The sequence below is a fragment of the Xanthomonas melonis genome (genome assembly GCF_020783655.1).
GTDB classification, from domain to species: domain Bacteria; phylum Pseudomonadota; class Gammaproteobacteria; order Xanthomonadales; family Xanthomonadaceae; genus Xanthomonas; species Xanthomonas melonis.
The window spans coordinates 114,331-170,433 of the sequence record NZ_JAJGQH010000012.1 but is presented as its reverse complement, the minus strand read 5'-3'; the positions used below and the strand labels follow the sequence as shown (position 1 = coordinate 170,433).

The window sequence follows — 56,103 nt, the reverse complement described above, 5'->3', positions numbered from 1 at the left end:
TCCAGCAGATCGTAGGCGACCACGCGCGCCGGCGCGGCGGCCAGGGTCTTGGGCCCGGGCTTGAGTCGCTGGATGCGCGTCTGCAGTGCAGTGAAGGCCATCGGCACGACGTGCTCCGCTTGCCAGGCCAGCAGCTCGCCATCGATGACGGTCCCCTCTGGCAACTGCGCTGCGGCCTGTTCGATTTCCGGGAAGCGTCCGTCCAGGCGTTCCTCGCCGCGCGACCACAGGGCCACCTCGCCGGCGCGCCGGATCAGCTGCAGACGGATGCCATCCCATTTCCATTCCAGCAGCCAGCCGTCGATGGGGCCCAGCGTGTCCACCTCGGCCTCGAGCGGCGAGGCGAGGAAGAACGGATAGGGTTGCTGCCGATCGCCGGGCAGCTCCTCATTGGTCAGCAGATCGGCCACGTAGGTGGGATGCGGCCGCCAGCTGCCCAGCATGCGTTGGGCGATGCGGGCGATATCCACGCCAGACAGTTCGGCCAGGGCCTGCTGCACCAGCCGCTGCGACACGCCCACCCGCAGCGCGCCGGTGAGCAGCTTGTTGAACACCAGGCGCTCGTCGAAGGCCAGGCTGCGCCAGGCCTGCACGATGCACGCCTTGCGCAGCTCCACGTCCTGGTTGGCGATCGGCAGCAGCCGTTGTTCGATCCATTCGGCCAGCGGCAGATCGGCGGCCTCGCTCACCGGGTCGTCCAGCAGCAAGGCCAGCGTCTCGGCCAGATCGCCGACATGATCGTAACTATCGGCCACCAACCAATCGGCGATGCCGGCGGTGTCGGTGATCCACTCGCGCAGCTCGCTGCTGCTGGCGATGCGCATGCGACTGCCGGCTACCTTGCCACCGGCCAACAGGTAGAGCGCCCAGGCCGCATCCAGCGGCGCGGCTTCGCGGAAATAGGCGACCAGCGCGGCACGCTTGTCGAGCGTGCCGGTACTGCGGTCCAGGGTGCGGTACAGCGCAGCGAACCGTTTCACGGCACTGCCTTTGCCGGCATGCGTTTATCCGCCGCGCGCAATTCCAATGCGCGCCGTGTGAATGCCGTGAGCGGGCGCGGGCGACGCAGCGGGCGCGGTGGGCCAACCACAGCGGCCGGCGCGCTGCGATGCACGCGAAACGCCAATGCGTGCCGGCGGAACGCGAGCGCCCCGCTCAGGCGCAGGCGCGTGCGCGCGCGGCCAACGCGACGTGCGGGCAGCGGGTTCATTCCTCGGCTCCGAAATCGGTGCGGAAGGCTTCGGCTGCGACACCACGCTCGCGCAGGTGCTGGATCAGTGCATCGGTGTTGCCATGGGTGGCGATGACGCGCCGTGCGCCAGTGTCGTCGATGGTACGCAACAGGTCCGGCCAGTCGGCGTGGTCGGACACCACGAAGCCGCGATCGTAGTTGCGCCTGCGGCGGTTGCCGCGAATGCGCATCCAGCCGGAAGCGAATCCCTGCTGCGCGTGCCGGAAGCGACGGATCCAGGTACTGCCGGCGGCCGAAGGCGGTGCCAGCACCAGCTGGCCGGCATAGTCGGCGCCGCGCGCATGCTCGCTGACCGGCTGGGTGTCCAGCATCGGGACGCCGGCCTGTCGATACACCTCTACTCCGGTGGCGATCGCGCCATGCAGCAGCGCGGGCTGCGTGTCCCAGGCGCGCAGCTCGGCCAGCACGCGCTGCGCCTTGCCCAGGGCATAGCAATACAGGATGGCGGCCTCGCCGCGCTCGGCGCATTCGCGGCGCCAGGCAACGATGTCGGCGGCCACCGCCGCAGTCTCCGGCCAGCGATACACCGGCAGGCCGAAGGTCGCCTCGGTGATGAAGGTGTCGCACGGCACCACCTCGAATGGCTTGCAGGTGGGGTCGAGCTGGCGCTTGTAGTCGCCCGATGCCACCCAGACCTCGCCATTCACCTCGATACGGACCTGCGCCGAACCGAGCACGTGTCCGGCCGGATGCAGCGACACGCGCGCATTGCCCAGCGCGAAGGCTTCGCCATCGGCGTGCGTGTGATAGACCTGCGCGCCAAGTCGCCATTGCAGGATCGGCAGGCTTTCGTGCGTGCAGTGGTATTCCTCCATGCCGCCGCGCGCGTGATCGCCGTGACCATGGGTGATCACCGCGCGCGGCACCGGCCGCCAGGGATCGATATGGAAGTCGCCCTGCGGGCAATACAGCCCTTCGGGTCCCAGCACCACCAGATCGCCGCGTGTGTCGTTGCCGTTGCGCATGGCTCAACTCTGGCCAAGCCGGTGTGCAGATCCTGAGAATGGGAACGACGCGCGCCCGCTGTCTGCGAATCCGCAGGGCAGGGCGGAGCATGCAGCAGCGTTACGGGCCGGTGGGATTGCGAGGCGCTGGATCACGTCCCTGTGGCGTCGGCTGTCCGTGTCCGCATCGGTCCGCGCATGCGACGCTGCATGCTGGCACTTCTTCGGTGTCGGACCCTGGCCGCTGAAGCCGCGCGGCCGCGTTCAAGGCATGCGTTGCGATGGCGTGCCACGAACGCACCGACATACGCGCCGGTGAGAATGGTCGCCGGCAGATCGAAGCAGGCTGTGCGATGCAACCGGGCGCGGTCGTTGTGGTGCGCCTGCGCTGCCGAAGCGACCGGCGGCAGTGGCGAGCGGCAGACGCTTGTGTATCTATCGAACACCGAACACCGAACACCGAACACCGAACACCGAACACCGAACACCGAACACCGAACGGCGATAGGCAGGTTGCAGGCAGCGGCTGCGATCCTGTTGCAGGCGTCAGCGGCATGGCGCCTGGGACGTCGGACGCGTGCACGGCGCGCAGAACGCAGCGGCGTGCACCTGGGCCACGCGGCCGCCGCAGGCTCGCGGGCGTTACCGAATCAGCGACGGCAACGTTGCTGCGTGGCAGGCGGCGTCCGTGCGATCAATGCCGTGTGCGCCGCCCCGGTGCACGTACCGCCGTCGCCTCGACCGCCAGGGTGAAGCCGCGTTCCTCCCCGCCCAGCATCGCGCCGACGTCGACGACCTGGCGACGGATCTCCTCGCCCTTGCCGTTGCGCACGATCACCACCACCGTGTATTCCCACGGAGCGTCCGTGGCGGGATGGCGAATGGTGCCGTCCACCTTGAGTGGCACGATCGGTGCCGGCTGCGCGTGTTGCGCAGCCGCCGAGTCGAAACGCAGATGGTGCTTGCAGGCCGGGCAGACGCTGGCACTTTCCAGGATGGTGGCCTTGCAATGCGGGCAGCTGCGCGTGGCGCCGGGCGTGCCCGGGCGGGGTGCACTCATGTGGCGTCGCTGTCGCCGCCACCGTCGCCATCACGACTGCCATTGCCGCTGCCGTTGGTCTTGCCGCCGCCGGCGGACTTGGCCGCGTCCTCGCCCCAACCGAAGTCAGCCTGGCCGCGCATGCGCGCGCCCGAGGCCACGGTGAGACTGCCGGCCTTGACGTCGCCGACCAGCACCCCGGAGGTCTGCAACTCCACCTGCGCCGCCGATTCGATATTGCCTTCCAGCTCGCCGGCGATGATGACCTTGCTGGCGCGCACGCCGCCGTTGAGCTTGGCGCCGCGTTCGATGGTCAGATCGCCCTTGACGTTGACATCGCCCTTGAAGCGACCGGCCAGGCGCACATGACCGGCGCCTTCGATCTTGCCTTCGATGCTGATGTCGGCGGCGATCAGTGACTCCTTGGCCTCGCCCGGGCGCGGTGACGGGGCGGTCGTGGGCACCGGACCGGGAGCGGCGGTTGCCGGCACCGGCGGGGCGGGGCTGGCGTCTGCGGTGAACAGCCGTCCATCTGCGGCCGGAATCTCGGGGGCTGCAGGAGTGCCGTCTTTCTTGTTGGGACCTTGATCGCGCCACATCGACATCGGATTGCCTCGCTTCGGGGGTCGAAGCCGACTATCGCCGCGTCAATCGATCTTTTTTGTGACGGCTTGCGCAATCCGGAGCCGACGGCGTGCCGGCTCAGTCCAGCGCAGGCGCAGCGGCGCCATGGCGCTCCACCCGGTTGCGGCCGCCGCGCTTGGCCGCGTACAGCGCAGCGTCGGCCTTCTGGATCAGGCTGGATCCGAGTTCGCCATCGACGGGGAAGCTGGCCACGCCGATGGAGGCGGTCACCCGCGGCAACGCGCGCTGGCCGTCGCTGACCGCCAGCGCCGCGACATGCCCACGGATCTGCTCGGCCACGCGCATGGCTTCTTCGCCATCGGCTTCGGGCAGGATCACGGTGAATTCCTCGCCCCCGTAGCGGCAGGCCACGTCCTCGGCGCGCAGCCGGGTCAGCAGCAGCTCGCCGACCGCGGCCAGCAACAGATCGCCGCCGGCATGCCCCTGGCTGTCGTTGAACTGCTTGAAGTGGTCGACATCCAGCATCAGCACCGACAACGGCAACCCACGGCGCGCGCAGCGGGCCAACTCGTGGCTCAGCGATTCTTCCAGGTAGCGGCGGTTGTACAGACCGGTGAGCGCGTCGCGGATCGACTGCCGGCGCAGCGACTCGCGCAGGCGCAGATTGCTCAATGCCAGGGACAGCTGCTCGGCGGCGGCTTCGGCGATTTCCAGCCGCGGCATCGGTCCGGGGCCTGGCGTTGACAGGAACAGAAAGCCGAGCTGGGTACCTTGCGCAGACATCGGCAGGCATGCCGTCGCGACTGGCATCGCGGTATCCGGCGCCTCGATATGCGCACACGGTGCATCGCGGCGCAGATCGTCGACGGTGTGCGGCTGGCCGCGGCGCAGTGCCCAGCATTGTTCCGGCAGCAGATGCGGCGCGCTCTGCACCAGGGGCTCACCCCAGTGGCTGATCGCTTCGGCGCGATCCTGCGAGGCGCGCAGCAGATACACGCTTCCTGCGATGCCAGGCAGCAGGCTGGCCAGGGTACGGCTGGTCACGTCCAGCGCCTCTTCGGCACTGACGCAACTCTGCAACAGGCCGGTGTAGCGGCTGAGCAGGTTGAGATCGGCGGTACTGCGCTGCAATGCCGCCACGCTATCGCCGAGCTCGCGGTTGGCCTGAGCGGCCAGCCGCTCGGCCTGGGCGCGGTGCCGCAACTCGCGCATCAACAGCGCGTTGACCGCACCGACGACCAACAGTCCGAACGGAATGCCGGCCAGGGCCAGTACCAACAGCAGCGTTGCGCTCTGTCGGCTGCTCTCGGCGCGCTGGGCCAGCAATTCCTGTTCGCGCTGCACCATCGTCAGCGCCTGTTCGCGGATGGCACTGGTGGTGCGGAAGGCGGTCTGCCGGATGTTCGCGCGGGCCGGCTCCAGGCCGCTCTGCGCATACACGTCCAGCACCCGCTGGATCTGCTGCAGCCGGGTCTGCACCAGTGTCTGCAGCCGATCCAGGTGCTGCTCCTGCGCAGGATTGTCGACGATCAGCCGGCGCAGATTGTCGAGCAGGATCGGCAGGCGCTCGACGCTGGTCTGGTAGTCCAGCAGATAGGCCTCGTTGCCGGTCAGCAGGAAACCGCGCTGCGCGGATTCGGCATCCAGCAGGCGCGCCTGGATCTCGTCGACCCTGCCGATCACTTCATGCGTATGGGAGACCAGCGCGGCATCGGAGAGCGAGCGGCGTGCGCCGACGAAGATGCCGATGCCGATGGCCACGAAGATCAGCGCGGAGAAGATCAGCGCCAGTCGATTGCGGCGACGCGATGCGAAGGAGGAAGGCATGCGCAATGCTAGCGTGCCGGCCTGGACAACACGAGGGCCGGCACGGCCCCAGACGTGCGCGCCGGCACGAATCGGCCGGCGCGCACCTGCCACGGTGGAACCCGGGCGTGGACGTCAGTGCTCCGGATGCTCGGCATCGTGCTGATCGGCGTTGCGTTCGGCCTTGTCGGCCATCTCGCGCGTCTTGTCGGCGGTGGCATCGGCGGCGTTGGCGGTGGCGCGGCTGGCATCGGCAGCCAGCTCGCGTGCGGCCACGCGTGCATCGGCGGTGGCTTCCTTCGCCTGCACGGCGGCGCGGTCGGCGGCCTGTTCGGTCGCGGCAGCGGCGTGCTTGGCGGCAGAGGCGGCGTCGCGGCGCGCCTGCTCGGCGTCCGGGCCCTGGCAGGCGGCCAGGGCGAGGGTGGCGATGGCGCTCAACGACAGCATGCGGATCGTCTTCATGGTGGTCCTGTTCCTGTTCCGGTGTTGGAAAGCCGAGCTTAGGCAGGGGCCGATGCAGCCTGCGTCAAGGCGCAGCTCGCCAGGGCCGGGTAGCGCGGCAGACGGAACGGTGATGGATTGGCGGGCAGCGCCGGGGCGCGTGGTTGGGCCGGACAACGCGCTCGAGAAAACGCGGGCAAAGAAAAAGCCGCTGGAAACCAGCGGCTTTCTCCGAACGCGCTTACAGCGAAGAAGTGATTACTTCTTGGCTTCTTCAGCGGTGTCCTTGGCAGCTTCGGCGGTGTCTTCTGCGGTCTTGGCAGCGTCGGCAGCCTGCTCAGCAGCAGCGTCGGTCGCGGCGCCGGAAGCGGCCTGGGCAGCGTCGGCAGCGGTGTCGGCCGAAGCAGCGGCGGTGGTGGCAGCAGCCTGAGCGGCGTCAGCCGACTGCGAGCCCGAGGCAGCAGCCTGGTCGGCAGCGGTCTGAGCTTCGGCAGCAGCTTCGTTAGCCGAAGCAGCAGCGTCCTGAGCCTGTTCCGGCTTCGAGCAAGCGGTCAGGGCCAGGCCCAGAGCCATTGCGATCAGCAGCTTGTTGATGGTCATTGTTTCAATCCTCGTCGTTAGATTAGGCAACGCGCTATTGCGCGCCCCCGACATGATGACGGCCACAAGACGGGTGTCAAGCGCACGCGCATTCATTTTTGCAAAATCGCCGTTAAATCCTGTCAAATCAATTCGATAGCGATGGCGGTCGCTTCGCCGCCACCGATGCAGAGCGTGGCGATCCCGCGCTTGCCTCCGCGGGTGCGCAACGCGTTCACCAATGTCACCACCAGCCGCGCGCCGGATGCGCCGATCGGATGACCCAGTGCGCAGGCCCCGCCATGCACGTTGACCTTGTCGTGCGCGATGCCCAGTTCCTTGATCGGCGTCATTGCCACCACCGCAAAGGCTTCGTTGATTTCGAACAGATCCACCTCGTCCAGTTGCCAGCCGGTCTTGCCGAGCAAGGACTCGATGGCCGATACCGGCGCGGTGGTGAACCACTCCGGCGCCTGCGAGTGGGTGACGTGGCCGGCGATGCGCGCCAGTGGCGTCACGCCGCGGCGTTGGGCGTCGTCGGCGCTCATCAGCACGGTGATCGCCGCGCCATCGGAAATGCTCGACGAACTGGCCGCGGTGACCGTGCCGTCCTTCTTGAACGCTGGTTTCAATGCCGGGATCTTGGCCACATCGGACTTGCCGGGCTGTTCGTCGCGATCGACGACGACATCGCCCTTGCGCGTGGTCACGGTGAACGGAACGATCTCATCGGCGAACGCGCCGCTGTCCTGTGCGGCCTGCGCGCGTTGCACCGAGGCGATTGCAAAAGCGTCCTGATCGGCGCGGCTGAAGCCGAACTTTTCGGCGGTGGCTTCGCCGAACACGCCCATGGCCTGGCCGTCGTAGGGATTGGTCAGGCCATCCCAGGCCATGTGATCGACCGCCTGGAAATTGCCGTAGCGATTGCCAGTGCGCGAGTTGGGCAGCAGATGCGGCGCATTGCTCATCGACTCCATGCCGCCGGCGACCACGATGCTGGCCGAACCGGCCTTGATCAGGTCGTGCCCCAGCATGATGGCCTTCATGCCCGAGCCGCAGACCTTGTTGATGGTGGTGGCGCCGGTGGAGGTGGGAATGCCGGCCGCGATCGCGGCCTGACGCGCCGGCGCCTGGCCGAGATTGGCTGGCAGCACGCAGCCGACGATCACCTCGGACACATCGGCCGGCGCGACTCCCGACTGCGCCAGCGCGCCTTCGATGGCGGCGGCGGCCAGCGTCGGTGCGGGCACACCGTTGAATTGACCGAGGAACGAGCCGATGGCAGTACGTTTGGCAGCAACGATGACGATGTCGGACATGAGTGGATACCGTTTAAAGTGAAACGATTATCTGCCGCAGCGCCGCTTCGCGCCAGCAAGGCGCAGCGCACGGAAAGCAATCAGCGTTGCAGTATAAAGTTCGCGCTTGGGCCCGACGCCGGGCCCCAGCCATGGAATGGGTTCGGGGGAGAACTTCAATGAACAAGAGAGACGTCGCCAGGTCCGTCCTGGCCTCGGCGTTGGCTGTGGCGTTGAGCGCGTGTGGCGGTGGCGGCGGTGTGCGTCCGACCACGCCGACTGCGCCGCCGCCGAGCTCGCCACCGCCTTCGCCACCGCCAACCTCGCCGCCACCGACGTCACCGACTCCGCCGCCGGTGGTCGCACCGACGCCGGAGCCGGCCATGGATGCGCATCTGGCACTGACCAATGCGCGCGCGGCGCAGGCGCTGGGCTTCAGTGGCAGCGGCTATCGCATCGGCGTCGTCGACAGCGGCATCAATGCCGACCATCCGGCCTTGCAGGGACGCATCGGCGCCAGCTTCATCTATTTGGACCCGCGCGAAAACGACGTGGCGCGGGGCGATGTGGTTGGGCACGGCACCATCGTGGCCCAGCTGGCCGCCGGACGTGCCGTGGGCCAGTGGCCCGGTGGCATCGCACCAGGTGCGGGGCTGGTGTCTGCGCGCATCATTCGCGACAGAGCGCCGGTCGACGACGGCAGCGGCGAAGGCAACGAGATCGATGGCCCCACCGGCCTGAGTGCGGTGCACGACGATCTGATTCGGTCGGGCGTGCGGATCATGAACAATTCCTGGGGCGGCCTGTACTGGAACGATCCCGCCGTCACCAACCAGGTCGCACAGGAATACCGTGCGTTCGTCGGTGCCAACAATGGCCTGGTGGTATTCGCCTCGGGCAACGAAGCGCGGGCGCAGCCATCGGATACCGCCGCGCTGCCTAGCCAGCCCGGCCCTGGCGGGAGCCTGCCAGCGGCAGATCTGGAGCGCGGCTGGCTGGTCGTTGGTGCGCTCGATACTGCCAATCCCACCCGGTTGGCGTCGTATTCCAATGCGTGTGGCGTGGCGATGCGGTATTGCCTGGTCGCACCGGGCACCTCGCTGTTTCTTGCGCCCGACGCCACCGCCAGCGACGTTCGTTATTTCTACGGAAGCGGTACCTCGTTCGCTGCGCCGCTGGTCTCCGGGGCTGCGGCATTGGTCTGGCAGGCGTTTCCGTATTTCAGCAACGACCTGGTGCGGCAGACCTTGCTCGGAACGGCCACCGATCTGGGGACCGCGGGCGTCGACCCTGTGTTCGGCTATGGATTGCTCGACGTGGGCCGGGCGGCACGCGGCCCGGCGCGGCTGGACTGGGGTACGGTGGATGTCGGGTTCGACAGCCTGCGTTCGACCTGGGCCAATGCCATCGGCGGCGATGGCGGCCTGATCAAGCGCGGAACCGGCACCCTGGTCTTGAGCAACACCGCCAATACCTTCACCGGCGACACGCAGGTGCTGGGCGGCACCTTGCAGACAGCCAGTCTGCAAAGTGCGCGGGTGGGTATCGCCAATGGCGCACGCCTGATCGGAAGTGGCCAGATCGGCGGACGCATCGACAATGCGGGCACGCTGCAGGTCGGCGGTGCTGCGTTGACGGTCAACGGCAACTACATCCAGGCGGCCAATGGGCGTCTGGCGCTGACGGTGGGCGATCGCCTGAACATCGCTGGCAGCGCATCGATCGCCGGCGATCTGCAATTGCTCGGTCGCCGCGACTACGTCGTCAACAACACCACCTACCCGGTGCTGCAGGCCGCCGGCGGTCTGCAAGGCACGTTCTCCACCACCAGCGGCGGGCCGGCGGTGACCTTCCTCGATGCCACCCTGAGCTACGATGCCACGACGGCATTCGTGTCGCTGCAACGCATGGATGTGGCGGCAGTGGCTGCGTCGCTCGGTGCGATCGGCACCGCATCGATGGACTCCGCCATCCGCGTGGAGGAGGCGTTTCAGCAGGTGGATGCGCAGCAATTGCAGGGCGGCGGCGGCATCGGCAGCGGCTTCATGCGTGCTGCGGCGGCATTGCAGCATGCGCCATCGGCCCAGGCGGCCGCCGACGCGTTGCGTACCCTGTCCGGGCGCGCGCATGCAGAATCGGCCGCGCTGAGCTTCGACACCATCGATCTGGGGCGGCGCGCGCTGGCCACGCATATCGACGCACTGTCGCAGCAACCGCGCCTGATCGGAGCCTGGCAACAAGCGCTGGGCGGGCCGGGCACGGGGGATGCGAGCACGCGGGGTTTCGCCAGCTCCGGTTGGATGATGGGCAACGATCTGCGCCTGGCATCGGGTGCCGTCGCCGGTTTCGCGTTCGGCGAAATGCGTTCCAACAGCGTGGGCGATCTCGACGGCGCGCGCGGACGCGATCGGCAGGTGCAGGCGCAGCTGTATTGGGGAACCATGCAGGAGGCGGTGTATGCGCTCGGCCAACTGGGTGTGGGCAACGTCGACCGGCGGATCGAGCGCAGCCTGCTGCTGGGTGCCGATCGCAGCAGCGCCTTCAGCGATTACAGCGCCGGCTATCTCAGCGGCAACCTGGAGGCCGGCTATCGCTGGGGCGACAGGACCGCATTGCTGACGCCGTACCTGGGGCTGGATTACGTCCGCCTGCGCAGCGAAGGTTTCCGCGAACGCGGCGGCGAAGGCTTCGGCCTGCGTGCCGATGCCAATACGTCTGCGCGTACCCAACTGTTGGCCGGCCTGCGATGGGCCTATCGCTGGCGTGGCCTGCAGCTGAGCGGGCATGCCGAGTGGCAGCAGGCGTTGAGCAGCCAGGGCCTGACCCTGGACGCCAGTTTCACCGGCGTGGACGCCTGGGCGCCGCTGCGCGGAATGCAGCCGGCGCGGTCGGGCGGGGTGCTCGGCCTGGCGGCGGCCACGCCGGTGGGCCAGCACAGCCAACTGCACTTCGGTTACGACCAACGCGCAGGTGCGCGCGGCGACGAACGCGCTGTCAGTCTGAAGTACAGCGCCGATTTCTGATTGGCGTACAGCGCGCCCGGGCACACCGCCTGGGCGGCGCGGTCACCGCTGGGCCAGCGCCTGCGCACACCAGCGGAGCAAAGCGCGCTGGTGTGCGACGACAGGGCGGCTGCGGTGCGTCTCCAGGCGCGCTGGTTGCGGCAGACGGCAGGCGTGCAGCGGCGGCCTCACTCTCCGCGCAGCTTGTGCAGGAAGCGCGGCGCGGTGCGGCCCAACGGAAGTTTGAGTTTGCTGATCGCCTCGATGCGGGCTTCGGCGATCTGGTCGGCGGCTTGTTGCGGCGGGACGTTCTGCTGCGCGGACAGGTCGAAGACCCTTTCCAGATTGTGATAGATGCTGCGGATCAGCCGCATGGCGCGTTCGCGGTTATAGCCGTCGATTTCCAGCGACACGTTCATGACACCGCCGGCATTGACCACGTAGTCGGGCGCACACAGGATGCCGCGCCGATGCAGTTCCTCGCCGATGGCTGCGCTGGCGAGCTGATTGTTGGCGGTGCCGCAGATGATCCGTGCCTTGAGCTGCGGCAGCGTCTGTTCGTTGATGGCACCTTCCAGCGCGCAGGGAGCGAAGACATCGGCCTGCACCTGATGGATCTCGTCCACGCGCACCGCTTCGGCGCCGTATTCGGCCACGGCGCGATCCACCAACGCCGGATTCAGATCCGCCACGTAGAGTTTTGCGCCGCGTTCCTTGAGCAGTTTCACCAGTTCCATGCCGATATGGCCCAGGCCCTGGATCGCGATGCTGGACTTGCCCACCTCTTCGTGACCGAGCTTGCGATTGAGCGAGGCCATCAGCGCCTGCAGCGCGCCGTAGGCAGTGAATGGCGCAGGATCGCCGGAGCCGCGATGCACCTGGTGCACACCAGTGACGTATTCGCTCTCCAGGTAGATCTGTTCCATGTCGCTGACGTCGGTGCCGACATCCTCGGAGGTGATATAGCGCCCGCCCAAGGTGTCGACGAAGCGGCCGAAGGCGCGAAACAGCGCCTCGCTCTTGTCGGTCTTGGGGTCGCCGATGATCACCGCCTTGCCGCCGCCGACATTCAGGCCGGCCAGTGCGTTCTTGTAGGTCATGGTGCGGCTGAGCCGCAGCGCATCGTCCAGCGCCGCCTCGCTGTTTGGATAGGGTCGCATGCGCACGCCACCCAATGCCGGCCCCAGACGGGTACTGTGCAAGGCGATGATGGCCTTGAGGCCGGCATCGCGGTTGTGACAGAAGATCACCTGCTCGTGGCCGGTGGTATCGAGGGTTTCGAAAAGCATCGAAGGCTCCGCGGGGCTGCATGATGTGCCTCCCCTGTGGCCGGGCCGTGACCGGCGCAGTGGGAAACAAAAAACGCGACGTCTGCAGATCCTGTCCGTGCACGTCGCGCCGCAACATTTTAAACCACGTCTGCAGGGGCTGGTGCATGAATCTGTTCACCCATGTGCGCCGTCGCGGAGCCAGCGCTCCTGCCTGCCTTTCCCGGCCTGCATGCGGCGGCACCCACCGGCTTGCGCGGAAGGCAGGTACAGGCGCGGTGCGCTTGGCTGACGTGGGCGTCGCTGATGTGTTGTGCCGCCTGACCCATGGTCGCGTCCTGGGCAGGCGCCGCGCCGTCGGCATCCCCGCCGGGGTGGCCGATGCGAGGGGATGTGCCGCGTGAGGAAGTTGCCGGGATGCGCTGGGGGCGGGAGGGTCCGTGCGCAAATGCCGCCACCGATCGGCCCGATGCTCAGCTGTGCGTCTCCAGCGCCAGCTGGGTCAGGTACAGACGCAGATCGAACTCGAGCTGGTGATAGTCCGGCGCCATGTGGTTGCACAACTGGTAGAAGGCCTTGTTGTGGTCTGCCTCCTTCAGGTGCGCCAACTCGTGTGCCACGATCATCTGCAGGAACGGCTCGGGCGCATCGCGGAAGACCGAGGCGATGCGGATCTCGCGGCTGGCCTTGAGCCGGCCGCCATGGGCGCGCGAAATGGCGGTATGCGTGCCGAGCGCATGCTTCACCACCTGCAGGTGGTTGTCGTAGATCGCCTTGTGCAACGTCGGCGAGGAGCGCATGTAGCGCTCCTTCATCGCCTTGACGTAATCGTACAGATGACGATCGGTGCGTACCGCGTGGCGATCCGGGTAGCGACGCGCAAGCGCCGCAGCCAGCTTGTCCTGGGCGATCAGTTCGCGCACCTGGTCGAGGACGGCAGGCGGGTAGCCGACGAGATAGCGAAGCGTGTCCATGGCCAACGCATATGGGAGAACCGCCATGATCGCCGATGCAGGCGCCGCTGGCCAATGTGGTCGATACAGCGGCGCTGCACGCCTGCTGCGCACATGCGGCTCGTATGTTGCGGAGCGCAAGGGAGTGCGGGGCATGTGCGACTGCAGGGGACAGCTGCCGCGCTGCGTGGCGGCTGCAGCGGCATCTGCGCTGGACTGCCGAAGCCACGGGGTTTTTTTTCCAAGCACTGCATCCGCGCCCAAGGCCTGCAGACATGTGGCAACGTGTGTCAGCCGTATTCACGAATGCGGCACGTCCGGCTCGCTAGCGTGAGGCACTGTGTTGCGGCGCTGTCGCAGTCACGCCATCAAGCAACGGCACGCTGCCGGACGAGGAGACGACAACATGATCAAGTGGGCCATCATTTTCGCCATCATCGGGCTGATCGCCGGTGCGCTGGGATTCGGCGGCATGGCGGGCGCCGCGATGGGGATCGCCAAATTCCTGTTCTGGGCCGGCATCATCATTGCCATCGTGCTGTTCGTGCTGGGTATGACGATCGCCAAGAAAGTGACCTGATCAGCACGCTGCGACGAGCCGCCTGCTGCACGCAGCTGCGGCAGCAGTGAGAAGAGCGGCCGCTGGCCGCTCTTCTTGTTTCCAGATCGCCTTGTTTCCAGATCGCCTCGTAGGTCGGCAGCTGCGGCGGGTTTCGCCGCGACGCAGCCAGCCAGTAGCGCTCAGACGCCTGTATCGTCGCCCGTGGTGTGCAGGGCGATGTTGAGCTGGTCGATGGTCACGATCCAGTCGGCGTCGTCGATGCGCTCTTCACGCAGCAACTGGGCCTGCGCAGGCGTCCAGAACGGGGCTTCCTCCAGTCGCATGTCGCCAGGCAGCGGGGAATGCGTTGCGATGAAGCCACGGATGCTGGCTTCGTCCGATGGCAGGCCCAACTGGGCGAACAGGTCGGAAAACGGGTGAACGGGTTGTTCCATAACGGGGTCCTCGGGTCGGAGCGACTGAATGCTAAAGCACGCAGTTTGAGTGCGCCGTGCACGCGTGGCTTGGATTTTCCTGCGACGATGACCATCTTGACGATCTGGCCAACACAGGTGAGCGATCATGGCGACCGGATGGGCGGGAGACGGAGCAGTACAGGACCAGATCGATGCCACCGTGGAGGACGCGATCCAGCGCGCGCGAAGCCAGTTGCATCGCGGGCCCAGCCTGACCCACTGCGAGGAATGCGATGCGCCGATTCCGGAAGGTCGGCGCAAGGCAGTGCCAGGCGTGCATCTATGTGTGGAGTGCCAGCAGGCGCATGACCTGGAGCAGGGCGCGCAGAGCGGTTACAACCGGCGCGGCAGCAAGGACAGCCAGCTGCGCTGAGCGCTGCTGGCTGCGCCGAGGTGCATTCGGCTTACTGGGCGTTGAAACCGCTGGTTTCGCGCCAGCGTCGGGTGGTGCGCTGGAAGAACAGGCTGTTGGGAACCTGCAGGACGCTGCCCGCATGGTCGCCGCTCTCTTCCAATGTGGTGTAGATCACGTTGATATCGATCACGCGGCCCTTCAGGCCCGGCTTGTCGCCACCTTCCAGCAATTCGATGTGGTCGTACAGCCGGAACGGACGCGTGGTGACGATCAGGAACGTGCAGAAGATGTTTGACAACACGCTCCACGCGGCGAAGAACGCCACCGCGCCGACGGCGGCGAAGCCGGTGAACGCCGTCCACAAGGTGCTGGCCGATACGCCCAGGATGCGCAATACCAGCAGCAAGGCGGTGACCGAGATGATCAGGCTGCCGACGCGGCGAATGCCGATCATCATTTCCGCGGGGATGTTGTAGCGGGCGCACAGGCGCCGTAGCAGTTGCCGGAGCAACAACCGGACCAGCCCCGCCAGGGCAAGAATCAGGACGATCTTGATCGTGGGCACCGCAATGGCCAACCACTGCGGATTCCAGTGTGGCAACAGGCTACGGATCATTGCGGGCAAAGCGTCGGACGCGGACATCACAGCAGGCAGGAAAAGAGCGAGGACTGCATTGTAACGGCGCTCTCTGGCAGCAATGGGTGCATGGGATGAATGGCCGGCTCCATCGAACGGCCGGACGCTGCATCGCCAGCACGGTGAACTGCCTTGCCTTGCCAATCAGGAGCGGCTGAGAGAACCCGGCGAGCGATCGTCGGGTCGATATGGATTGCTCGCGGGAGCCGGAGAGTCTGAGGGGTACATGGATACAGCGCGAAACCGACCGCCTTGTGCGATGGCGAGTCGGTAGAACGCTTCGGCGCGCACGGCATGCGTCCTACTTCGTAGCAGCTGGCAGACCGGGCAAGGCGAGCACGGCTGCAGCGGCCGGCAGCGACGTGCACGGCAGGCGCGCGCCTGTCGTGCACGCGGCCGATCTCAGGCGTTCTTGTCGCCGTCGTTGCGGGCGGGGCCGAAATTGGTGGTGAGCACCTCGATCCGGCCGCCGGTCTTGCGGAATGCGGCAATGTCGGCGGCGATGCGCTCGCGACTGAGCGGCTGCGACTTGCCTTCGCTGCGAGCGATGCTGGGCTGGGATTTCTGCTTGGTCGCGGGACGTGCCATGTGGCCTCCTGTAGCGGGGAATGCGATGACACCGCGTGCGGCAAGGGTGGCGCGCGCGGAAGCGGTGTCGAGAGATGCGACTGCGTCTGGTACGCCGATCGCGAGTGGCACGGCGGGCGTGCCTTGCCAGCAGGACGGCGATGCGTCGGGCGGCAATCGTCATTATAGGCGCGCGCCCTTGATTGGGTGTTAACGCGGCGCTGCGGGCCCTGTATCGCACGCAGCCCAAGCCAGGCCCTGGACCACGCCGAAAGACGGATCGCCCTGTACCAGGCGTGCCTGCGGAAATGCAGCGGCCACGGTGTCGCGCAGATAGCCTGCGCGCGACATGCCGCCGGTCAGAAACACGGTGGCCGGTGGGGTGGCCATTTCGGCGCGAACCTGCGCCAGCAGATCCTCCAGCTCGCGCAGATAGCCGGAAGCGGACGCGACCAGCGCATTCGCCTGTACATCGACTTGCAAGTCGCGTTCGATGAAGGTCAGGGCGGTCAGGTGGCGCTCGCGTTCGCTCAAGGCGATCTTGCAGGCTTCCACGTCACGATACAGGCGCGCGGTGTTGCCTGTGTCCTGCAGCGCCTGCAGGCGGGTGTCGAACGGTGCCGGTACGTCCTGGTACTTGTGCAGGCGGAATTCGCGCTGCCGGGTCATGTCCTGCACCATCGCTGCTTCCACGTAATGATGGGCCGGCACCCGCGTGATGCCGCGGCCAAACAACGGCATGTAGGCAGCCAGGCTGAGCGCCAGGTCGATATCGGTGCCTCCGCGCGCAATGCCCCAGGCACGGTGTACCTGCGGGGGCGCGTCCCCGCCGACGCTGGCGTGGGCGATGTCGGTGGTACCGCCGCCGATATCCACCACCACGGTGTCGTGGCGGGTGTCGTGGCTGACGTGGTAATGCATGGCGGCGGCCGCCGGCTCTTCGAGAAATTCCACGGAGTCGAAGCCGGCGGCGATGGCGGCGGTCTGCAGGATGTCCAGCGCCTGTGCGTTGCCGGCGTCGCCGATCGAACTGCGGAACTGCACTGGACGCCCCAGCACCGCACTGCGGATGTTGACATCGAACTGGCGCGAGGCGGTGAGCCGGATATGCTCCAGTACGTGGGTGGCGATTCCGGTGATGGTCTGGCGCGCGCGCGGATGCAGGTTGTAGCCCAGCATCGACTTGGGACTTTGCACCAGACTGCCTTCGCCCTCCAGAAAGTATGCATCCAGCGCTTCGTCGCCATATACCGCGTTCTGCAGCAATGCGGCCGAGCTGCGCGGTTCGCGCACCTGCTCTTCCATCCACTGGCGACGCACGATGCGCAGCGCATCGCGGCGCAGGCTGTCGAGGTTGGCGGTGCGCCCGGCTGCGGTGGCGTCGCGGCGCGCCGAGTCGATCAGTCGCTGGACTTCGTACTCCAGCGCCGGAGTGAGGCTGAAGTTCTCCGGATCGCGCATGGTGTCCGGAAAATACACCGTGGTGCGGAATTGCAGCGCCTGGCCGAAGCGCACCGGCTGCACCTGTCCATCGACGATCGCCGCAGCGGCGGAGTTGCTGGTACCGAAGTCGATGCCGAGTTTCATGCAGACAGCCTGTGAGCGGGCCGCGCACTTTACTACGGCTGCCGCGTCCGCTGCCTGGGCGGACGCGGCAGCGCTGGATCACGCCGCGATGTCGTCCACGTGGCCCTGATTCAATTCCTCGGTGGTGGCCTGGCGCACCTGCACCACCTCGACCGCGAAATGCAGCGTCTGCCCGGCCAGTGGGTGATTGCCGTCCACGGTGACCTGAGCAGGACCGACCTCGGTCACGGTGACCAGGACCGGGCCCTGCTGGGTGCGGGCTTCGAACTGGACGCCCGGCGCGACCTCGACATCGGTCGGAAACGCTTCGCGCGGCACCTGCTGGATCAGGTGCTCGTGCCGCGGGCCATAGCCGTGTTCGGGCGCGATGTCGGCGGTGAGGGTATCGCCTGCCTGTTTGCCGTCCAGCGCGTGTTCCAGGCCAGGCACGATATTGCCGGCACCATGCAGATAGCTCAGCGGCGTGTCCGGCGTGGAACGGTCGAGAACCTGGCCGCTATCGTCGGACAAGGTGTAGTGAATGGTCGCAACGCGACCCTGGCTGATTTCCATTGGAAACCTCCATGACGGGTGATCGAGGGGAGTGCATCGGCTGATTCACGATGCGAAGAGATGCCGCACACACACCGTAGGCAATCGCGCGGGATCATGCAACCGCAGCCGCACCGGCAGTTGGGCGTGGGATCAGCTTGGTGGTGCAGGGCCGCGTACACGGCCTGCAGGTGATCGGTCGGCGCCGCACTTTCGCCCTGGCGTTGCGCCGCATGCGTGATCGCAGGGCCGCAAGGCTACAATTCACCCCCGTTTCGATGAAGGAATCGCATGTCCAGCGTCCCCGCCTGCCCGCAATGCGGACAGGACAACACCTATGCCGACGGCGCGTTGTCGATCTGTGCGCTGTGCGGTTTCGAATGGAGCGCGGACGCCGCCGCCGCGCTTGCGGTGGTGGTGCGCGACAGCAACGGCAACGCGCTGCAGGCCGGCGACACGGTCACGGTGATCAAGGACCTCAAGGTCAAGGGATCATCGATTCCGCTCAAGCAAGGCACGCTGATCCGCAATATCCGCCTGGTCGAAGACGACGCCGAGCATATCGAAGGCAATTCGGAAAAGATCAAGGGTTTGGTACTCAAGACCTGCTTCCTGCGCAAGGCCTGACGGCTGCAGCAGGCCTGGGAGGCGTGCGTCGCTCGCCGGGGGCGCCTGCGTTTGGAGCGGCGTGCCCGCGTTGTCCGTCTGCATCCGCCGAGCGCGGATCGAGCATGGTCGGCGGCGGCGGCGTTGCGGGGGAATTTGGCCAGATGCGTGAAGATGCCGCTTCGGCGGTGAGGCTCACGGCAACCCTGTGCGGGGCCGGAGTCAGTCGCGTGGATAGACCGCCGCCACCACGCAGCTCTGGCGCATGCGCGAGAGCCTGCCGCCGCGTGTGGTCGTCAGGTCGCCGTCTTGTCCTGCGCCAGCGCTCGCGCCGGCAATGCCGATTTCGTCGAGGATGTCGAGCTTGTCGCCAGGATTGCCGCAGATGGCATTCAAGCCCATGCCGGAAACGAAGCGGATCGGCGGTGCGCCACTGAGTTCGCTGCAGCTGTCCATGAGCTCGACGCGATAGTGCCGGTGCGAACCGGGATGGCGCGGCGAGACCTCCACCACCAGGCCATGGGCGTCTTCCGACCAGGCGCGCAGCATGCCGGGATGGAAGCAGTAGTTCGCCGAGCCGGTGAAGCTGCGCCGTCGCGCCTCGCGCACGTTGACGCCTTGCAGCGTCGGTATGGCGTCGTGGCTGTGCCGACGGGCGAGCTCGGCGTAGCTGCGCGCGTCGAGCGGGGTGACCCGGGCGATCGCGCAATGTTGCTGCCCCACGCGCACATACGCTTGCGCTGCGTCGCAGACCCAGCCGTGCGGTGCCAACAGCTGGGCCCTGTCAGGTGTTGCATGCAGCAGACACTCCTGCGCCAGCTGCAAGCGAAACCGGCGGCCTGCGTGTTCGGCGACGGCCAGCGTGCGCGGGTCGGCCTGGTGCAATTCGGCCACCTGGCGCGCGTCCAGGCAGTGCGCGTCCGGAGCGGCAGGACGGGAAGTGTCCGGCGCCGCATGGGCCCCCGTGCACGCGAGCCATGCCGCGCCGAACAGAACCGCAGGAAACAGACGCATCGGGCACATCCATGGCGATGGGTTGGAAACCATCATGTGCCGACCTCGTCGCGCTGGCAATCGCCGGCCACGCCGCCCGATCCGCCTGGCGCGCGCCAGGCGGCAGGCAGATGCCAATGCAGGGTGCCGGTGCGGCAGCCGAGGCGCTGTCTGGTGACCGCCTGCATACGCTGACCGGGAATGCGCCGTGCGCCGTCAGCGCGGGATAAACCCTTGGCGCCACCGTCCTACAGCAGGGTCTGGTCCACCTTGCCCAGTGGCGCGCTTCCCGCGCGGCGGCGCCAGCTCCGAACCGGCATGGAGTAGCACCTGTGGGTGGGCAGGGGCGGGCGAGGGCGACGCCACATCGGAGGACTGCTGGCGGACTGGAGCGGTGACAGCGGTCTACGGATAGGACACTGCATCGCCAGGTGGGCGATTGGCGCACAAAGCGTGACAGGATCGGCGATCGCGCGGGAGCTGCCGGCGGCAGCGGTCTTTCATGCATTGTTGCATTGCACAATAATGTCCGGCTGTCATTCTGGAGTCGGCCATGTCCGATACCGACCGTTCCACGCCGCGCGTTTCGCGGCGCGATTACACGCTGATCCTGCTCGCGCTGGCGATGGGCGGCTTTGCGATCGGCATCAGCGAGTTTTCCACCATGGGCCTGATGGGCCAGATCGCGCAGGGCCTGCAGATCAGCGAACCGCAGGTGGGCCATGTCATCAGCGCCTATGCGCTGGGCGTGGTGGTGGGCGCGCCGTTGCTGGCGATCCTGGGCGCGCGCTGGCCGCGGCGCACCTTGCTGTTGTTGCTGATGGTGTTCTACGCACTGGGAAACCTCGCCAGTGCGCTGGCGCCGAGTTACCACGCGATGCTGGTGTGCCGTTTCATCGCCGGCCTGCCGCATGGCGCGTATTTCGGCGTGGCTTCCCTGGTGGCTGCCTCGATCAGCCCGCCCGATCGGCGAGCCACTGCGGTGGGACGGGTGCTGCTGGGCTTGAGCGTGGCGCTGCTGGTGGGCAACCCGCTGGCGACCTGGTTGGGGCAGATCGTCAGCTGGCGCTGGGCGTTTGCGTCGGTCTGTGTCATCGCGCTGGGGACGGTGGCAGCGGTGGCGGTGTTGTTGCCGCCCGCGCCGGACGAGCCGCGTCAACAGCCGTTACGCGAGCTGCGCGCGTTCAACCGCCCGCAGGTATGGCTGGCGCTGGCGATCGGTGCGGTGGGTTTCTCCGGCATGTTCTGCGTTTTCAGCTATCTCGCGCCGACGCTCACCTCGGTGACCGGTCTGGCGTCGGCACATATCCCGCTGGCGATGGCCGCGTTCGGCGTCGGTGGTGTGCTCGGCAGCATCCTGGGCGGTTGGCTATTCGATCGCCTGCAGTTTCGTGCCGTGCCGGTGTTGTTGGTGTGGTCGATACTGGTGATGCTGAGCTTTCCGCTGGCGGCGCGGTCGGGTGGGTGGGTGTTCCTGTCGATCGTGGCGGTGGGCACGATGGGCGCGCTTGCGCCGGCCTTGCAGACGCGGCTGATGGATGTGGCCGCCGATGCGCAGACCTTGGCCGCCGCATCCAACCACGCGGCGTTCAATACCGCCAATGCGCTGGGCCCGTGGCTGGGCGGCATGGCGATCACTGCCGGGTGGGGCTGGACGTCCACCGGCTATGTCGGCGCGGCCACCGCGCTCGGTGGCCTGCTGGTCTACGCGCTGGCGCTATGGCAGCAGCATCGCCAGGGTCCGGCGCCGATCACGCGTTGAGTGACCCTGCGCGATAGCGCTGCCAATGCGCAGGCGACGCGCTGAGCGCAATCTTGCCGATGTGGCGATTGCGGTGCGATCGTCGCAATGATCCGGTGAGCACGGCTAGTGGGACGATGATCGATGGGCGGCGCATTCGTACGCTGCACCGAACCCGATGCGGTGTCTGTTCTGCTGCAAGCGATGCGCCCCGGGCCGATCACTGCCCGGAGTCGGGGCAGTGGATTGTCTCCTCCAGGCGCTGCGTCCACGACAGGCTCACCCCTCGACGTGGACACTGCTGGCCTCTTCGCAAGCGGGCCGAACAGCGCAATGAGCGACTTCACGCCACCCCCCTGGAAACGCCCGGCTCCCAAGCGCAAAAGCTCGCCGCTGAGCGAGGCGCAAAAGGCCGCCGCGCGACAGCGCGCCGAAGCGGCGGGCCGTCCCTATCCGAACCTGATCGACAACATGTGGGCCAGCCGGCAGCCAAAAGGCTCTTGATCGGCGCTTGGCATCGATGAATCCCGATTCATCGGCTGCATGGCCGCGTGAGGGCAACGCGCCCGATGCTCACATGCCGATTATGAGCGCAGCGCCAGCATGAGCCCGTACACGACGCCAAGCTACTGCAGCCGCACCGGCGGTTGTCTTTCTCCCAGAACGTCTGCGCTGCGACAGCGCAGGCCCTCAACAAGGAGCAACACATGAGCATCCAGAGCAAGACCGAGCACAGCCTCAACGACTTGATCGCCATCTCCCGCGATGGCAAGGATTTCTACGAGGAAGCGGCATCCAAGGTGGGCGATGCGGAGCTGGCAACGCTGTTTCGCCGCATCGCCGGCGTCAAAAGCGACATCGTGAGCAATCTCAGCAGCGTGGTCGCCTCGGTGGGCGGAACCCCGGAGAAGCACGGCACCATGGTCGGGAGCATGCAGCAGTTCTACGGCAAGGTTCGTGCGACGCTGGGCGACACCAAATACGGTTATGTGGCCGAGCTCGAAGAGTCGGAGGATCGCCTGCTGAAGGCGTTCGACGAAACCATTGCGGACAAGGACACGCCAGCCGCCGCGCGCGACGCCGCGCTGCGCCTGCTGCCCGAAGTGCGCGCATGCCACGACGTCATGCGCAACCGCAAGCATGCGATGAAGAATGCGGCCTGATGTTGCCGCAACACTGAAGCGCATCGGTCGCGGTGCAGCTCCAGGATAAATCGATACAGGCGGGAAACGGGCGGCGGCAGTCGCCCGTTTCTTTTTGCACGAACGAAATTTTTGCACGAACAAGCGCCGGTTGCCGGTATCGAACCGGCTGCATCGGAAACGACGCCTGTGCGTAACCTCGGCGCAGCGCGATGTCTATCCACGTCACGTGGTGCCGGTCGACATGTTCGTCGCGCAGCGCGTCTGCTAGTATCCGCCGCCCCTGTTCTCCCCCGTCCGTGTCGGCGGATGTGGAATGCCCTCATGAAGCAGCCATTCGTGTACCTGTCGTCGGCCGATGCGCAGCTGTCGCTGGGCCTGGGCGAGGAGAAACCCACCGAGCGCCTGTTTTTCGCGGTGATGGCAGACGTGGAGACCGCCGAGCGGGCAACGTCCATCGCGCAGGGCCTACTGCAGGCAGGTCAGGTCGATGGCAAGCCGTTGAACCGCGAGCGCTTGCATGTGACCTTGCATCATCTGGGCGACTACGCCGGCGGATTGCCGCCATCGCTGGTGAGCCGTGCCAGCCAGGCGGCCGGGCGCGTGGCGATGGAGGCGTTCGCCGTGGAGTTCGATCGTGTCGGTACGTTCGGTGGGCGGCGTTCGCAGTTGCCCTGCGTGCTGCGCGGCGAAGAACGGGTGCGCGGGCTCTACGAGCTGCAGGGCGCGCTGGGGCGGCAGCTCGCACACGCCGGCATCGCCGGCGATGGCCAATACACGCCGCACATGACGTTGCTCTACTGCAGCCAGGCGCTGCCACAGCGGCGCTGCGATGCCCTCGCCTGGACCGTGCGCGAGTTTGCGCTGGTGCGCAGCTTCCTGGGGCAATCGCGTTACCAGATCGAAGGGCGCTGGCAGCTGCGGTGATTGGCCGAAGCCATGTGCAGCGGCGCGGGGACGCGCTAGCCTGTGCGCATGGATGCGAGCACGCCACTACCACTGCATGTCGACGCGCTGGCCGCGCTGGAGCAGGCCTACGCGACGCCCGCGCGTGCCTACCATCACTTCGGCCATGTGCGGGCGGTGCTGCAGCATTACGCCGAGGTCGCTGCAGGACCGGGCTGGCGTCAACCGGTCGAAATCTGGCTGGCGGTGCTGTTCCACGACGCCATCTACCGGGCCGGGCGTAGCGACAACGAAGCGCAATCGGCGCTGTGGGCACTGGAGTGCATTCCGCGCTGGTGGCCGCAGGCCGGCGTCGATCTGCAACGCGTGCAGGCATTGATCCTGCTCACCGCGCGTCACGGGCAACTGCAGCCGCAGGAGGTGGACGAGGATGCAGCGCTGTTCCTGGACTGCGACATGGCGATCCTGGCGGCGCCGGCGGATGTCTTCGACGCCTACGATGGCGCCATTGCCGAGGAGTATCGCGGGCATGTGCCGGGCGTGCTGTTCCGGCATCACCGACGGCGGTTCCTGGCCGGGCTGCTGGAGCGTCCGCGGATCTTCCTGAGCAGCTACTTTCATGCGCGCTGCGACGCTGCCGCACGCGCCAACCTGCGTCGGCGGCTCGGTCGCTGACGGCAGTCGGGGGCAGCGCTGGCCGTCGGCCGCAGATGCGCTCAGGCCTGGTGGGCCCGCACGCTACACTGTCGACATGCCCGACAACGCCGCTTCCGCCGCCGATCCGCGCCCGCAACCACCGCAGGCACCCGCGCCCAACGAATGTTGTGACAGCGGCTGCCCGCTGTGCGTGCACGACCTGTACGCCGAAGAACTGCTGCGCTACCGGCAGGCGTTGGCGGCCTGGGAAGCGCGTCGGCAGACGCGGGCGGAATGAGCCGGGCGCGGCGCTTCGCGGCGACCGGCAGAACGATTATCTTTGGACCACCTTTCCCGATGATGCGACATGCGACGATCTGAAATGTGGAGCGCGCTCTGCGGAGCGGCGATGTTGGCGTTGGCGGGAGCGGCGGCGGCCCAGTCCTCCGAGCCGGTGACGCACGGCCGTTTCGAACAGGTGCCGGTGCTGATGCCCAAGGGCGAACCGCAGCGCGTGGTGATCTGGCTGGCCGGCACCGGCAACGCAGGCAAGCGGCAAGCGCAGGCCGAGGCCTTGCGCGCCGATGGCGCGATGGTGGCGATGGTGGATACCGCGCACCTGTACGCGGTCCTGCGCAAGGCCGGCGGCACCTGCACGTTCTCCGTCGGCGACGTGGAGAACTTCTCGCGCTACGTGCAGGCCTTCTACCACATTCCCACCTACCGCCTGCCGTTGCTGGTGGGCGACGGGGAGGGTGCCGCGCTGGCGTACGCCATCGGTGCCCAGGCCAAGCCGCATGTGTTGGCAGGCGTGCTCACCGATGGCTTGTGCCCGGCAGCGGTGAACGATCAGGCGATCTGTCAGCCCGGTGTGCGGCAAGGCAGCAACGCGCTGGTGCCGGCGCCGCTGCAGATTCCCTGGGTGCTGGCCGGCAGCCAGGACAAGCGCTGCCCGGCAGCTGCAGAGGCCGCGTTTCTCGCGCAGGTACCGCAGGCGCGCACCTTCAGCCGCACCGCCGGTGGCGACCTGCTGCCGGGCTTGCGCGCCGCGGCCCGCTCGCTGGGCGAGCAGAAGGGCGTGGTCTTGCCGCCGCCGCCCGGTGGCCTGGCCGACCTGCCGGTGGTCGAAGCGCCGGCCAGGCCCGATGGCGACGCCGACGACGACACGTTCGTGATCTTCGTCTCCGGCGACGGCGGGTGGGCCGGTCTGGACGAGGAAGTGGCTGACGCGCTGGCCGCGCAAGGCATTCCGGTCGTTGGCCTGGACTCGCTGCGTTACTTCTGGACCGAGCGCACCCCGCAAGGCTTTGCCAACGACCTGGACCGCATCGCGCGCGTCTACGCGCAACGCTGGCAACGCAGGCGCGTGGTGCTGATCGGCTTTTCGCAGGGCGCCGATGTGTTGCCGGCGGCGATCAACAAGCTGCCCGCATCCACCAAGCAGAACATCCGCATGACCGCGCTGTTGTCGGTCGGCAAGCTGGCGGACTACGAGTTCCACGTCAGCAACTGGCTGGGTTCGGATGACGAAGGCTTGCCGATCGCGCCGGAAGTGCAGCGTCTGCCGGCTGGCACCACGGTCTGCATCTACGGCCAGGACGACGACGACGCACTGTGCCCGAGCCTGCCGGCGCATGCCGCCAAGCGCGTGGCGCTGCCGGGCGATCACCACTTCAAGGGCGACTACGCCACGCTGGCCCGGGTGATCATGCAGCAGTTGCACGCGGTCTCGCCGCCCTGAGGGCGGCACCACGTCCGGTACGCGGCGCGCAAACGCGCCGCGCCCGCCGCTCTTAGTCCTGGCGCCCGGGATCCACCGAGATCAGGCGGGTCACGTCCAGCAGCGCAGCCGGCAGGTGCATGCCGCCGGGCGCAACCAGATAACGCGGGCGCCAGATCGGGGCGAATTTCGACTTGAAGCGGCGCAGCCCGCTGAAGCCATAAAAGCGCTCGCCATGCCGCGCCACCAGACTGGCGAAGCGGTTCCAGCGGCCGGCGAGGCGATGCTCGGCCAGCCCCGACAGCGGCGCCATGCCGAGCGAAAAGCGCTTGTAGCCATTGGCCTGTCCCCACAGGAACAGCTCGATGAACAGGAAGTCCATGGTGCCCTTGGGCGCCTGTGCGCTATGCCGCATCAGGTCCACCGACAGCTCGCCGCCGGCCGGCGCCCACCACACGTTGGCGAACGCCACGATCCGGCCTTCGGCCTCGGCGACCGCCACCGGGAAGCGGCGCAGATAGTCCGCATCGAAGCTGCCGAGCGAGAAGCCTTTCTCCTCGCCGGACTTTTCCTCCAACCATTGCTCCGATACCTCGGCCAGATGCGGCAGCACCGCGTCCACCTGATCCGGCTGCAGCATGCGGAAGCTCAGCCCGCTGCGCTTGCCGCGGTTCCAGGCCTGGCGCAGGTCGGCGCGGTCGCGGCCCTCCAAGGTGAATCCTTCCAGCGGCACGATCGCCTCTTCGCCGAGCTTGACCAGGGTCAGGCCCATGTCGAGGTAGGTCTGCCAGTATTTCTCGCCAACCTGGTAGAAAACCGGACGCAGGCCCATGTGATCGGCCTCTTCGCGGAACCGCCAGATCAGCGCGCGCGCCACCTCCGGCGGGCCGACCGGGTCGCCCATCGAGATCAGCGAGCCGCCATAGCGTTGCATCATCACGAAACCGTTGCCCTGCGCGTCGAGCAGGAAGGCCTTGTCGCCGGTCAGCGCCAGGCAGGCCTGGGTGTCGGTGCTGGTTTCCAGGATCGGTGCCAGCGTCTGCAGGAATTGCGCATCGGCGGCCGGCATCGGACGCCGCCCGCCGCGCAGCAAGCGCGCCATGCCGAAGATGATCACGCCCACGCACAGGATCAACGCCGCGCGCAGCGCCCGCGGCGCGTTGGCGGAGGTGGCGAATTCCCACCACAGGTCGTTGCTGTATTCGACGTGGCTGTAGACGAAGAACAGCAGCCAGAACGTGGCCACCAGCACCAGGCCGAGATTGCTCAGCCAGCGCCACGACCAGGCTTCGTCCAGCAGTGCACCCTGGCGGTAGAACTCGCGGCGCGCGGCCCACAGCGCCACCGCCGCCAGCGCCGCCGACAGCGACACCGAGATATGGCTGCCGCGCAGCAACGACAGCGGCGGCAGCAGCACGCACACGCCCAGCGCCAGTACCCAGGCCGCATGGCTGCGACGCTGCAGCCCCTGGCCGATCAGCAGCAGCATCATGCCGCCCAGGCTGACCAGCAGGTGGGAGGTCTCGATCAGCGGCAGCGGTGCCACGTCCTGACGTGCGCGTGGCGTGGGCAGGGTGCCATCGATCACCAGCGCCGCGCCGACCGCGAACACCGCCAACGCCAGGATCTGCGGCAGCCAAGGGCGCAGCGCCTTCCACACCGTGAGCGCAGTGCTGGCGCTGGCACGCACCGGCGCGCCGAGCCCGGAGGCCGCGGCCATGGCCACGGAGATCAGCAGCGGCACGATGTAATAGGTGACCCGGTAGGCCAGCGCCGCCGCCAGCACCGCCGCGGGGGTGACATGCGGCAACAGTTTGAGCAGGCTCCACTCGAACACGCCCAGGCCCGCAGGCACGGTGGAGACCAGCCCGGCGACCACCGCCACCAGCCAGATGCCGATGAAGCCGAAGTAGCCGGTACCCGGATCCGGCGGCAGCAGGACGTAGAACGCCGCCGCGGCCAGGCCCAGCTCCACCACGCTGAGTGCGCTCACGCCCAAGACGGTGCGGCGGTCGGGCAGCCAGAAACGGTGGCGGCCGATGCCGAATTCGCGGCCCTGTCCGCCCACCAACGCCAGCATGACCAGGTAACCGGCCAGCAGCGCGATGCCGGCCACACGAATGCCCCCGGCGGCGATCGGCAATGCGCGCGCGGCCGCTTCCGGTTCCAGCAGCAATGCCAGGCCGAGCAGGAGCCAGGCGCCGAAGACGAAGCCCAGCGTGCTCATCAGCACCACCTGGCCGATCTCGGCCAGGGTGAGCCCGACGCTGCCGTAGCCACGCAGGCGGACTGCGCCGCCGGTGAGCGCGGCAAAGCCCAGGGTCTGGCCGACCGCATGCGCCATGAAGGCGGTGATGCCCACGCGCGCCGGATGCAGCCGCTTGCCGGTGCGCTTGAGTCCCACCCAGTCGAAGCCCACCAGGCACACGTAGCTGCTCAGTCCCAGCAGCAGCGTGAGCGCGATCTGCCCCGCGCCCAGGGCCCGGAACGCCTGGCGGATCTGCCGGTATCCATGGTCGGTGAACTGTCCGGACAGCGCGTGCAGCGCCATTGCCAGGATCGCCAGGCTGATCAGCACGGGTAGCGCGCGTCGCCAGCCACTGGCGAGCGCTTCGGAAGGCATCGAGGTATCCGTCATGAGGGTAACGGGTGCTGTTGAAAGGGAAGAGGGGCCGATGCACGATACGTGCCGCGCCGGCCCGGGATCAGCGAGGGCGAGCGGATGGACGATGCATGCAGGGTGATTGGGTGAGTGCGGAAACCAGGTGAACGCATGCATCGGTTGTGCCGACACCCCGTCGGCACATCACGGCCGCGCGCATCATAGGGCAAAGGCGTGTACAGGTGCCGCATCGTCGACGCGTGCGGCACTCACCGTTGGAAGGCAGACAGGTCGATGACACGCAATCCCCATTCGCAGGTGCCGGTCGTACCGTGCATCCAGCTCGCTGCGCCACGCTGGAGCCGGCGGGCCGGTGCGATCGCCGCCGCTGCCGGCATGGTCTTCGTCGGGTTGGTGTCGATGCTGCAGTGGTACCGCAGTGATCTGGGCTGGATCCACGCGCAACTGAGCGCGTATCTGCACGGCCCTTATGGCCTGCTGCTGCGCACCGCCTACTGCCTGCTCGCGGTGGCCATGGCGTGGCTGGCGCTGGGCCTGTACGCGGCGCTGGTGCCGGCGGCCCGCAGCCGTGCCGTGCTCGGCCTGTTCTGGAGTTCGGCGCTGGGCCTGTGCGCAGTGGCGATCGGCGACAGCTGGATGCCGGAGCTGGCGCCGAACGCCGCGGCCATGGTGCATGTGCTGGCGGCCGATGCCACCTTCCTGTGCGTGATCGCGGCGATCTTGCTGCAGTCGTGGTACTTCCGATCCGATCGCGCATGGCGACAACACTTCGCAGCAACGTTCGGCTTGGGGTGGGCGGCGTTCGCAGCGCTGCTGTTCCATGTCAGCGTGCCGGCGGCACCGCCGGGCATCAGCCAGAAGACGGCCATCGTGCTGATCGTGATCTGGATGGTGCGGGTAGGGATGCGCCTGGCGCGCGTGGAGGCTGCAGGCCCGACGCATTCGCGCAACAATGGTCCGGTCAATCAACCGTAGGAAATGCCGAAATGCTGCAGCGATTCGATGCCGGCCCGCGTATGTCGGAAATGACCGTCCATGGCGGTGTGTGCTACCTGGCCGGGCAGATTGCCGAAGACACCAGCCAGGACATCACCGGTCAGACCCGGCAGGTCCTGGGCGAGATCGACAAACTCCTGGCCCTGGCAGCCAGCGACAAGACCAAGATCCTGCGCGCGGAGATCTACCTGGCCGACATCGCCGATTTCGACGGCATGAATGCCGCCTGGGACGAATGGGTGCCGCATGGTTTCACCCCGGCGCGCGCCACGGTCGAAGCCAAGCTGGCGCGGCCGGAATGGAAGGTGGAGATCGTGATCACCGCAGCCGCAGGCTGATCGTCTGCAGCGGAGCAATCCGCAACGCTGCGATGTCCTTCGTCCGTGCCGGCCGGTGGCAGAGGATCGGCCGGCAGGCGGTGGCGAATCTGCCGCATTCCTGCTGCGGGTCGTTGCGTCACGGGCCCAGGTGCGCGCGCCCGCATCGCGCGATCAGCGCTTGACGAAGCGGTAGTGCGCTACCCCCCATTCGCGGCCCTGGTCGTAGCCGAACAGCTCTGCGCAGGCCAGCCAGAACATGCGCCAGCGCTGCCACCAGCGCTGCGCATCGTCGCCATAGGTCTGCTGCAACAGCGGCATGATCTGGGCGCGGTGGCGGTCCTGGTTGTCGAGCCAGGCATTGGCGGTCTTTTCGTAGTGCTGGCCCGACAGCAGCCAGCGCTGCTCGATGACCACGTCCTGCTGGAAGTGCAGCAAGGTGTCGGCCGCCGGCATCAGCCCACCGGTAAAGAAGTGCCGACCCATCCAGTTGTCTTCGCCGGCCACTTCGAAGGGGTAGGCCAGATCGCGGTGGCAGAAGATGTGCACGAACACCTTGCCGCCCGGCGCCAGCCAGTTGCCCACCCGCGCGAGCAGCTCGCGGTAGTTGCGCATGTGCTCGAACATCTCCACCGAGACCACGCGGTCGAAGCTGGCCGCCGGCAGCGTCAGCGCGTTGACGTCGGCGGTGATCACCTGCACGTTGTCCAGCCCACGCAAGCGGCATTGCTCCAGGATGTGCGCGCGCTGTGGGCGTGAGTTGGACACCGCGGTGATGCTGGCAGTGGGGTAGCGCTCGGCCATCCACAAGGTCAGCGAACCCCAGCCGCAGCCCAGCTCCAGGATGCGCTGGCCATCGGCCAGTTCGGCACGCTGCCCGTATAGCGCCAGCATGCGTTCTTCGGCGGCATCCAGGTCCGGTGTGCTCGCGTCCCAGTAGCAGCTGCTGTACTTCAACCGCTTGCCCAGGCAGAGGGTGAAGAACTGTGGCGGCAATTCGTAGTGCTGGCGGTTGGCGGCATCGGTTTCGATCGCGATCGCGCTGGCACGCAGGCTGTCGATGAAGGCGCGCTGGCGCGCGCCGTTGGCATCGGCGTCGTGACCACGCTCATCGCGCAGGCGCTGGGCGCACAGGCGGCGGATGCCGTAGCGAAGCACGGCATCGGGCAGCGCGCCGGATTCGGCCAGGCGGGTGGCGAAGGCTTCTTCCGGCAGCGTGGAGGGCGGGGCGGTGACGGTGGACATGCGATTCTCCAGGCAGCTCAGGACGAAGGGGGAAGCGGGAAGAACGCGCTGGTGCTGCGTTGGTACTGCGCGTAGTCCTCCCCGCGCGAGCGCAATGCCTGCTGCTCGGTATAGGGAATGCCGGTGAAGCGATACAGGAACACGAACATCACGACCGGCCCGAGCGCGCACAGCGCCACCGGCCACGGCCCGGCGCCGACGGCCAGCGCCAGGTAGGCGAACCAGTGCACGAACTCGAAGAAATAATTGGGATGACGCGAATATCGCCACAGACCCTTGCGACAGGTCTTGCCGCGATTGGCCGGGTCGGCCTTGTGCGCAGACAGTTGCCGGTCTGCCAGCGCCTCGCCACCGACGGCGACCAGCCACACCACGATCGCCAGGCTGGTCCACGGGCTCCATTCCGGATTGGGATTGCTGGCAGCTGCCAGGAACGGCACCGCGAACAGCACCACCACCACCGCCTGGGCCAGGAAAAAGCCGAGAAACTTGCTCTGGCTGCCATTCCAATGCTCGCGCAGTGCGCGATAGCGGCCGTCTTCGTGCGGGTCGCCGAACACGCGCACGCCCAGATGCCAGGCCAGGCGCGCACCCCACACGCCGCCCAGCACCGCCACCAGCACCCGCGGCAACACCGCGCCATCGGACACCCACGCGCAATACGGCGCAGCCACTGCCAGGCAAGCCGCCCACAGCACATCGACCGGGCCGGCGTTGCCGCTACGGCGTTGCCACAGCCAGCCGATCACCATCACCACGCTTGCGAACACGCCCACATGCAGCAGCGGCCAGGCAGTCATTGCAGTTCTCCGGTGATGTGTTCGGGCAATGGTGGTCCCAGACGGCGTGCATACAGCGACAACACGCCGCAGGCCACTCCCCAGCCGGTACCCACAGCGAGCATGGCGTGCAGAGAGGGCGATTGAAACTCCACTGCGCGCCAACCGCGTTGCGCCAGCCAGTAGGAAAGCGGCCCGAAGATGGCGCCGAGCAGCACCGCCAGCCATGGCCGCTGCATCACTGCGGCCAGCGAATGATTGAGGGTGAGCGCAAAGCCCAGCCACAACGCCAGGATCCAGGGCGGCGCCAGCAGGCTGCCCGGCCACGGCGCTGCATAACGCACCCAGTTGCCTGCGGCGAGCGTGGTGTCCAGCAGCAATCCCAGCGACAACCCCGCGACCATCAGCTGCACATCGCCCGGCGCGCGCCGCGACGGCCACAGCTGGTACAGCGCGAACGCCGCCAGCACCGACAGCGTGGGCCAGATGCGTGCATGCACAGCGCTGCTGACGGCGACCAGCCACAGCACCTGCAGGCCGAGATAGTTGCCCAGCTGCTTCATGCGTTGGCAAGGCCGGGCACGAACTGCGGCGGGCGTGCGCCCGGCTTGCTCAGCCACAGATGCACGTCGCCGATCGAGCGCTCCAGAAAGCCCGCCTCGCAATAGGCCAGGTAGAACTCCCACATGCGGATGAAGCGCTCGTCGTAGCCCAGTGCGCGTACCTGCGGCAGCTGCGCCATGAAGCGCTGCCGCCATGCGCGCAGGGTCAAGGCATAGCTCGGGCCGATGTCTTCCAGGTGGAACAGGCGCAGATCGCTGGCATTGGCGATCGCGCCGGTCATCGCGGCCACCGAGGGGATGAAGCTGCCGGGAAAGATATGCCGCTTGATGAAGTCCACCGAGTGCAGCGCCCGCGTATAGCGGTGGTCTTCGATGGTGATGGCCTGGATCAGCGCTTCGCCATCGTCGGTGAGCAGGCTGCCGACCTTGGCGAAGTAGGTATCCAGATACTGGTGGCCGATCGCTTCGATCATCTCGATCGACACCACGCGGTCGAAGCGACCCTGCAGATCGCGGTAGTCGCACAGCAACAATGTGACCCGATCGCTCAGCCCGGCAGCGGCGATGCGCTGCGAGGCCAGCTCGAACTGCTCGCGCGAGATGGTGGTGGTGGTGACGCGGCAGCCGTGTTCGCGGGCGGCATGCAGGGCGAAGCCACCCCAGCCGGTGCCGATTTCCAGCACGTGGTGCTGCGGGCCCAGGCGCAGTTTCTGGCAGATGCGTTCGAGCTTGCGCGTGGCCGCGCGCTCCAGCGCCGCTTCGCCCTGCGCTTCTTCGCCCTCGACGAAGATCGCCGAGGAATACATCAGGTTCTCGTCCAGGAACAGTTTGAACAGCGGGTTGCCCAGATCGTAATGCGCGGCGATGTTGCGCCGGCTGCCGCTGCGGGTGTTGCGGGCCAGCGCATGCAGGCCGCGCATGGCCCAGCCGCCGAGGCGCGCGGTGCCGGTTTCCATCGCGTCCAGGCGGTCGCGGTTGCGCAGCAGCACGCGCATCAGCCCGACCAGATCGTCGCACTGCCATTGCCCGTCCATGTACGACTCGCCGGCCCCCACGCTGCCGTTGAGCGCGGCCTGGCGATAGAAGCCCGGGTCGGTCACGCGCAGCTGCACCTGCAGCGCCTGCGCGCCGGCGGCCGTGCCCAGCGTGGTGATGCCGTCGGCGTCGTGCAGCAGCAGTTGCCCATCGCGCAGCTCGCCGAGCGTGGCCAGCAGGCGCTTGCGCAACAGTCGATCCATCCAGGACGCCGTGCGTGAGGGAGCGGTGTCGGGCAGGGACGTTGCATTCATCGGCGATCTCGCACAGGCGGGTGGGGATGGTCGTGGACCGGGTTGCCGCGCAGCCACAGGCGCAACGCCTGCCAGTGGATGGCGATCACGACCTGCACGGTCATCAGGGGGTAGGCGAGCAAGGTCCGCGCCAGCGTGCGTGCGCACAGCGGCTGGCGTTGCAGCACCAGGGTGGCATCGAAGCGGCGTGCGCCGCCGGTCTCGACAGCGGCATCGTGCGGCGCATCCAGCACGTCCATATGTACGCGCAGTTGCGCGGCCGGCACGCTGAAGCGCCAGTCGTACTGCTGCTGCATGCCCATGAACGGCGACACGTGGAAGCGCTTGTCGAAGCGCCATGCATGCACGTCGCGGTGGCTGCGCGCCTGCGCCACCGGCAGCACGTAGGCATGGCGTTGCTGCCACGGCGTGTTGGTGATTTCCGCCACGATCCAGCGCAATCCGTCATGGCGGTCGAAGCAGTAATAGAAGCTCACCGGGTTGAACACATGGCCGAAGTAGCGCAGATGCGTCAACAGGCGGATCGCGCCATCGGGGCGCTCGCCGGTGTGCGCCTGCACGCAATCGCGCACGGCCTGATCCAGTGGAATGGTCGGGTCGCCCAGGTAATCGCTGCGGCGGAACTGCGCCAGGTTGGCGCGCCCCACCGACCACAGCCAGCGGCCTGCGAACACCCGATCCAGCTCGGACAGGTCCAGGTACAGCAGGAAAAGCCGGTAACGGAACTGCAGCGGCTTGGGCGTGAATCGCCGGTGCCGCACCCAGCCGGTGTAGAGCGCACTGCGCAATCCGTAGGCCGCGCTGCCGGCGCCGCTGTCCTCGCCGGGGGGCAGCGGCACGGCATCGGTGCTGGCTTCGCGCAGCAACTGCATCACCAGTCCACTCCCAACGCATGTGCCACGTCCACGCCGCTGCGCAGCCCGTCTTCGTGGAAGCCGAAGCCCCAGGCCGCACCAGCGAACCAGGTGTGCTGCCTGCCCTGGATCTCGGCCTTGCGGTCCTGCGCACTGAGCGCAGCGGCATTCTGCACCGGGTGCCGGTAGCGCATGCGCCGCAGCACCTTGGCCGGGTCGATGTCGTGATCGCGATTGAGGCTGACGATGAACGGCTGCGGCGAAGCGATCGACTGCAATGCGTTCATCCAGTAACTCACCGTGCACGGCGCCTGCGGGTCGGCCGGCACATGCGCGTTCCAGGCTGCCCATGCGCGCCGATCGCGCGGCAGGACGCGCGCGTCGGTATGCAATACGGTGTCGTTGTCCTGGTAGGTGATGCCACCCAGGATCTGTCGTTCGGCCTCGGTCGCATCGCCGAGCAATGCCAGCGCATCGTCGGCGTGGCAGGCCAGCACCACCTCGTCGAACTGCTCCTGCCCGCACAGCGAGTTGACCACCACGCCATCGGGGGTTCGGTGGATGTCATGCACCGGCGTGGACAGGCGCTCGAACACCTGCCAGCGCCGCTGCAGCGCACGCACGTAGCTGTTGGAGCCGCCGCGTACCACCTGCCACTGCGGCCGTCCGCTGAGTTGCAGCATGTGATGGTTGGCCATGAAGCCGATCAGCTGGCCCATCGGAAACTGGAGAATGGTCTGCGAGGGCGAGGACCACAGTGCCGAGGCCATCGGCACCAGATGCTGGTCGCGGAATGCGTCCGAATAGCCATGCCGCTGCAGGTACGCGCCCAGGGTGCTGAAACGCTCGTCGCTGTGCAGCACCGCCGGTGCCTGCCGATAGAAGCGGCGCAAATCGGCCAGCATGCCCCAGAAGCGTGGACTGAGCAGGTTGCGGCGTTGGCAGAACAACCCGTTCAAGCTGCCCGCGTTGTATTCGAGCCCGCTGCGCGCGTCGTGCACGGAAAAGCTCATCGTGGTCGGCTGCGCGGCCACGTCGAGTTCGGCGAACATGCGCGTGAGCAGCGGATAGTGCTGCGGATTGAACACGATGAAGCCGCTGTCCACTGCGTAGTGCTGGCCGTCGAGCTGGATCTGGTGCGTGTGCGTGTGGCCGCCGAGGTAATCGGCGGCCTCGAACACGGTGACCTCGTAGCGGCGCGATAGCAGCCACGCGGCACCGAGGCCGGCAATGCCGGCACCGACCACTGCAATTCTGCGTTTGCTCATCGTGCCACCCGCCGGCCACGTTTGATCAGCGACGCCGGCATCGGCTTGAGGTCCCACACCAGCCCCACCCACGACATCGCGGTAAGCCCGTACCAGGTCAGGTCGTACTCCCACCAACGCAGGCCCTGGCGCGCCGAGCCGGGAAAGAAGTGGTGATTGTTGTGCCAGCCTTCGCCAAAGGTGAGCAGCGCCAGCAGCCAGTTGTTGCGGCTGTCGTCGCGGGTATCGAAGCGCCGGCTGCCGAAACGGTGCGCCAGCGAATTGATGGTGAAGGTGGCATGGAACAGCGCGACGGTGGAGATCGCAAATCCCCACACCAGCAATTGCGCGCCACTGGTCTTCAGGGCGGGTGCCGCATCGGCCAGCCAGTCGCCCAGCAGATACAGGCCAACGGCCAGCAGCATCGGCATCACGATGTCGAACCGGTCCAGGAAGCGCAGTTCGGCGAAGCGGCGCAGATCGGGGATGACCTCCCAGTCGGTGCGGAAGTTGCGCGGGGTGAGGAACCAGCCGGTATGGCTCCACCAGAAGCCGTGCCGGGCCGGCGAATGCGGATCGCGGCCGGTATCGGTGTGCCGGTGATGATTACGATGGTGCGCGGCCCACCACAGCGGCCCACGCTGCACGCAGGTGGCGCCGATGGCGGCGAACACGAACTGCAGCACGCGCGAGGTCTTGAACGCACGGTGCGAGAAGTACCGGTGGTAGAAACCGGTGAGTGCGAACATGCGTAACGCATACAGCGATAGCGCCATCCCCACTGCAAACCACGACGCGCCGACCCAGAACACCGCCAGGCAGGCCAGGTGCAGCGCGACATAGGGCAGGGCGCGCAGCCAGTCGATACGGTCGGCGCTTGCCTCGTCCAAGGGAATGTCGGCCTGCGTATCCACCCAGCGACGCAGGCTGCCGATCCGCGAATGGATCCGGCTGCGGCGATCCGCTGGTGAGGACTGGGGCGGTGGCGCGGCAACGCGAGGGTCGAGTCCAGTACTCGGCACGCAGCAATCTCCAGGGGGCATTGGGTCGGTTTACGGAAACCGCCGGCCGATGGATGCACCAGCCTGCTTGATCGTCACATGCGTGTAGACAGCGCGCCCGTTTATGCGGACCGCGCGTGCAGCTGCCTACACGGATGTGCGCGCAGTATCGCTGGCAAGCATGAGGTTGCTTGTGAAAATGCGGCCTGCCTGGAAATGGCAGGCCGTGCTGCAAGCGTTGGTGCCTGTCGGCCACGTGGCGCCGGTGGCAGTTGCGGTTGCAGCCAGCATGGCCCGCTGCCGCCGACGCGCGGCCCGCCGCCAGTGCGCGGGCCGCGCCGGATCAGGGCGCCATTGCCAGTGTGCTGATGCCGCCCTTGGCCACCACAGTGCCGGTGGCCACGCCGCCTGGCGCACCACCGGGTGGCTCCAGCGTCACCGCCAGGATCGCCTCGTTGCTCAGCATCGGCATCAACCGATCGGGGATCTGCGCACGATGCGCACGTTGATCGTCGAAGGTGCCCATCGAATGCGCCTTGCCGTCGGGCGTGATCAGCCACAGCTCGGGCACCTTGTCGGCGGTGGCGGTGCGGTCCAGCGGCGTCACCGTGATGGTGTGCTGGTCGGCATCCATCAGCGCCACGTAGCCGGGACGCCCGTCTTCGGTGGCCAGCGTCGATGTCATCGCAATGCCGGTAGCCGGTGGCGTGGTCGTCGCAGGCGGGGTGGCCGGCGTCTGCACGACCGGCGTCTGGCGCGGTTGATCGGGAGTGGGCGCGGTGCGCAGGTTCAGCAGCGCCAGCACGCAGACCGCCGCAGTGGCCAGGCCCGCAGCGGTGGTCCAGCGCCACAGGCGCACGTTGTTCCACAGCGGCGTGGCCGACGTGCCGGTGACCGCAGGCGTTGCCACCGGCACTGCACGCAGCGGCGTATCGAAGCCCAAGGTCTGGCGCACGCGCACCCAGATCTGATCCGGTGGTGTCACTGCGGCGATGTCTTCCAGCAGCGGAGCCAGATGCTCCTGCCACTGCAATACCGCCTGGGCAAATGCGGCATCGGTGGCGATCCGCTGCTCGATCGCCAGGCGCTCGTCGGCGCTCAGCAGCCCCAGCACGTACTCGCCCGCCAACACGTCGCGCGGTGGTTCCTGGTCGATGGGAAAGGGCGTACTCATCGTTCCAGACATGCCTTGAGTTTGGCCAGGCCACGGCGGATCCAGCTCTTGACCGTGCCGATGGGTGTGTCGGTGCGCGCGGCCAGTTCTTCGTAGGTGATGCCTTCGAAGAACGCAGTGCGGATCAACTCGCTACGCGGTGGTTCCAGTTCGGCCAGGCAGTGGTCGATGCGCCGGCGGGTGCTGGCGCGCTCGGTGCGCTCCAGCGGCGAGACATCGCCATCGCGCAACTCGCCAGCATCGTCCAACGCTACGTTGCGGCGCTGCGGTGCGTTGGCGCGCAGATGGTCGATGGCCTTGTTGCGCGCGATCATCGCCAGCCAGGTCAGTCCGCGCGCACGGCTGGGGTCGAACTGGCCGGCCTTGTGCCAGATCAGCGTGAACACGTCCTGCAGCACTTCCTCGGCCTCGGCACGCTGCGGAATCAGACGCAGACACACCCCGAACAGCTTGGGCGAGGTCTGCCGATACAGCGCTTCGAAGGCATGCCGGTCGCCGCCCGCAGTTGCGGTCAGCAGGCGTCCGGTTTCATCGTCGTCGTGGCCGGGAATGGCACTCATGCGGTCGGGCGGTGGGAGAGGTGAGCGCGATGCTACCGGACTGGGCCGACGCTGTCCTTCACTTGCGCCACCACAGCAGCGCGGCGGCGAGCAACAACACGATCTCCACCCCTGCCAGCGCCACCGTGGGTGTGGAAACCGGCCACAACTTCGCCAGCGACACGCTGCGGAACAGCACGATGGGCACATAGAACGCCAGTGCGACCAGCAGGCCGGTACGCGGTTGATCGACCCAGGCGAAGTAGCCGAACAGGAACGCCATGCCCAACTGCAGGCCGCCATAGATGACCAGGTATTCGGATTGGCCGGCTGGCGAGAGCTGTGTATAGCCCACCGCGTTCGCGGTCTTGACCGGGGAGAGCGTGCACCATACCGCCAGGGCGAGATAGAGCACTGCGTTGATCCAGAGGTAGGTCTTTGCCATGCGGGTAGTCCTGTGCGCGGGATGGATGCCCGGGCCGTTGTACGCAACGGCGCGTGGCCGGGCGTGAAGATGGCGCATGCCGACATCACGCAGCAGCGCAACTGCGGGTCAACGGTTGCTCACGCGCCTGCTGCAGCTCGGCGTCGGTGCCGGCACGCGGCGCCGTATCCGGAAACACGATGCGCACGCGCGGGTAGCGCCCCTGCGCATCGCGCAGATTGCCCACGCCACGGAATTCCAGCAGGCGCTTGCCGGCGATGGAGTAACGCACTTCCAGCGACGGCACGGCCGCGCCATACCAGGTGTCCAGCGCGATGCGGAAGCGCCGCTGGCCTGCAACATCGTCGATGCGTTTCACGCGAAAGGCCAGTTGCCGCTGCAGGCTGGGCAGCACGAAGTCCACCCGTCGTGGCGCGGTGGCCAAGGCATCCCAGTGCGCGCGCAGGTAGGCATCGAAGCCGGCATCGATGACACGTTCGTCTTCGCCCGCCGGCAGTGGGGTGCGGCGTTCGGGCTTGCCGGGCGGTTGCTGGAACATCTCGCGCACCTCACCGCGCCGCCGCACGCCTTCGCGGTAGCCGTCGCGTGCATCGCTCAAACTGAAGTCGGGCGCGCTGCCGCCACCATCGACCTGCTTGCGCGCGAATGCCTGCCCGTTGGGACAGCGGTACAGCACCAGCCGTCCACCGTCGTCGAGCAGCCAGTGCGATTCGCGATAGCGCAGGGCGCCGCTGTCGGCGTCGAAGGCATCGGCGTCGATGCGTGTCACCGCCGCCGCGCCTGACGGCAGGCTGCCGAGCACCACCAGCAACAACGGCGGAATCGGTCGGCAGCGGACGGCAATCGCGTTCAGGGCGGCGGCAAGCAGGCGCATCGGCGGGTCCTCGACGGGAGTGCCTATGCATACGGACGCTACCGTCGCATGGATGCGCCACCAGGCGTCGGGACGTTCCCGACGGCGCGGAGGTGTCACCGGATGCCGGAGATCACTGTCGCTGGAATGATCGGCGATGCGTCCGGCCCAGCGCCGACGTCAGCCGAGCCGATGCAGCTCGATGCAATCGACCGGGCAGGCCGGCAGGCATAGCTCGCAGCCGGTACACAGTGGCGCGATCACCGTGTGCATGTGCTTGGCGCCGCCGACGATGGCATCCACCGGACAGGCTTGGATGCATTTGGTGCAGCCGATGCAGTCGGCCTCCACGATCCAGGCCACCTGCGGTGGGAGATGCGTGCCGCGACTGCGGTCGTAGGGGCGTGCGGGCACGCCGAGCACCTGCGCCAGTGCGCGGGCGCCGGCATCGCCGCCGGGCGGGCAGTGGTCGACGTCGGCCAAGCCGTCCGCCATCGCCTGCGCGTAGGGGCGGCAGCCGTCATAACCGCACTGGCCGCACTGGGTCTGCGGCAGCAGGCGATCGAGGCGTTCGACCAGATCGGGCGTGGGCAAGTGCATTGCGGTCTCAATGCACCAGATGGCCGCGATACCAGCGCCGCTGCGCCAGCGCCAGCATCGGCCTGTCTTCGCGGCTGTCGCCATAGGCGTGCACGCAGGCGTACTGCGCCAGGTCGCAATGCGCGCGGACATGCGCGGCTTTGTGCGGCCCGCAATCGCCATCGGCATAGCGGCCGGTCAGCATGCCGCCGGTGTGGTCGAGCCGGTTGCAGATCAGCGACAGCCCATGCTGCAGGCACCAGGGCTGCAGATACAGGTCCAGCGAGGCCGACACCAGTAGGACTTCGTGTCCCTGCGCCTGGTGCCAGTCGATGCGTTGCATCATCTCTGCACGCAGCACGCCCGGCAGGGTGGTGCGCGCGTAATCAATGCCATGCGCTGCCATCTCGTCCAGCGAGCGACCGGTGAACACGATGCGCGTCACCCGCGCGCGCAGCGCCGCAGCCGAGACCATGCCCAACCGATAGCCCAGCACCCACGGACCCACCTGCCACCTTGCCGCCGCCAGCTGCGCCGGCGTCGCCACCTTGCGCAGGAAGCGTGCATAGGTGTCGCAGGTGGTGATGGTGTGGTCGAAGTCGAACAGGGCCAGGTGCATGAGGGGCGGGGATTGGGGATTGGGGATTGGTTGGAGGCGCAGTGTCTTCCCTTCTCCCTGCGGGAGAAGATGCCCCGCAGGGGCGGATGAGGGTACGGGCGGAGCCACGTGCAGTTCGTAAAGACATCAGGGCTTCGCTCCGTACCCTCACCCCAACCCCTTTCCCAATGGGAGAGGGGCTCTGAAATCTTTCCTTCTCCCCTGCGGGAGAAGGTGCCCCGCAGGGGCGGATGAGGGGGCGCGCCAGGCACTCGAGTCAGGTCTCCCTCAACAATGCGTTCTGGCTTTTACGAATCCCGAATCCCGACTCCCCAATCCCGCTTCAACGCACAGGCATGCCCGGCTGCGCACCGGCATCGGCATCCAGCAGTGCCAGCGCACCGCCGTCGAAGCCGGCCGACAGGATCATGCCTTCGCTGATGCCGAAGCGCATCTTGCGCGGGGCCAGGTTGGCGATGAACACCACGCTGCGGCCCACCAATGTCTCCGGTTCGCCGTAGCTGCCACGGATGCCCGAGAAGATCTGCCGCTTGCCCAGCTCGCCGGCATCGAGCTCGAAGCGCAGCAGCTTGTCCGAGCCTTCCACGAATTCGCACACCAGCACCTTGCCGATGCGCAGGTCGAGCTTGGCGAAATCGTCGATGGCGATGTAGTCGGGACCCGGGACCGGGGACCCGGTTCCCGGGACAGCGGGAGCGGGAGCGGGTTTGGCGGCGTCGGGTGCGGGGGCGAGGGTGTCCTTGGAAGCGTCGGTCATGGCGTCGATCAGTTTGGGGTCGATACGGGTGAACAGGGCGGTGTAGGGCTGGATGGTGTGCGCGGTCAGTGGACGGCTCACGTCTTCCCAACTGGTCACCGGTGCCGACAGGAAGGCTTCGGCCTCGGCGCAGGTGCGCGGCAGGATCGGCTTGAGCGCGGCCACCAGGATGCGGAACAGGTTCAGGCCCTGCGTGCATACCGACTGCAGCAGCGCATCGGCGCCGTCCTGCTTGGCGATCACCCACGGCTTGGTGTCGTCGATGTACTTGTTGGCTTCGTCGGCCAGGGCCATGGTCTGGCGGATCGCGCTGGCCGCGTCGTTGCGTTCGTAGGCCTCGCGGATCGGCGCCAGTGCGGCGACGAAGCGGTCGTACTGCGCCGGGTCGGGCAGTGCCTCGGCGAGCCTGCCGTCGAAGCGCTTGCCGATGAAGCCGGCGCAGCGGCTGGCCAGGTTGACGAACTTGCCGACCAGGTCCGCATTCACCCGCGCGACGAAATCGCCCAGGTTCAGATCCAGATCGTCCACGCCGCCGGAGGACTTGGCCGCGAAGTAGTAACGCAGTGCTTCCGGCTCCAGGCCCACGTCCAGGAAGGTCCGCGCCATCACGAAGGTGCCGCGCGACTTGGACATCTTGGCGCCGTCCACGGTCAGATAACCGTTGACGTGCAGGCGTGTCGGCGCGCGGTGACCGGTGCCGTGCAGCACCGCCGGCCAGAACAGGCCGTGGAAATTGACGATGTCCTTGCCGATGAAGTGATGCAGCTCGGTCTGGGTGCCGGCGACCAGATGCGCTTGGAAGTCTTCGCCCATCTGCGCGCACAGGGTCTTGAAGCTGCACAGGTAGCCGATCGGCGCATCCAGCCACACGTAGAAGTACTTGCCCGGCTGGCCGGGGATCTGGAAACCGAAATACGGCGCATCGCGCGAGATGTCCCAGGCGCGCAGGCCGCCCTCGGCGTCCAGCCATTCCTTGAGCTTGGCCTTGACGCCCGGCAGTGCCACATCGCCGGCCAGCCAGTCGCGCAGGAAACCATCGAAATGGCCCACTTCGAAGAAGAAATGCTCCGAGTCGCGCAGCTCCGGCGTGGCACCGGAAATCACCGACCGGGGGTCCTTCAGTTCGGTGGGCGCATAGGTCGCACCGCAGACTTCGCAGTTGTCGCCGTACTGGTCGGCGCTGCCGCAGTTGGGGCAGATGCCCTTGATGTAGCGATCGGGCAGGAACATGCCCTTGGCCGGGTCGTAGAACTGCGCCACCGAGCGCCGGCTGATGTGTCCAGCGGCCTCGAGCCTGGCGTAGAAGGCCTCGGTGAGCTCGCGATTGACCGGCGAATTGGTCGAATCGTAATGATCGAAGGTCACCCCGAAGGCGGCGAAATCGCGCTCGTGACTGGCCTGGATGCTGGCGATGAAGGCTTCCGGAGTGACCCCGGCCTTTTCGGCGGCCAGCATGATCGGTGTGCCGTGGGTGTCGTCGGCGCAGACGAACCAGGTCTTGTCGCCGCGCAGGCGGCGCGCGCGCACCCAGATGTCGGCCTGGATATAGCCGACCAGGTGGCCCAGATGCAGTGGGCCGTTGGCGTAGGGCAGGGCGGTGGTGACGAGTGCGGTGCGGGTCATGGCGGGCGTGATGCGGGGGACGGCCGATTATCGCATGCCCGTGCACGCTGCCATGCGCGCAGCGTCTGAATCGTCGTTGCCATCGAGCACGGCGACCGGAGCCAGACGGATCCGGTCGCCGGCCGAGGGCTAGAAACGGTAGTTCAAGGTCAGCATGTAGCGGCGGCCCAGCCCGTCGAACAGGGACGGAAATGCGACCAGCTTGTCGGTCACGTTCAGCGCAGCCAGATTGATGCTGGCGTGCGCATCGAACGCATAGCCGATGTTGGCGTCGTAGCTGGTGTAGCTGGGGATGCTCAGGAAGTCGCGGGTCTCGACGGTATTCAACAGGTCGTACACCGCGCCGCTGACGTAGTTGGCACTCAGGCCGAGGTCCCAGTGATTGCTCCTGTATCGCGCATTCCACTGGAACTGCCGTTTGGATGCACCGAGCTCGCCCACCGATTCATCCGGCGGCACGCCCGGGGCGGCCGCGCTTTCCAGCGTCTTGGGGAAGTAGCCGTAGAAGCCCAGGTCCAGCACGCCGCTGCCCCATTGCATGGCCGCCAGATCGAATCGATACGTTACCTCGGCGGTCCAGCCGCGGAAGTTGGTGTACGGGCCATTGGTATAGCTGGTGCGGATCCCGTTGGCGACACCGGTCTGCGGATTGCGCGAGATCAGGCTGCAGAAGCTGTTGGCATTGGGTACATCGTTGGCGTTGAACGTGTCGCTGTCGAAGCAGCCGGAGGCGATGTCGTCTGCGCTCAGGGTCGTCACGGAGTTGGTGATCTGGATGTCGTACCAGTCTGCGGCAACGCGCAGGCCCTTGATCCACTCCGGTTGCAGCACGATGCCCGCCGTCCACGATTCGGCCTGCTCGTTCTGCAGGCGCGCGTTGCCGCTGACCGAGCCGAGCTGGCTGCTGGGCGCCTCTTCGAAGGAGGCCGGGTCGACGTTGCCGTAAGCGGCGAAGAATGCCTGGCAATTGCGCGCACGCACGGCCGGGCGCGGTCCACTGCCGATCTGTGCGGCGCTGCAGGGCTCGGGAATGAAGTAGAACGCCGGCTGCTGGCTGGTGTAGAGCTCGGCGATGGAGGGCGCGCGGAACGAGCGGGTCTTGTTGCCGCGCAGTTGCATGCCGGCGATGGGCTCGTACTGCAGGCCGTAGGTATACGCGCTGAACCAGCCGTTGACGGTGTTTTCCACCCGACGCAGCTTGCCGGTCAGATCCAGGCGGTGCAGCCCTGGAATATCTGCATCGGTCTTGACCAGCGGCGCGAGGATTTCGCCAAAGTATTCGTTGGTGGTGAACTGGCCGGATGCAGGGGCGATGGGAACCGAGCGCCCGCGGCCCAGGCGTTCGAACTCGCTCGGCGTGAAGCTGCCTTCCTCCCTGCGCCGCTCGTAGCCGGCGTTGAAGCGCAGTTCGCCGCCGGGCAGATCCATCAGCGCACCGGTGATGTTGGCGTTGAAGACCGTCTGTTTCATCTGCGCCTGGGCATGGGTGGGCGTGGTGACGTAGCTGCGTGCAGCCGGGGAGGCCACCCCCTCGCCGAACAGATTCAACGGGACACAGGCCGGATCGGCCGTGGTGCCGGCAGCGGTGCTGTCGCAAACGATCTGCCCGGCGCTGTTGCGGGTGACGTTGAGCGCGTTGATGAAGTTCTGCTGGATCAAGCCAAAGTTGTAATAGTCGAAACTGCCTTCGCCGTGGTTGACGCTCGCTTCCCAGGTGAAATTGCGCCCGGCTGCATCGAAGGCGCCTTGCAGGCCGAACACCGCGCGCCACAGGTTGGTATCGGTGCCGGAGTTGTTCATGGCCAGATCGCGCGAGGACCGCGAGAGCAGAAAGTCTTCCGTGCCCAGGCTGCGCAATACCTGCCGATTCTGCTCGGACAGGAACGGGTTGTTGATATTGAAGTTCAAGGCGCCACTCTGGTCGCCGCTGCCATCTACCGAGCCGATGCCGAAGCCGGCGGCGTTGTAGACGTTCTGGTCCACCAGTTCGCGCGCAGTAGCGCTGTAGAACGAGGCTTCGAAGAAGCCGGTCAGCTGATCGGTGAAGTCGTAATTGCCGAGCGCGAACACCGACTTGCGGTCCAGGTCGGAAATGATCTGGCTGGTTTCGGTCAGGTCCACGCCATCGCCCCCGGAGGCGTCGCTGGTCCCGAAGTTGGTCCCGGGGTTGTAGCTCACCAGATTGCCGTTGCGATCGAATTGGACGAACTGATCCTCGTTGCCGCCGAAGCCACGCAACTGCCCGCTGGCATCGCGTGTGGTGTCGCCATCGGCGGGAAACAGCAGGCCGCCCCAGGTCATGTCGGCGATGCGACGGTTACGGATCAGCACGCGGCCAGGAATGCCGTCGTTGGGCCCGGTGTTGAAGCCGACTTGCGGATTGACCCGTCCATCGTTGGCCGGGGTCCGGCCTGGTTGGAAGGCGGCGATCGCGCGCGCCGACGGATTGGGACGGACCGAATAGCTCTGGCGCAGGAATCGACGTGCCGTGCCGAGTACGCCCTGGCTGTTGTCGGCGTCCAGGGCGATGGTCACGTTGCCGCGACCATCGCCGAAATTGCTGCCGAGCAATGCGGAGTAATTGAACCGTTCGTTGTCGCCGCGGTCGGTCAGGCCATAGCCCATGCGCACCTCGGCTCCCTCGAAATTCTTTATCAGGATGATGTTGCTGACCCCGGAGATCGCGTCCGATCCGTAGGTCGGGGCGCCGCCGACGCCGATGGTTTCGACCTGGTCGATCAGGATCGTGGGGATGACATTGAGATCGACCTGGGTGCCGCCGCCTGCCGGGCCGAACACCGTCGGCGGGTTGGAGGTGACGAAGCGACGGCCATCGACCAGGGTCAGCTGACGATTGGAGCCCAGTCCGAAGCGGCCCAGGAAGTTGACGCCCGCGCCGAAGCCCGCCTGGTCGCCGCGGGAAGAGGCGCCGGCATCGAAACCCGGTTGCTGGAAAAGCGCATCGGCAACATTGGTGAAACCGAAGCCTTGGATGTATTCGCGGCCGACCACGTTGGCAGGTTCGAGCGTATCGAAGCCGGCGCGCGCGATCCGCGAGCCCGTCACCTTGACCGAATCCAGTTGTTTTGCATTCGTTGCGGATGCGCCTGGGGCAGATGCGGCGCTGTCCTGGGACGCGTTGGTCTGCGACTGCGCTGCGGCATTGGAGGCGGTCAGCACCGCCATCAGGGCAAGACTCAGGGAACTGGCACGGGGCCGGGTGCGAAACGACATGGGTGGTGTCTCCGGGATGGCGCGGCGCTGGATGACAAGGCGATGACTGGTAGATGAACCGAACACTGCAGTTCACCATCCGTTAACTTCTCTCACCGTTGGGTTCGCTTTGCAACGGACTTCGATCGCCTGATTCGCGCAGGGCGACAACAGTTCACATGGGCGCAGCATTCTGAGAATGCCGAATGCCGAATGCCGAATGCCGAATGCCGAATGCCGGGCACGCTGCGATAAGCCCGCAGCCGTTCGGCCATGGCATCGCGGTGGCGCAGCGTGTCTTGCCGATCGAATCGGCCAGCAAACCGCATGATGGCGTTGCCACCCTGATCGGGGCGGTGGCCTGGCTGGCAGACCCTGGCCGGAGTGACAGTGACCCGATGGCGTATCACCGATGGGGCGCGGGTTCGCAGGTCGAGCCGTCGACGGCTGCCAACACGGGGAGTGCGGTACGGTCGACCCGCTCGACAATGCTGGCGCGACCATGGACCGCGGAACGCCGCAGCGATCGGTCACGCTGGAGAATGCATGGGCCAAGAGCGCTCCCATGCCGGGAGCGCTCGGCGGACGGCGGCGCCTTGCGCACCACCGCCGTGTTGCGTGGCGTCGGCGTTACTCGCGCACCCAGGTCTGCGTGCGGCCGAGTGCTTCGATGCCGACATAGCCGCGCATCTGCAGTTTCTTACCGCCTTCGGTCAAGGTGATCTTGGCTTTGTAGGTCTTGCCCTTGGCAGGATCCAGTACCGAGCCGCCGCCCCACACGGCGGTGCCGTCGGGCTTGAGGCCCCACAGGATGGTCATGCCCTTGATCGGCTTGTTCTTGCGCTCGCCATCGCATTTGTCGCACAGCGGGTTCGGGCCCTTGGCCGATTGCAGGATTTCCACCACCTTGCCGCTGAGGGTGCCGTTGGCAGCCTGTTCGATCTGCACCACCGACTTGGGCTTGCCGGTCTCGTCATCGATGGTCTTCCAGCGGCCTACCGGCGAATCGGAGGCTTGGGCCAGCAGCGAGGCGGCGGCCAGCGGCAGGGCCACGATCAGGGTCTTGAAGGTCTTGCGCATGTTTCCCCTCCCAGGGATTGCTAGGGCCGCCGTCGGCGGCCTGCCCGCGAATGTATACCGCGGGGTATGGTGGCGGAAAGATGTCGCGCGGGAGGCGTTCATGCGGCACGCGTGCGCAAGCCGGCACGCCGCCGTGCCACGGCGGCGCCGGGCGGCATGAGCAGCCGCAGCGCGCGGCAAGCGGCGAGCCGGCACTGCCGGGCAGAGCCTGGCTTGCCACGCCGTCGGGCGACACCACGCTGAGCGGCAAGTCGAGGCGCGGCGCCGGGCAGGCCATCGGCGCCCGTCATCACCCCGCTGCCGCAAGCCTGCGCTGCGTGAGGGCCGTCTCGACACCCGGCCCCCTGCTCCCGCCGGTCGGCGATGGGTATCGATGCCGTCCGCGTTGCCCGGCACACCGCTGCCGCGAACGCGGTGTCCCGATTGCCGCCGGCTTCAGCCCGTAGGCTCGACGCCGTTCATTTCGCTACCAGGCTCACCCGTTTGCGATTGTCGTCGGGCACCCGGTCGATCAGCTTGTTGTCTGGGTCGAAGCCGACTTCGAACGGCAGGCGGTCGACGGTGAAGGTAAAGCTGTGGGCGCTGCTGGTGACATGCTGGCGTTGCAGCGCCAGCATCGGAGGATCGGCATGTTCGCCATCGGGCAGGCCGTAGACCGCCACCTCGATCCAGTCGTCCATCGCCACCGGCTTTTCCTTGCCACGCCCATCGGCCTGCAACTTGGCGGCCTGCGCCTGCACGGTCACATCGAAGCGTCCATCCGGGCGCTTGCGGGCCTGCGCGCTCAGCACCCGGTTGTCGTAGAAGATGATCCGTTCGAACAGATCGGTGATCATTGCCTGCTGATCCGGGCGTGCCTCGGCACGAATGGCCTCAAGCAGCTCGGCGGAGGTGGTGTAGGGTGGCTGCTGGAACGCCTTGGCCTGCAGAAAGCGCTGCAAGGCGCGATTGAGCGCTGCTTCGCCGATCTCCTCGCGCAGGCGATAGAACACCAGCGAGCCCTTGCGATAGTGGATGTACTGCTGATTCTCGACCCGGTACAACGGCAGTTCGTCGATGGTTTCGCCACCGCGTCCTTCCAGATAGCGGTCCAGTTCGTACTTGAGGAAGCGGCGCATATGCGCGCGCCCGTACTCGCGCTCCATCACCATCAGCGCCGAGTACTGCGCCAGCGACTCGGACAGCATCGTGGCGCCTTGCACATTTGCACCGATGACCTGATGCGCCCACCACTGGTGCGCCACTTCATGCGCGGTGACGTAGAACACGTAGTCGATCGCGTCCTTGTCGCGCAGGTCGGCGATGAAACCGATCGATTCGGAGTAGGGGATGGTGTTGGCGAACGATTGTGCGAACCGCGAATAGCCGGGGAACTCGATGATGCGTACCTGGTGGTGCTGGTATGGGGTGAAATTGGCCTCGTAATAGGCCAGTGACTTCTGCACGCCCTCGATCATGCGTTGTACGTTGTACGGGTGCTTGGGGTCGTAATAGATTTCGATCGGAATCTTCTTGTAGTAGGCCTTGCGCACCTGCCAGCGTGCCGACAGGTAGGCATAGAAGTTGAGCATCGGGCGATCCATCACGTAGCGGAAGCAGCGCCTGCCCTGTTGGCGGTACTCCTTCTGCAGATAGCCAGGGGCCAGTGCGATCTGGTCTGGCGCGGTGCAGACGGTGCTGGCGAAGTCAAGCCAGTCGGCGTCGTTGCTGATGTAGGTGTTGGCGCGTGCGGCCTGGTCTTCCAGTTTGGGCATGCGCGTGGGCTCGCCCAGCCCGCGCTTGCGGCGGTCGTTGCGGTCGGTGAGCTCGGTTTGGGTGTTGTAGCCGAACCAGGGCAACATCTGGCTATTGAAGAAGCTGCCGTTGGCAACCAGTTCGGTCTGCGCCTGCGAGGCCGTCAGGCCGTGCGGATGCAGATCGACGCGGAAGCGAAACACGCGTTGCTCGCCCGGCTGCAGCGGACGTTGCAAACGGTAGATGCGGTAGCCGGCCGGGATGTCATGGGTGAGCAGGGTCTGCCCGCCCAGATCCACGTGCACCAGGCTGCGGTCGCCATCGCGACCCTGCATGCCGATATGGATCTGCCCGATGGGCACGGCATGGGTATTGCGCACGGTCCAGGTGGCGTCGATGACCGCCGACTGCGTTTCCGGATGCAGGTCGACACGGTTGTCCACGGCGATGATGCGCGGCTGCGGCAGGTCCTTGTATTTGCGGTAGTCGCGCTCGTAGCGTGCCTGCAGATCCAGCTGCTGTTCCGGCGACAGGAAGGTGTTGTAGATGTTGGTGTTCCAGTACAGCCAGCCACCGATCGCGGCGAAGGCCAGCATGCTGGCTGCCAACGCCGCCCCGGTCGGGCCGCGCAGTCGCTGCAGCGCCAGGCGCGTGCGTTGACGCAGGCGGTGGCCGACCCCGCGCGGCCAGAACGCCGAGGACAGCAGTAACAGGGCCAGCAGGAATACGCCCCAGTAGCCCTGGAGCCACAATTGCCCGGGCAGGAAGTGGCCGAAGCCGTTCATGTCCGAATACGGGGCGTTGGGCCAGCCACCGAAGGTGTAGAGGTTCTGGGTGTAATCCAGCATCGACAGCACCGACTGTGCGATCAGCACCAGCACCAGCAAGGCGTAGCCGACGAACTTGTTGTTGCTCAGCACCTGCAGCACCAATGCCATGCCGCCCATCAGCACGTACAGCACCGACCCCAGCGCCAGCGTCTTGAGGTAGAGCAGCGGCTCGATGCTGGTGTAGCCACGGCCGAGCTGCAACATGATGGCGGTCAGCCCACCAGCGAGCTGGAAGCTGACGATCACGACCAGCAATGCAACGAACTTGCCGAGCAGCGGCACCCAGTTGGGGATCGGCATGGCATCGGTGATGCCGTCGATACGATTGCTGCGCTCCTTCCATACCAGCTCGCCGGCATAGAACAGCACCACGATGATCAGCAGGAAGCTGTAGCTGTTCTGCAAGGCTTCCAGCATGACCGAGGTCACCGGCAGTATCGCAGTGCCGAACATGCGCTGGTTGAACAATGCAGTGGGAATGAAATTTGCCAGGCCCAGGGCCAGCAATACCAGGAATGGCGCACTGCGTATCACGCCCAGCGTATCGAAGCGGACCTGCTGCAGCAGTTGCTTCCATGCCGTGCCTGCGTCGAAGCGCGGCGTCACTGTCAGGCGATGCACCGCAGCAGCGCGGGTGTTCGCTGGCGCGGCAACTGGCGTCTGCGGTGCTGCGCCACGGCGCCGGCGCGTACCGCTGCGCTCGGTGCGGAACAGAGCGAACACGGCGGCGAACAACAGCGCGCTCATGCCCAGCCACAGGGCCCGGTTGGCAAGCAGATAGCCCTCCAACGGCGGCAGTCCTTGATTGCGTTGTTCCACCGACCAGTAACGCAGCGTCTGCGACAGGGCGCGGATACCCAGCGGATCGGCCAGGGTGGCGACCCACACATTGTCCAGATCGGCCAGCAGCGCGCGGCTCACGCCGTAGAGCACGAAGAACACGATCACGCCGATGTAGACCCACAGGATGCTGCGTGTGGTCACCGCCAGTACCGCCAGCAAGGCGGTGGTGAACAGCAGGTTGGGCAGCACCAGGACCAGCAACGACCAGAGATAGGGCAGCACGGCCACCGGCCCGAGACGGGCCTGATCGATCCAGGGCATGAATTGCGCAACGAACATGCCCGCCGCGATCACCACATACATGATCATGCCGGCGATCAGCGCCGCCCCCAGGCGGCCGATCAAATAATCGCGGCGCCGCACCGGGGTGGAAAACACCAGTTCGGCGGTACCGAGGTCTAAATCGCGCAGCAGCGCATTGCTGACGAACAAGGTCGTCACCAGCAGACCGAGCAAGGTGAACATGCCCAGCAGGGTGGCGATCACGGTGGGCGCGTTGCGCAGCACATTGCCGATGCCGCCACCGATCTGCACGGCATCGCTGGCCAGCGCGGCGAAGGCAAGCAGCGCATACAGCACGGCAAGCAACCACAGGAAGGGCGAGCGCAGTTGTTCGCGCAGCTCGAAGCGCAGAAACGCCAGGATCATCGCAGTGCTCCCGTCAGGCAGCCAGCGCTTGCTTGCGCAGGCGCTGGAAATAGACATCCTCAAGATCGGGAGCGACCTGTTCGAAGCCCGGTTCCGGGCAATCGGCGCTGAACACATGGATGACCGGATGGCCGGCGATCAAGCGCGTCGACAGCACGGTGAAGCGTGCCTCGTAGTCGGGCAGGCTGGGCTTGCTGACCTGCTTGCGCCAGACCTGCTGATCGAGCATGGCGATCGCATCGGCGGGCCGGCCGCTCAGCAGCACCTGGCCCTTGTTCATGATGGCCATCGATGGGCACAGGTCGGTGACGTCCTCGACGATGTGGGTGGACAGGATCACCACAACGTTCTCGCCGATTTCGGCCAGCAGGTTCAAGAATCGATTGCGTTCTTCCGGGTCCAGCCCGGCCGTGGGTTCGTCGACGATGACCAGTTGCGGGTCGCCCAGCAGTGCCTGCGCGATGCCGAAGCGCTGGCGCATGCCGCCGGAATACGTGCCGAGCTTGCGCTTGCGCGCGTCCCACAGATTGACCTGTTGCAGCAACCGTTCGACCACCTCCTTGCGCTGGCCGCGGCTGGTCAGCCCCTTGAGCACGGCGAAGTGGTCGAGCATGTCCAGCGCGCTGACCTTCGGGTAGACCCCGAAATCCTGCGGCAGATACCCCAGCCGGCGGCGCAGGCCATCCTTGTCCTTCAACACGTCCAGACTGCTGCCATCGGCGCTACGCAACGTGACGCTACCCGCGTCGGCTTCCTGCAGCGTCGCCAGTGTGCGCATCAACGAAGATTTGCCGGCACCGTTTGGCCCCAGCAACCCGAACATGCCGCGCGGAATGTCGAGCGTGACACCTTGCAGCGCATGCACGCCATTGGCGTAGGTCTTGGACAACGCACGAATCTGCAGCATCGACGGTTCCTGTGTCCCTGGGGTATCGGAATCTTCTGCGTGCATGCCAGGTCGCTGCATCCGCCGGAAGTCATGCCGCCAAGACGTGCAGGCGTAGCCGATGTGACTGCCTTTGATCGCCGAAAGCGGGATTCAAGAGGTCTCGTACAGCTCCAGCGGCAGATCGTCCGGATCGGCGAAGAAGGTGAAACGTCGCCCGGTGTACTCATCGATGCGAATGTCTTCGGTCACTACGCCATGCGCGTTGAGATGCGCCACGACACGGTCGAGGTCCGCCACGCGAAAGGCTAGGTGGCGCAGTCCCTGCGCTTCCGGGCGACTGGGACGGGTGGGGGCATTGGGGAATGAGAACAGTTCGATCTGGCCGCCATCGGGCAACGCCAGATCCAGCTTCCAGGAATCGCGTGCCTGGCGGTAATGCTCATCGAGCACGCGCAAGCCCAGAATCTGGCAGTAGAACTGTTTGGAGCGCGCATAGTCGCCGGCGATGATCGCCACGTGGTGAATTCCGGCGAGCATCATGCCGCGCTCCACGTCAGGGCTGTCGGCAAGCGGGTCGATGTCCACGTGTTCGAGCACGTGTTGCGCGCAGGGCGCGTGCGCGCCTTGCATGGCGCGGCAGGATCGACGGCGCCCGCGCACGTTGCACGGTGTGGAGCGGGCAAGCGCCCAGGCAAGCACCAGGTGGCGAGACTGCGCGGGGACGTGTGCAGAGCGGTACGGCGATGGCGTGGCATGGGAAGGGCCAGTAGAAACCGATCGGCAGCATAACCGCCTGCCAGTGAGCGGCAGGCTCTGCGTCACAGCTCCACCGCGCATGGCTGTGCTCGCCCGCGCGCGCATGGCACGATGCGGGGAACGCCGACCAGATTCATTCATGCCCGAGCCGTCCTCCACCACCGCCATGCAGTTCCAGCGCAGCATGCAGGTGCGCCATCTGGTGATGCTGTCGCTGGGTGGGGTGATCGGCACCGGTCTGTTCTTCAATTCCGGTTACATCATCGCCAGCACCGGCGCGCTGGGCACGGTGATCGCGTACAGCATCGGTGCACTGGTGGTGTACCTGGTGATGCAATGCCTTGGCGAACTGGCCGTGGCGATGCCGCAGACCGGCGCCTTCCATGTGTATGCCACGCGCTATCTGGGGCCGGCCACCGGTTACGTGGTGGCGTGGCTGTACTGGCTGAGCTGGACCGTGGCGCTGGGCTCCAGCCTCACGGCCGCGGCGTTCTGCATGCAGTACTGGTTTCCGCACAGCCCGGCATGGTCATGGTGCCTGCTGTTCTGCGCGCTGATCTTCGGCTTGAACACGGTGTCGGCGCGCTGGTTCGCCGAAGGCGAATTCTGGTTTGCGCTGATCAAGGTGATCACCCTGCTGGTCTTCATCGTGCTGGGCGGTGCAGCGGTGGTGGGCGTGCTGCCGCTGGCCGATGGCACGCCACCGCCAGGCCTGCGCCATCTGCGTAGTGATGGCTGGTTCGCGCAGGGCACCCTGCCGATCCTGATGACGATGGTGGCGGTCAACTTCGCGTTCTCCGGGACCGAGTTGATCGGCGTGGCTGCCGGCGAAACCGCGCAGCCTGCGCGTGCGATTCCGTTGGCGATCCGGACGACCCTGGTGCGGCTGGTGGTGCTGTTCGTCGGCACGGTGCTGGTGCTGGCGGCGTTGCTGCCGGCCGGGCAGGCGGCGGTGGACACCAGTCCCTTCGTACGCGGCTTCGAGCTGTTGGGTATTCCGTATGCGGCCGACGTGTTGAACGCGGTGATCCTGACCGCGATCCTGTCGGCCGCCAATTCCGGGCTGTATGCCGCCTCGCGCATGCTGTGGTCGCTGGCCAACGAAGGTACCTTGCCGGCAGGCCTGGCGCGGCTGACCCGCCGCGGCATTCCACTGCATGCGGTGGCGTTCAGCATGCTGGGTGGTCTGCTTGCGCTGCTGACCGCCGTCTATGCGGCCGACACCGTGTTCGTTGCGATCTCGGCGGTCTCGGGGTTTGCGGTGGTGGTGGTATGGCTGAGCATTTGCGCTGCGCATTACCGTTTTCGCCGCCAACTGCTTGACGACGGTATCGCCGTGGAAACGCTGGCCTATCGGGCGCCGTGGTATCCGTGGACGCCGATTCTGGGATTGACGCTGTGCCTGCTGGCCTGCATCGGGCTGGCGTTCGATCCGCAGCAGCGCATTGCACTGTACTGCGGGATTCCCTTCGTGGCGCTGTGTTACGGCGCCTACGCACTGACCCAGCGGCTGGCAGCCCGGAGACTGCACGCATGACGATTGCTTCCCGCCGGCCGCGTGCCAACGCGCCCTTCAGCCAGGCCTTGCAGCACGACGGGGTTGTCCTGCTGGATGGCGCCCTGGCCACCGAACTGGAGCAACGCGGCTGCGATCTCAACGATGCGCTGTGGTCGGCACGGGTGCTGATGGAGCAGCCGGAGCTGATCTACCAGGTGCACCGCGACTACTTCGCCGCCGGTGCGCAATGCGCGATCACCGCCAGCTATCAGGCGACCCCGCTGGGGTTCGCCGCGCGCGGACTGGATCTGGCGCAGTCGCAGGCACTGGTCGCGCGCAGCGTGCAGCTGGCCGCGCAGGCACGCGCCGATCACCTGCAGCTGCAGCCGGATGCTGCGCCGTTGTGGGTGGCAGGCTCGGTGGGGCCGTACGGCGCGTACCTGGCCGATGGCTCGGAGTATCGTGGCGACTACGTGCTGCCGCTGGAGCAGATGATGGACTTCCACCGTCCGCGCATCGCCGCGCTGGCGGCGGCCGGGGTGGATGTGCTGGCCTGCGAGACCTTGCCATCGGCCAGCGAGATCGAAGCGTTGCGACTGTTGTTGCAAAACCAATTCCCGCAACTGCATGCGTGGTTCTCGTTCACCCTGCGCGATGCGGCGCATCTGAGCGATGGCACTCCGCTGGCACAGGTGGTGCCAGCGCTGGATGCCTGTGCTCAGGTGATCGCAGTTGGCATCAACTGCATTGCGCTGGATCAAGTGACCGCTGCATTGCACAGCCTGTCGGCGCTGACCGCATTACCGCTGGTGGTGTACCCCAACTCCGGCGAGCACTACGACGCGGCCGACAAGCGCTGGCACGCCGGCCATGGGGCTGTGCTCACCCTGGCCGACCAGCACGCGCAATGGCGGGCGGCCGGCGCGCGCCTGATCGGTGGTTGCTGCCGCACCAGCCCGCGCGATATCGCCGCGCTGGCGGCGGCGTGTGCGCAAGGCTGATCCAGTGTGCGGTGCATGCAGTCCCGCAGGTGCGCGCATCCGGATGCAGCGTGGATGCGGGGCGGGGGCATTGCGTCGAACCGATGGCGCGCGGGTCGATCGGCCGGCGTGTGGATGCCTCAGAAGCACTCGTCCAGACACAGGTGGAACGTGAGCCTGTCGCTGTCCATTGCGGTTCCGTACGCCGGCAGCAGCGCCTGCTGGAGGTCTTCGCCGAATTCCGACAGGCCGTTCCAGAGGATCGCCAGGTCCTGGTACGGATCGGCGATTCCGGCACGGCCCACGTCGATGATGCCGGTCACCTGGCCCTGCGCATCGAGCAGGATGTTGTCCAGCGAGTAGTCGCCATGAGTGACCACACGCTCCATCCGCAGCGGCAGCAGCGCGTGCATCGCGTCCCAGACGTCCTCGGGCGTCCAGCCGGCGCGGGCGTCGTCGAAATCGTCCGCGTCGATCAGTCCGGCATCGAGGCGTTGGCGGGCCTGGGCAAGCCGCAGCGTGTG

53 protein-coding genes (2 of these 53 cut by a window edge) are annotated in these 56,103 nt (G+C 66.8%); 15 read left to right on the top strand and 38 right to left on the bottom strand.

Annotation, left to right across the window (positions count from 1 at the left end; all coding sequences use genetic code 11):
• From LL964_RS13630 to LL964_RS13590, 9 genes are all read right to left on the bottom strand, one after another.
• On the bottom strand, positions 1–980 hold the 5' portion of the coding sequence (locus LL964_RS13630; RefSeq protein ID WP_104588117.1) for an ATP-dependent DNA ligase. The gene continues 625 nt to the left of window position 1, outside the view; only the first 980 of its 1,605 coding nucleotides appear in the window; its start codon is at positions 978–980; its stop codon lies off the left edge, out of view.
• Entirely contained in the window at positions 977–1,210 is a 234-nt protein-coding gene (locus LL964_RS13625; RefSeq protein ID WP_104588116.1) for a hypothetical protein, read from the bottom strand. The genes LL964_RS13630 and LL964_RS13625 overlap by 4 nt, the downstream gene beginning before the upstream one ends.
• Positions 1,207–2,217, bottom strand: a complete 1,011-nt coding sequence (locus LL964_RS13620) for a ligase-associated DNA damage response exonuclease (protein WP_104588115.1) — start codon at positions 2,215–2,217, stop codon at positions 1,207–1,209. Before LL964_RS13620 ends, LL964_RS13625 begins: the two co-directional genes overlap by 4 nt.
• 673 nt (positions 2,218–2,890) lie before the next feature.
• Positions 2,891–3,256: a hypothetical protein gene (locus LL964_RS13615; protein ID WP_104588114.1), complete on the bottom strand. Its 366-nt coding sequence runs from the start codon at positions 3,254–3,256 to the stop codon at positions 2,891–2,893.
• Positions 3,253–3,840 (bottom strand): bactofilin family protein, encoded by a 588-nt coding sequence (locus LL964_RS13610; protein ID WP_104588113.1) that lies wholly within the window; start codon positions 3,838–3,840, stop codon positions 3,253–3,255. The genes LL964_RS13615 and LL964_RS13610 overlap by 4 nt, the downstream gene beginning before the upstream one ends.
• Before the next feature lie 97 nt (positions 3,841–3,937).
• Complete coding sequence (locus LL964_RS13605) at positions 3,938–5,647, bottom strand: diguanylate cyclase (RefSeq protein WP_104588112.1); 1,710 nt, start codon at positions 5,645–5,647, stop codon at positions 3,938–3,940.
• Positions 5,648–5,761: 114 nt separating this feature from the next.
• Complete coding sequence (locus tag LL964_RS13600; RefSeq protein ID WP_104588111.1) at positions 5,762–6,088, bottom strand: XAC1346 family secretion chaperone; 327 nt, start codon at positions 6,086–6,088, stop codon at positions 5,762–5,764.
• A gap of 237 nt (positions 6,089–6,325) precedes the next feature.
• Complete coding sequence (locus tag LL964_RS13595; protein WP_104588110.1) at positions 6,326–6,667, bottom strand: hypothetical protein; 342 nt, start codon at positions 6,665–6,667, stop codon at positions 6,326–6,328.
• A 122-nt stretch (positions 6,668–6,789) separates the two neighbouring features.
• Positions 6,790–7,965 carry a thiolase family protein gene (locus tag LL964_RS13590; RefSeq protein ID WP_104588109.1) on the bottom strand — a complete coding sequence of 392 codons (1,176 nt, stop codon included), beginning with the start codon at positions 7,963–7,965 and terminating at the stop codon, positions 6,790–6,792.
• Between the two features lie 158 nt (positions 7,966–8,123).
• On the opposite strand from LL964_RS13590, the gene LL964_RS13585 reads away from it, so the two are divergent.
• On the top strand, positions 8,124–10,967 hold the full coding sequence (locus LL964_RS13585) for an autotransporter serine protease (protein WP_104588108.1): 2,844 nt from the start codon (positions 8,124–8,126) through the stop codon (positions 10,965–10,967).
• A 167-nt stretch (positions 10,968–11,134) separates the two neighbouring features.
• Here the strand turns inward: LL964_RS13585 and LL964_RS13580 are convergent, their stop codons facing one another.
• Both LL964_RS13580 and LL964_RS13575 read right to left on the bottom strand, forming a co-directional pair.
• Positions 11,135–12,235 carry a Glu/Leu/Phe/Val dehydrogenase dimerization domain-containing protein gene (locus LL964_RS13580; RefSeq protein WP_104588107.1) on the bottom strand — a complete coding sequence of 367 codons (1,101 nt, stop codon included), beginning with the start codon at positions 12,233–12,235 and terminating at the stop codon, positions 11,135–11,137.
• Between the two features lie 452 nt (positions 12,236–12,687).
• Positions 12,688–13,215: a M48 family metallopeptidase gene (locus LL964_RS13575; RefSeq protein WP_208621467.1), complete on the bottom strand. Its 528-nt coding sequence runs from the start codon at positions 13,213–13,215 to the stop codon at positions 12,688–12,690.
• 358 nt (positions 13,216–13,573) lie between these two features.
• Between LL964_RS13575 and LL964_RS13570 the strand changes: the two genes are divergently transcribed.
• The gene (locus LL964_RS13570) at positions 13,574–13,747 is read left to right on the top strand and encodes a DUF1328 domain-containing protein (protein WP_003489471.1); all 174 of its coding nucleotides are present in this window, start codon (positions 13,574–13,576) and stop codon (positions 13,745–13,747) included.
• Positions 13,748–13,908: 161 nt separating this feature from the next.
• On the opposite strand, the gene LL964_RS13565 is transcribed toward LL964_RS13570, so the two are convergent.
• A complete protein-coding gene (locus tag LL964_RS13565; RefSeq protein ID WP_104588105.1) occupies positions 13,909–14,163 on the bottom strand; it encodes a DUF2789 domain-containing protein in 255 nt (84 codons plus the stop codon).
• A gap of 127 nt (positions 14,164–14,290) precedes the next feature.
• Between LL964_RS13565 and LL964_RS13560 the strand changes: the two genes are divergently transcribed.
• Positions 14,291–14,557: a DksA/TraR family C4-type zinc finger protein gene (locus tag LL964_RS13560; RefSeq protein WP_104588104.1), complete on the top strand. Its 267-nt coding sequence runs from the start codon at positions 14,291–14,293 to the stop codon at positions 14,555–14,557.
• A gap of 31 nt (positions 14,558–14,588) precedes the next feature.
• On the opposite strand, the gene LL964_RS13555 is transcribed toward LL964_RS13560, so the two are convergent.
• The 4 genes from LL964_RS13555 to LL964_RS13540 form a co-directional block, all read right to left on the bottom strand.
• Positions 14,589–15,182, bottom strand: coding sequence for a mechanosensitive ion channel family protein (locus tag LL964_RS13555; RefSeq protein ID WP_146092398.1), 594 nt, complete (start codon positions 15,180–15,182; stop codon positions 14,589–14,591).
• A gap of 396 nt (positions 15,183–15,578) precedes the next feature.
• Positions 15,579–15,764 carry a hypothetical protein gene (locus LL964_RS13550; protein WP_104588102.1) on the bottom strand — a complete coding sequence of 62 codons (186 nt, stop codon included), beginning with the start codon at positions 15,762–15,764 and terminating at the stop codon, positions 15,579–15,581.
• Positions 15,765–15,953: 189 nt separating this feature from the next.
• Entirely contained in the window at positions 15,954–17,330 is a 1,377-nt protein-coding gene (locus LL964_RS13545; protein WP_104588101.1) for an Hsp70 family protein, read from the bottom strand.
• 78 nt (positions 17,331–17,408) lie between these two features.
• Positions 17,409–17,882 carry an FKBP-type peptidyl-prolyl cis-trans isomerase gene (locus LL964_RS13540; protein ID WP_104588100.1) on the bottom strand — a complete coding sequence of 158 codons (474 nt, stop codon included), beginning with the start codon at positions 17,880–17,882 and terminating at the stop codon, positions 17,409–17,411.
• 270 nt (positions 17,883–18,152) lie between these two features.
• On the opposite strand from LL964_RS13540, the gene LL964_RS13535 reads away from it, so the two are divergent.
• Positions 18,153–18,488, top strand: a complete 336-nt coding sequence (locus LL964_RS13535) for a zinc ribbon domain-containing protein YjdM (RefSeq protein WP_104588099.1) — start codon at positions 18,153–18,155, stop codon at positions 18,486–18,488.
• Between the two features lie 201 nt (positions 18,489–18,689).
• Here the strand turns inward: LL964_RS13535 and LL964_RS13530 are convergent, their stop codons facing one another.
• Positions 18,690–19,481, bottom strand: coding sequence for a hypothetical protein (locus LL964_RS13530; RefSeq protein ID WP_323132948.1), 792 nt, complete (start codon positions 19,479–19,481; stop codon positions 18,690–18,692).
• A 532-nt stretch (positions 19,482–20,013) separates the two neighbouring features.
• Here LL964_RS13530 and LL964_RS13525 point away from each other — a divergent pair.
• From LL964_RS13525 to LL964_RS13495, 7 genes are all read left to right on the top strand, one after another.
• Positions 20,014–21,222: an MFS transporter gene (locus tag LL964_RS13525; RefSeq protein WP_104588098.1), complete on the top strand. Its 1,209-nt coding sequence runs from the start codon at positions 20,014–20,016 to the stop codon at positions 21,220–21,222.
• 312 nt (positions 21,223–21,534) lie between these two features.
• A complete protein-coding gene (locus tag LL964_RS13520) occupies positions 21,535–21,705 on the top strand; it encodes a hypothetical protein (RefSeq protein ID WP_167395382.1) in 171 nt (56 codons plus the stop codon).
• Positions 21,706–21,908: 203 nt separating this feature from the next.
• Positions 21,909–22,364, top strand: coding sequence for a PA2169 family four-helix-bundle protein (locus tag LL964_RS13515; RefSeq protein WP_104588097.1), 456 nt, complete (start codon positions 21,909–21,911; stop codon positions 22,362–22,364).
• A 303-nt stretch (positions 22,365–22,667) separates the two neighbouring features.
• On the top strand, positions 22,668–23,270 hold the full coding sequence (gene thpR, locus LL964_RS13510) for an RNA 2',3'-cyclic phosphodiesterase (RefSeq protein ID WP_104588096.1): 603 nt from the start codon (positions 22,668–22,670) through the stop codon (positions 23,268–23,270).
• A gap of 48 nt (positions 23,271–23,318) precedes the next feature.
• Positions 23,319–23,924, top strand: a complete 606-nt coding sequence (locus LL964_RS13505; RefSeq protein ID WP_104588095.1) for an HD domain-containing protein — start codon at positions 23,319–23,321, stop codon at positions 23,922–23,924.
• A 76-nt stretch (positions 23,925–24,000) separates the two neighbouring features.
• Entirely contained in the window at positions 24,001–24,183 is a 183-nt protein-coding gene (locus LL964_RS13500) for an oxidoreductase-like domain-containing protein (RefSeq protein WP_104588094.1), read from the top strand.
• Between the two features lie 69 nt (positions 24,184–24,252).
• Complete coding sequence (locus LL964_RS13495) at positions 24,253–25,626, top strand: virulence factor (protein WP_104588093.1); 1,374 nt, start codon at positions 24,253–24,255, stop codon at positions 25,624–25,626.
• A 52-nt stretch (positions 25,627–25,678) separates the two neighbouring features.
• Here LL964_RS13495 and mprF read toward each other — a convergent pair whose 3' ends face one another.
• Positions 25,679–28,243, bottom strand: a complete 2,565-nt coding sequence (gene mprF, locus LL964_RS13490; RefSeq protein ID WP_104588092.1) for a bifunctional lysylphosphatidylglycerol flippase/synthetase MprF — start codon at positions 28,241–28,243, stop codon at positions 25,679–25,681.
• Positions 28,244–28,501: 258 nt separating this feature from the next.
• On the opposite strand from mprF, the gene LL964_RS13485 reads away from it, so the two are divergent.
• Together LL964_RS13485 and LL964_RS13480 are read left to right on the top strand one after the other, a co-directional pair.
• On the top strand, positions 28,502–29,203 hold the full coding sequence (locus LL964_RS13485) for a DUF998 domain-containing protein (RefSeq protein WP_104588091.1): 702 nt from the start codon (positions 28,502–28,504) through the stop codon (positions 29,201–29,203).
• An 11-nt stretch (positions 29,204–29,214) separates the two neighbouring features.
• A complete protein-coding gene (locus LL964_RS13480; protein ID WP_104588090.1) occupies positions 29,215–29,562 on the top strand; it encodes a RidA family protein in 348 nt (115 codons plus the stop codon).
• A 153-nt stretch (positions 29,563–29,715) separates the two neighbouring features.
• On the opposite strand, the gene LL964_RS13475 is transcribed toward LL964_RS13480, so the two are convergent.
• The 19 genes from LL964_RS13475 to gloA2 form a co-directional block, all read right to left on the bottom strand.
• The gene (locus tag LL964_RS13475) at positions 29,716–30,786 is read right to left on the bottom strand and encodes an SAM-dependent methyltransferase (RefSeq protein WP_104588089.1); all 1,071 of its coding nucleotides are present in this window, start codon (positions 30,784–30,786) and stop codon (positions 29,716–29,718) included.
• A 17-nt stretch (positions 30,787–30,803) separates the two neighbouring features.
• Positions 30,804–31,586: a DUF1295 domain-containing protein gene (locus LL964_RS13470; RefSeq protein WP_104588088.1), complete on the bottom strand. Its 783-nt coding sequence runs from the start codon at positions 31,584–31,586 to the stop codon at positions 30,804–30,806.
• Positions 31,583–32,128, bottom strand: coding sequence for a DUF2878 domain-containing protein (locus LL964_RS13465; protein ID WP_104588087.1), 546 nt, complete (start codon positions 32,126–32,128; stop codon positions 31,583–31,585). The genes LL964_RS13470 and LL964_RS13465 overlap by 4 nt, the downstream gene beginning before the upstream one ends.
• A complete protein-coding gene (locus LL964_RS13460; protein WP_104588086.1) occupies positions 32,125–33,417 on the bottom strand; it encodes an SAM-dependent methyltransferase in 1,293 nt (430 codons plus the stop codon). The genes LL964_RS13465 and LL964_RS13460 overlap by 4 nt, the downstream gene beginning before the upstream one ends.
• Complete coding sequence (locus LL964_RS13455; protein WP_167395385.1) at positions 33,414–34,289, bottom strand: DUF1365 domain-containing protein; 876 nt, start codon at positions 34,287–34,289, stop codon at positions 33,414–33,416. Before LL964_RS13455 ends, LL964_RS13460 begins: the two co-directional genes overlap by 4 nt.
• Positions 34,289–35,539: an NAD(P)/FAD-dependent oxidoreductase gene (locus LL964_RS13450; RefSeq protein WP_104588085.1), complete on the bottom strand. Its 1,251-nt coding sequence runs from the start codon at positions 35,537–35,539 to the stop codon at positions 34,289–34,291. Before LL964_RS13450 ends, LL964_RS13455 begins: the two co-directional genes overlap by 1 nt.
• On the bottom strand, positions 35,536–36,540 hold the full coding sequence (locus LL964_RS13445) for an acyl-CoA desaturase (RefSeq protein ID WP_167395381.1): 1,005 nt from the start codon (positions 36,538–36,540) through the stop codon (positions 35,536–35,538). The genes LL964_RS13450 and LL964_RS13445 overlap by 4 nt, the downstream gene beginning before the upstream one ends.
• Positions 36,541–36,862: 322 nt before the next feature.
• Positions 36,863–37,693: an anti-sigma factor gene (locus tag LL964_RS13440; protein ID WP_167395380.1), complete on the bottom strand. Its 831-nt coding sequence runs from the start codon at positions 37,691–37,693 to the stop codon at positions 36,863–36,865.
• Complete coding sequence (locus LL964_RS13435) at positions 37,690–38,253, bottom strand: sigma-70 family RNA polymerase sigma factor (RefSeq protein ID WP_104588082.1); 564 nt, start codon at positions 38,251–38,253, stop codon at positions 37,690–37,692. Before LL964_RS13435 ends, LL964_RS13440 begins: the two co-directional genes overlap by 4 nt.
• 58 nt (positions 38,254–38,311) lie before the next feature.
• Positions 38,312–38,677: a DUF4345 family protein gene (locus LL964_RS13430; protein WP_104588081.1), complete on the bottom strand. Its 366-nt coding sequence runs from the start codon at positions 38,675–38,677 to the stop codon at positions 38,312–38,314.
• Positions 38,678–38,762: 85 nt separating this feature from the next.
• Positions 38,763–39,551: a hypothetical protein gene (locus tag LL964_RS13425; protein WP_104588080.1), complete on the bottom strand. Its 789-nt coding sequence runs from the start codon at positions 39,549–39,551 to the stop codon at positions 38,763–38,765.
• Between the two features lie 159 nt (positions 39,552–39,710).
• Entirely contained in the window at positions 39,711–40,130 is a 420-nt protein-coding gene (gene rnfB, locus LL964_RS13420; RefSeq protein WP_146092397.1) for an Rnf electron transport complex subunit RnfB, read from the bottom strand.
• Positions 40,131–40,137: 7 nt separating this feature from the next.
• Positions 40,138–40,728 (bottom strand): HAD family hydrolase, encoded by a 591-nt coding sequence (locus LL964_RS13415; RefSeq protein ID WP_104588079.1) that lies wholly within the window; start codon positions 40,726–40,728, stop codon positions 40,138–40,140.
• A 322-nt stretch (positions 40,729–41,050) separates the two neighbouring features.
• The gene (metG, locus tag LL964_RS13410; RefSeq protein WP_104588078.1) at positions 41,051–43,108 is read right to left on the bottom strand and encodes a methionine--tRNA ligase; all 2,058 of its coding nucleotides are present in this window, start codon (positions 43,106–43,108) and stop codon (positions 41,051–41,053) included.
• Between the two features lie 129 nt (positions 43,109–43,237).
• A complete protein-coding gene (locus tag LL964_RS13405; protein WP_104588077.1) occupies positions 43,238–46,342 on the bottom strand; it encodes a TonB-dependent receptor domain-containing protein in 3,105 nt (1,034 codons plus the stop codon).
• A gap of 609 nt (positions 46,343–46,951) precedes the next feature.
• On the bottom strand, positions 46,952–47,401 hold the full coding sequence (locus LL964_RS13400; RefSeq protein WP_104588076.1) for a DUF2147 domain-containing protein: 450 nt from the start codon (positions 47,399–47,401) through the stop codon (positions 46,952–46,954).
• Positions 47,402–47,859: 458 nt separating this feature from the next.
• Positions 47,860–51,456, bottom strand: a complete 3,597-nt coding sequence (locus tag LL964_RS13395; protein ID WP_104588075.1) for a M1 family aminopeptidase — start codon at positions 51,454–51,456, stop codon at positions 47,860–47,862.
• Between the two features lie 13 nt (positions 51,457–51,469).
• On the bottom strand, positions 51,470–52,363 hold the full coding sequence (locus LL964_RS13390; RefSeq protein ID WP_104588074.1) for an ABC transporter ATP-binding protein: 894 nt from the start codon (positions 52,361–52,363) through the stop codon (positions 51,470–51,472).
• 132 nt (positions 52,364–52,495) lie between these two features.
• On the bottom strand, positions 52,496–52,885 hold the full coding sequence (gloA2, locus tag LL964_RS13385; RefSeq protein WP_104588128.1) for an SMU1112c/YaeR family gloxylase I-like metalloprotein: 390 nt from the start codon (positions 52,883–52,885) through the stop codon (positions 52,496–52,498).
• Positions 52,886–53,240: 355 nt separating this feature from the next.
• Between gloA2 and mmuP the strand changes: the two genes are divergently transcribed.
• Positions 53,241–54,638 carry an S-methylmethionine permease gene (gene mmuP / locus LL964_RS13380; RefSeq protein WP_104588073.1) on the top strand — a complete coding sequence of 466 codons (1,398 nt, stop codon included), beginning with the start codon at positions 53,241–53,243 and terminating at the stop codon, positions 54,636–54,638.
• Positions 54,635–55,600, top strand: a complete 966-nt coding sequence (mmuM, locus tag LL964_RS13375; protein ID WP_104588072.1) for a homocysteine S-methyltransferase — start codon at positions 54,635–54,637, stop codon at positions 55,598–55,600. Before mmuP ends, mmuM begins: the two co-directional genes overlap by 4 nt.
• A 119-nt stretch (positions 55,601–55,719) precedes the next feature.
• Here mmuM and LL964_RS13370 read toward each other — a convergent pair whose 3' ends face one another.
• Positions 55,720–56,103, bottom strand: partial view of an APH(3') family aminoglycoside O-phosphotransferase gene (locus tag LL964_RS13370; protein WP_425478175.1) — the 3' portion only. 432 nt of this gene lie beyond the right edge of the window; only the last 384 of its 816 coding nucleotides appear in the window; its start codon lies off the right edge, out of view; the stop codon is at positions 55,720–55,722.

What these genes read in the sequence shown, in the direction of transcription:
- LL964_RS13625 (WP_104588116.1), bottom strand. Translation starts at nt 1,210, where the DNA reads ATGAACCCGCTGCCCGCACGTCGCGTTGGCCGCGCGCGCACGCGCCTG.
- LL964_RS13620 (WP_104588115.1), bottom strand. Translation starts at nt 2,217, where the DNA reads ATGCGCAACGGCAACGACACACGCGGCGATCTGGTGGTGCTGGGACCC.
- LL964_RS13615 (WP_104588114.1), bottom strand. Translation starts at nt 3,256, where the DNA reads ATGAGTGCACCCCGCCCGGGCACGCCCGGCGCCACGCGCAGCTGCCCG.
- LL964_RS13610 (WP_104588113.1), bottom strand. Translation starts at nt 3,840, where the DNA reads ATGTCGATGTGGCGCGATCAAGGTCCCAACAAGAAAGACGGCACTCCT.
- LL964_RS13605 (WP_104588112.1), bottom strand. Translation starts at nt 5,647, where the DNA reads ATGCCTTCCTCCTTCGCATCGCGTCGCCGCAATCGACTGGCGCTGATC.
- LL964_RS13600 (WP_104588111.1), bottom strand. Translation starts at nt 6,088, where the DNA reads ATGAAGACGATCCGCATGCTGTCGTTGAGCGCCATCGCCACCCTCGCC.
- LL964_RS13595 (WP_104588110.1), bottom strand. Translation starts at nt 6,667, where the DNA reads ATGACCATCAACAAGCTGCTGATCGCAATGGCTCTGGGCCTGGCCCTG.
- LL964_RS13590 (WP_104588109.1), bottom strand. Translation starts at nt 7,965, where the DNA reads ATGTCCGACATCGTCATCGTTGCTGCCAAACGTACTGCCATCGGCTCG.
- LL964_RS13585 (WP_104588108.1), top strand. Translation starts at nt 8,124, where the DNA reads ATGAACAAGAGAGACGTCGCCAGGTCCGTCCTGGCCTCGGCGTTGGCT.
- LL964_RS13580 (WP_104588107.1), bottom strand. Translation starts at nt 12,235, where the DNA reads ATGCTTTTCGAAACCCTCGATACCACCGGCCACGAGCAGGTGATCTTC.
- LL964_RS13575 (WP_208621467.1), bottom strand. Translation starts at nt 13,215, where the DNA reads ATGGCGGTTCTCCCATATGCGTTGGCCATGGACACGCTTCGCTATCTC.
- LL964_RS13570 (WP_003489471.1), top strand. Translation starts at nt 13,574, where the DNA reads ATGATCAAGTGGGCCATCATTTTCGCCATCATCGGGCTGATCGCCGGT.
- LL964_RS13565 (WP_104588105.1), bottom strand. Translation starts at nt 14,163, where the DNA reads ATGGAACAACCCGTTCACCCGTTTTCCGACCTGTTCGCCCAGTTGGGC.
- LL964_RS13560 (WP_104588104.1), top strand. Translation starts at nt 14,291, where the DNA reads ATGGCGACCGGATGGGCGGGAGACGGAGCAGTACAGGACCAGATCGAT.
- LL964_RS13555 (WP_146092398.1), bottom strand. Translation starts at nt 15,182, where the DNA reads ATGTCCGCGTCCGACGCTTTGCCCGCAATGATCCGTAGCCTGTTGCCA.
- LL964_RS13550 (WP_104588102.1), bottom strand. Translation starts at nt 15,764, where the DNA reads ATGGCACGTCCCGCGACCAAGCAGAAATCCCAGCCCAGCATCGCTCGC.
- LL964_RS13545 (WP_104588101.1), bottom strand. Translation starts at nt 17,330, where the DNA reads ATGAAACTCGGCATCGACTTCGGTACCAGCAACTCCGCCGCTGCGGCG.
- LL964_RS13540 (WP_104588100.1), bottom strand. Translation starts at nt 17,882, where the DNA reads ATGGAAATCAGCCAGGGTCGCGTTGCGACCATTCACTACACCTTGTCC.
- LL964_RS13535 (WP_104588099.1), top strand. Translation starts at nt 18,153, where the DNA reads ATGTCCAGCGTCCCCGCCTGCCCGCAATGCGGACAGGACAACACCTAT.
- LL964_RS13530 (WP_323132948.1), bottom strand. Translation starts at nt 19,481, where the DNA reads ATGCGTCTGTTTCCTGCGGTTCTGTTCGGCGCGGCATGGCTCGCGTGC.
- LL964_RS13525 (WP_104588098.1), top strand. Translation starts at nt 20,014, where the DNA reads ATGTCCGATACCGACCGTTCCACGCCGCGCGTTTCGCGGCGCGATTAC.
- LL964_RS13520 (WP_167395382.1), top strand. Translation starts at nt 21,535, where the DNA reads ATGAGCGACTTCACGCCACCCCCCTGGAAACGCCCGGCTCCCAAGCGC.
- LL964_RS13515 (WP_104588097.1), top strand. Translation starts at nt 21,909, where the DNA reads ATGAGCATCCAGAGCAAGACCGAGCACAGCCTCAACGACTTGATCGCC.
- thpR (WP_104588096.1), top strand. Translation starts at nt 22,668, where the DNA reads ATGAAGCAGCCATTCGTGTACCTGTCGTCGGCCGATGCGCAGCTGTCG.
- LL964_RS13505 (WP_104588095.1), top strand. Translation starts at nt 23,319, where the DNA reads ATGGATGCGAGCACGCCACTACCACTGCATGTCGACGCGCTGGCCGCG.
- LL964_RS13500 (WP_104588094.1), top strand. Translation starts at nt 24,001, where the DNA reads ATGCCCGACAACGCCGCTTCCGCCGCCGATCCGCGCCCGCAACCACCG.
- LL964_RS13495 (WP_104588093.1), top strand. Translation starts at nt 24,253, where the DNA reads ATGCGACGATCTGAAATGTGGAGCGCGCTCTGCGGAGCGGCGATGTTG.
- mprF (WP_104588092.1), bottom strand. Translation starts at nt 28,243, where the DNA reads ATGACGGATACCTCGATGCCTTCCGAAGCGCTCGCCAGTGGCTGGCGA.
- LL964_RS13485 (WP_104588091.1), top strand. Translation starts at nt 28,502, where the DNA reads ATGACACGCAATCCCCATTCGCAGGTGCCGGTCGTACCGTGCATCCAG.
- LL964_RS13480 (WP_104588090.1), top strand. Translation starts at nt 29,215, where the DNA reads ATGCTGCAGCGATTCGATGCCGGCCCGCGTATGTCGGAAATGACCGTC.
- LL964_RS13475 (WP_104588089.1), bottom strand. Translation starts at nt 30,786, where the DNA reads ATGTCCACCGTCACCGCCCCGCCCTCCACGCTGCCGGAAGAAGCCTTC.
- LL964_RS13470 (WP_104588088.1), bottom strand. Translation starts at nt 31,586, where the DNA reads ATGACTGCCTGGCCGCTGCTGCATGTGGGCGTGTTCGCAAGCGTGGTG.
- LL964_RS13465 (WP_104588087.1), bottom strand. Translation starts at nt 32,128, where the DNA reads ATGAAGCAGCTGGGCAACTATCTCGGCCTGCAGGTGCTGTGGCTGGTC.
- LL964_RS13460 (WP_104588086.1), bottom strand. Translation starts at nt 33,417, where the DNA reads ATGAATGCAACGTCCCTGCCCGACACCGCTCCCTCACGCACGGCGTCC.
- LL964_RS13455 (WP_167395385.1), bottom strand. Translation starts at nt 34,289, where the DNA reads ATGCAGTTGCTGCGCGAAGCCAGCACCGATGCCGTGCCGCTGCCCCCC.
- LL964_RS13450 (WP_104588085.1), bottom strand. Translation starts at nt 35,539, where the DNA reads ATGAGCAAACGCAGAATTGCAGTGGTCGGTGCCGGCATTGCCGGCCTC.
- LL964_RS13440 (WP_167395380.1), bottom strand. Translation starts at nt 37,693, where the DNA reads ATGAGTACGCCCTTTCCCATCGACCAGGAACCACCGCGCGACGTGTTG.
- LL964_RS13435 (WP_104588082.1), bottom strand. Translation starts at nt 38,253, where the DNA reads ATGAGTGCCATTCCCGGCCACGACGACGATGAAACCGGACGCCTGCTG.
- LL964_RS13430 (WP_104588081.1), bottom strand. Translation starts at nt 38,677, where the DNA reads ATGGCAAAGACCTACCTCTGGATCAACGCAGTGCTCTATCTCGCCCTG.
- LL964_RS13425 (WP_104588080.1), bottom strand. Translation starts at nt 39,551, where the DNA reads ATGCGCCTGCTTGCCGCCGCCCTGAACGCGATTGCCGTCCGCTGCCGA.
- rnfB (WP_146092397.1), bottom strand. Translation starts at nt 40,130, where the DNA reads ATGCACTTGCCCACGCCCGATCTGGTCGAACGCCTCGATCGCCTGCTG.
- LL964_RS13415 (WP_104588079.1), bottom strand. Translation starts at nt 40,728, where the DNA reads ATGCACCTGGCCCTGTTCGACTTCGACCACACCATCACCACCTGCGAC.
- metG (WP_104588078.1), bottom strand. Translation starts at nt 43,108, where the DNA reads ATGACCCGCACCGCACTCGTCACCACCGCCCTGCCCTACGCCAACGGC.
- LL964_RS13405 (WP_104588077.1), bottom strand. Translation starts at nt 46,342, where the DNA reads ATGTCGTTTCGCACCCGGCCCCGTGCCAGTTCCCTGAGTCTTGCCCTG.
- LL964_RS13400 (WP_104588076.1), bottom strand. Translation starts at nt 47,401, where the DNA reads ATGCGCAAGACCTTCAAGACCCTGATCGTGGCCCTGCCGCTGGCCGCC.
- LL964_RS13395 (WP_104588075.1), bottom strand. Translation starts at nt 51,456, where the DNA reads ATGATCCTGGCGTTTCTGCGCTTCGAGCTGCGCGAACAACTGCGCTCG.
- LL964_RS13390 (WP_104588074.1), bottom strand. Translation starts at nt 52,363, where the DNA reads ATGCTGCAGATTCGTGCGTTGTCCAAGACCTACGCCAATGGCGTGCAT.
- gloA2 (WP_104588128.1), bottom strand. Translation starts at nt 52,885, where the DNA reads ATGATGCTCGCCGGAATTCACCACGTGGCGATCATCGCCGGCGACTAT.
- mmuP (WP_104588073.1), top strand. Translation starts at nt 53,241, where the DNA reads ATGCCCGAGCCGTCCTCCACCACCGCCATGCAGTTCCAGCGCAGCATG.
- mmuM (WP_104588072.1), top strand. Translation starts at nt 54,635, where the DNA reads ATGACGATTGCTTCCCGCCGGCCGCGTGCCAACGCGCCCTTCAGCCAG.